General features: G+C 39.3%; 45 protein-coding genes (1 of these 45 cut by a window edge). 27 read left to right on the top strand and 18 right to left on the bottom strand.

The window, feature by feature from the left end; genetic code table 11:
* Nucleotides 1-385, top strand: a 385-nt coding sequence (locus ACTIEV_RS07185) for a hypothetical protein (RefSeq protein ID WP_439516299.1), incomplete at its 5' end; no start/stop codon positions are given.
* On the opposite strand, the gene ACTIEV_RS07180 is transcribed toward ACTIEV_RS07185, so the two are convergent.
* Complete coding sequence (locus ACTIEV_RS07180; protein WP_439516298.1) at nt 375-566, bottom strand: DUF2461 family protein; 192 nt, start codon at nt 564-566, stop codon at nt 375-377. The genes ACTIEV_RS07185 and ACTIEV_RS07180 overlap by 11 nt on opposite strands.
* Before the next feature lie 7 nt (nt 567-573).
* On the bottom strand, nt 574-2688 hold the full coding sequence (ligA, locus tag ACTIEV_RS07175) for an NAD-dependent DNA ligase LigA (protein ID WP_322197070.1): 2115 nt from the start codon (nt 2686-2688) through the stop codon (nt 574-576).
* Between the two features lie 135 nt (nt 2689-2823).
* Between ligA and ACTIEV_RS07170 the strand changes: the two genes are divergently transcribed.
* From ACTIEV_RS07170 to ACTIEV_RS07130, 9 genes are all read left to right on the top strand, one after another.
* Nucleotides 2824-3561, top strand: a complete 738-nt coding sequence (locus tag ACTIEV_RS07170) for an NUDIX hydrolase (protein ID WP_322197069.1) — start codon at nt 2824-2826, stop codon at nt 3559-3561.
* Nucleotides 3562-3686: 125 nt separating this feature from the next.
* Entirely contained in the window at nt 3687-4562 is an 876-nt protein-coding gene (locus tag ACTIEV_RS07165) for a YicC/YloC family endoribonuclease (protein ID WP_322197068.1), read from the top strand.
* 44 nt (nt 4563-4606) lie between these two features.
* Nucleotides 4607-5074, top strand: a complete 468-nt coding sequence (locus tag ACTIEV_RS07160) for a gliding motility lipoprotein GldH (RefSeq protein WP_322197067.1) — start codon at nt 4607-4609, stop codon at nt 5072-5074.
* Nucleotides 5071-6048 carry a sensor histidine kinase gene (locus ACTIEV_RS07155; RefSeq protein ID WP_322197066.1) on the top strand — a complete coding sequence of 326 codons (978 nt, stop codon included), beginning with the start codon at nt 5071-5073 and terminating at the stop codon, nt 6046-6048. The genes ACTIEV_RS07160 and ACTIEV_RS07155 overlap by 4 nt, the downstream gene beginning before the upstream one ends.
* Complete coding sequence (locus ACTIEV_RS07150) at nt 6048-6749, top strand: response regulator transcription factor (protein ID WP_322197065.1); 702 nt, start codon at nt 6048-6050, stop codon at nt 6747-6749. Before ACTIEV_RS07155 ends, ACTIEV_RS07150 begins: the two co-directional genes overlap by 1 nt.
* Before the next feature lie 243 nt (nt 6750-6992).
* Complete coding sequence (locus tag ACTIEV_RS07145; protein ID WP_322197064.1) at nt 6993-8126, top strand: formimidoylglutamase; 1134 nt, start codon at nt 6993-6995, stop codon at nt 8124-8126.
* A gap of 140 nt (nt 8127-8266) precedes the next feature.
* A complete protein-coding gene (dacB, locus tag ACTIEV_RS07140; RefSeq protein WP_322197063.1) occupies nt 8267-9529 on the top strand; it encodes a D-alanyl-D-alanine carboxypeptidase/D-alanyl-D-alanine endopeptidase in 1263 nt (420 codons plus the stop codon).
* A gap of 55 nt (nt 9530-9584) precedes the next feature.
* Nucleotides 9585-10118, top strand: a complete 534-nt coding sequence (locus ACTIEV_RS07135; protein WP_322197062.1) for a PH domain-containing protein — start codon at nt 9585-9587, stop codon at nt 10116-10118.
* A complete protein-coding gene (locus tag ACTIEV_RS07130; RefSeq protein ID WP_322197061.1) occupies nt 10105-11586 on the top strand; it encodes a PH domain-containing protein in 1482 nt (493 codons plus the stop codon). Before ACTIEV_RS07135 ends, ACTIEV_RS07130 begins: the two co-directional genes overlap by 14 nt.
* Here ACTIEV_RS07130 and mutL read toward each other — a convergent pair whose 3' ends face one another.
* A complete protein-coding gene (gene mutL, locus ACTIEV_RS07125) occupies nt 11587-13437 on the bottom strand; it encodes a DNA mismatch repair endonuclease MutL (protein WP_322197060.1) in 1851 nt (616 codons plus the stop codon). It abuts the gene before it with no gap.
* A 123-nt stretch (nt 13438-13560) separates the two neighbouring features.
* Here mutL and ACTIEV_RS07120 point away from each other — a divergent pair, with 123 nt between their 5' ends.
* Entirely contained in the window at nt 13561-15282 is a 1722-nt protein-coding gene (locus tag ACTIEV_RS07120; RefSeq protein ID WP_322197059.1) for a M3 family oligoendopeptidase, read from the top strand.
* 56 nt (nt 15283-15338) lie between these two features.
* Here the strand turns inward: ACTIEV_RS07120 and ACTIEV_RS07115 are convergent, their stop codons facing one another.
* The 6 genes from ACTIEV_RS07115 to ACTIEV_RS07090 form a co-directional block, all read right to left on the bottom strand.
* Nucleotides 15339-15542, bottom strand: coding sequence for a type II toxin-antitoxin system RelE/ParE family toxin (locus ACTIEV_RS07115; protein WP_416194691.1), 204 nt, complete (start codon nt 15540-15542; stop codon nt 15339-15341).
* 102 nt (nt 15543-15644) lie between these two features.
* Entirely contained in the window at nt 15645-15959 is a 315-nt protein-coding gene (locus tag ACTIEV_RS07110; protein WP_322197058.1) for a type II toxin-antitoxin system ParD family antitoxin, read from the bottom strand.
* Nucleotides 15960-16167: 208 nt separating this feature from the next.
* Nucleotides 16168-16440 (bottom strand): hypothetical protein, encoded by a 273-nt coding sequence (locus ACTIEV_RS07105; RefSeq protein ID WP_322197057.1) that lies wholly within the window; start codon nt 16438-16440, stop codon nt 16168-16170.
* A complete protein-coding gene (locus tag ACTIEV_RS07100; protein ID WP_416194690.1) occupies nt 16349-16810 on the bottom strand; it encodes a DUF6934 family protein in 462 nt (153 codons plus the stop codon). The genes ACTIEV_RS07105 and ACTIEV_RS07100 overlap by 92 nt, the downstream gene beginning before the upstream one ends.
* Nucleotides 16811-16944: 134 nt before the next feature.
* Nucleotides 16945-18270, bottom strand: a complete 1326-nt coding sequence (gene ricT, locus ACTIEV_RS07095) for a regulatory iron-sulfur-containing complex subunit RicT (RefSeq protein WP_322197056.1) — start codon at nt 18268-18270, stop codon at nt 16945-16947.
* Between the two features lie 244 nt (nt 18271-18514).
* Complete coding sequence (locus ACTIEV_RS07090; protein ID WP_439516297.1) at nt 18515-19714, bottom strand: ATP-binding protein; 1200 nt, start codon at nt 19712-19714, stop codon at nt 18515-18517.
* Between the two features lie 124 nt (nt 19715-19838).
* Between ACTIEV_RS07090 and ACTIEV_RS07085 the strand changes: the two genes are divergently transcribed.
* On the top strand, nt 19839-21356 hold the full coding sequence (locus tag ACTIEV_RS07085) for an MFS transporter (protein WP_439516296.1): 1518 nt from the start codon (nt 19839-19841) through the stop codon (nt 21354-21356).
* A 10-nt stretch (nt 21357-21366) separates the two neighbouring features.
* A complete protein-coding gene (locus ACTIEV_RS07080; RefSeq protein ID WP_178888568.1) occupies nt 21367-21588 on the top strand; it encodes a DUF6814 family protein in 222 nt (73 codons plus the stop codon).
* Nucleotides 21589-21592: 4 nt separating this feature from the next.
* Here the strand turns inward: ACTIEV_RS07080 and aac(6') are convergent, their stop codons facing one another.
* Nucleotides 21593-22048, bottom strand: coding sequence for an aminoglycoside 6'-N-acetyltransferase (gene aac(6'), locus ACTIEV_RS07075; protein WP_178888567.1), 456 nt, complete (start codon nt 22046-22048; stop codon nt 21593-21595).
* Nucleotides 22049-22175: 127 nt separating this feature from the next.
* Between aac(6') and ACTIEV_RS07070 the strand changes: the two genes are divergently transcribed.
* The 5 genes from ACTIEV_RS07070 to nth all read left to right on the top strand — a co-directional run bounded on the left by ACTIEV_RS07070 (nt 22176) and on the right by nth (nt 25841).
* Complete coding sequence (locus ACTIEV_RS07070; protein ID WP_178888566.1) at nt 22176-22895, top strand: ATP-binding cassette domain-containing protein; 720 nt, start codon at nt 22176-22178, stop codon at nt 22893-22895.
* A 58-nt stretch (nt 22896-22953) separates the two neighbouring features.
* Nucleotides 22954-24243 (top strand): phosphopyruvate hydratase, encoded by a 1290-nt coding sequence (gene eno / locus ACTIEV_RS07065; protein WP_178888565.1) that lies wholly within the window; start codon nt 22954-22956, stop codon nt 24241-24243.
* Between the two features lie 101 nt (nt 24244-24344).
* Nucleotides 24345-24644, top strand: coding sequence for a septum formation initiator family protein (locus ACTIEV_RS07060; protein WP_178888564.1), 300 nt, complete (start codon nt 24345-24347; stop codon nt 24642-24644).
* Between the two features lie 201 nt (nt 24645-24845).
* The gene (locus tag ACTIEV_RS07055) at nt 24846-25079 is read left to right on the top strand and encodes a hypothetical protein (RefSeq protein WP_322197050.1); all 234 of its coding nucleotides are present in this window, start codon (nt 24846-24848) and stop codon (nt 25077-25079) included.
* Between the two features lie 108 nt (nt 25080-25187).
* Entirely contained in the window at nt 25188-25841 is a 654-nt protein-coding gene (gene nth / locus ACTIEV_RS07050; protein WP_439516295.1) for an endonuclease III, read from the top strand.
* Nucleotides 25842-25918: 77 nt separating this feature from the next.
* Here the strand turns inward: nth and ACTIEV_RS07045 are convergent, their stop codons facing one another.
* Nucleotides 25919-29290 carry a hypothetical protein gene (locus ACTIEV_RS07045; RefSeq protein WP_439516294.1) on the bottom strand — a complete coding sequence of 1124 codons (3372 nt, stop codon included), beginning with the start codon at nt 29288-29290 and terminating at the stop codon, nt 25919-25921.
* 61 nt (nt 29291-29351) lie between these two features.
* Here ACTIEV_RS07045 and ACTIEV_RS07040 point away from each other — a divergent pair, with 61 nt between their 5' ends.
* The gene (locus ACTIEV_RS07040; RefSeq protein WP_322197047.1) at nt 29352-29990 is read left to right on the top strand and encodes an MBL fold metallo-hydrolase; all 639 of its coding nucleotides are present in this window, start codon (nt 29352-29354) and stop codon (nt 29988-29990) included.
* On the opposite strand, the gene ACTIEV_RS07035 is transcribed toward ACTIEV_RS07040, so the two are convergent.
* Nucleotides 29982-32180 carry a hypothetical protein gene (locus ACTIEV_RS07035; RefSeq protein WP_322197046.1) on the bottom strand — a complete coding sequence of 733 codons (2199 nt, stop codon included), beginning with the start codon at nt 32178-32180 and terminating at the stop codon, nt 29982-29984. The two genes, ACTIEV_RS07040 and ACTIEV_RS07035, sit on opposite strands and share 9 nt — an antisense overlap.
* Nucleotides 32181-32362: 182 nt before the next feature.
* Here ACTIEV_RS07035 and ACTIEV_RS07030 point away from each other — a divergent pair, with 182 nt between their 5' ends.
* The 5 genes from ACTIEV_RS07030 (at nt 32363) to galE (ending at nt 37441) form a co-directional block, all read left to right on the top strand.
* On the top strand, nt 32363-33043 hold the full coding sequence (locus ACTIEV_RS07030; RefSeq protein ID WP_178888559.1) for a response regulator: 681 nt from the start codon (nt 32363-32365) through the stop codon (nt 33041-33043).
* A gap of 143 nt (nt 33044-33186) precedes the next feature.
* Nucleotides 33187-34236 carry a sensor histidine kinase gene (locus tag ACTIEV_RS07025; protein WP_250686563.1) on the top strand — a complete coding sequence of 350 codons (1050 nt, stop codon included), beginning with the start codon at nt 33187-33189 and terminating at the stop codon, nt 34234-34236.
* A 343-nt stretch (nt 34237-34579) separates the two neighbouring features.
* Nucleotides 34580-35227 carry a DUF47 domain-containing protein gene (locus tag ACTIEV_RS07020; RefSeq protein WP_178888557.1) on the top strand — a complete coding sequence of 216 codons (648 nt, stop codon included), beginning with the start codon at nt 34580-34582 and terminating at the stop codon, nt 35225-35227.
* Nucleotides 35228-35317: 90 nt separating this feature from the next.
* On the top strand, nt 35318-36358 hold the full coding sequence (locus ACTIEV_RS07015; protein ID WP_322197045.1) for an inorganic phosphate transporter: 1041 nt from the start codon (nt 35318-35320) through the stop codon (nt 36356-36358).
* Between the two features lie 42 nt (nt 36359-36400).
* Nucleotides 36401-37441 (top strand): UDP-glucose 4-epimerase GalE, encoded by a 1041-nt coding sequence (gene galE, locus ACTIEV_RS07010; RefSeq protein ID WP_322197044.1) that lies wholly within the window; start codon nt 36401-36403, stop codon nt 37439-37441.
* A 3-nt stretch (nt 37442-37444) separates the two neighbouring features.
* On the opposite strand, the gene ACTIEV_RS07005 is transcribed toward galE, so the two are convergent.
* The 3 genes from ACTIEV_RS07005 to prfA all read right to left on the bottom strand — a co-directional run bounded on the left by ACTIEV_RS07005 (nt 37445) and on the right by prfA (nt 40018).
* Complete coding sequence (locus tag ACTIEV_RS07005; protein ID WP_322197043.1) at nt 37445-38161, bottom strand: hypothetical protein; 717 nt, start codon at nt 38159-38161, stop codon at nt 37445-37447.
* Nucleotides 38162-38170: 9 nt separating this feature from the next.
* Nucleotides 38171-38884: a hypothetical protein gene (locus ACTIEV_RS07000; protein ID WP_322197042.1), complete on the bottom strand. Its 714-nt coding sequence runs from the start codon at nt 38882-38884 to the stop codon at nt 38171-38173.
* Between the two features lie 72 nt (nt 38885-38956).
* Nucleotides 38957-40018, bottom strand: coding sequence for a peptide chain release factor 1 (prfA, locus tag ACTIEV_RS06995; protein WP_178888552.1), 1062 nt, complete (start codon nt 40016-40018; stop codon nt 38957-38959).
* Between the two features lie 159 nt (nt 40019-40177).
* Here prfA and ACTIEV_RS06990 point away from each other — a divergent pair, with 159 nt between their 5' ends.
* Genes ACTIEV_RS06990 through ACTIEV_RS06980 form a run of 3 tightly spaced genes read left to right on the top strand, consistent with a single transcriptional unit; the run spans nt 40178 to nt 43393 of the window.
* Nucleotides 40178-41740 (top strand): N-acyl-D-amino-acid deacylase family protein, encoded by a 1563-nt coding sequence (locus tag ACTIEV_RS06990; protein ID WP_322197041.1) that lies wholly within the window; start codon nt 40178-40180, stop codon nt 41738-41740.
* A 24-nt stretch (nt 41741-41764) separates the two neighbouring features.
* Nucleotides 41765-42943 (top strand): dipeptidase, encoded by a 1179-nt coding sequence (locus ACTIEV_RS06985; RefSeq protein WP_322197040.1) that lies wholly within the window; start codon nt 41765-41767, stop codon nt 42941-42943.
* Between the two features lie 27 nt (nt 42944-42970).
* Nucleotides 42971-43393, top strand: a complete 423-nt coding sequence (locus ACTIEV_RS06980) for a hypothetical protein (protein WP_322197039.1) — start codon at nt 42971-42973, stop codon at nt 43391-43393.
* Here ACTIEV_RS06980 and ACTIEV_RS06975 read toward each other — a convergent pair.
* The 3 genes from ACTIEV_RS06975 to ACTIEV_RS06965 form a co-directional block, all read right to left on the bottom strand.
* Nucleotides 43387-43818: a DUF1801 domain-containing protein gene (locus tag ACTIEV_RS06975; RefSeq protein ID WP_322197038.1), complete on the bottom strand. Its 432-nt coding sequence runs from the start codon at nt 43816-43818 to the stop codon at nt 43387-43389. The two genes, ACTIEV_RS06980 and ACTIEV_RS06975, sit on opposite strands and share 7 nt — an antisense overlap.
* Before the next feature lie 31 nt (nt 43819-43849).
* The gene (locus tag ACTIEV_RS06970; RefSeq protein ID WP_322197037.1) at nt 43850-45067 is read right to left on the bottom strand and encodes a porin; all 1218 of its coding nucleotides are present in this window, start codon (nt 45065-45067) and stop codon (nt 43850-43852) included.
* A gap of 252 nt (nt 45068-45319) precedes the next feature.
* Nucleotides 45320-46509: the 3' portion of a serine hydrolase domain-containing protein gene (locus ACTIEV_RS06965; RefSeq protein ID WP_322197036.1), read on the bottom strand. The gene runs 352 nt beyond the window's last position; the window shows 1190 of its 1542 coding nt (coding positions 353-1542); the start codon falls outside the window, past its right edge — the gene reads right to left on this strand; its stop codon occupies nt 45320-45322.

The following is a 46509-nucleotide window of genomic DNA, read 5'->3' as shown; positions in this document are numbered from 1 at the left end:
AGTGAGTAATGGTGCAGAGAATGATCTTACCATTTTTAAAGAGAACTGTGGTCAATGGAACAACCACAATTTTTATGGGGATAAAATATATTACAATAAAGAGTGGTTCGCTGACTTTGAAACTCAACAAAATAGCCAAATGTTCACCCCAGTAAAAGCCATAAAAGGCAAAAATATAAGACTCGAACAGTTTGATAGAGCTGCTGAGGATATCTATTCAAAACTGGTTTCCTCTATTAGACAACCCATAGAATCTTTCTTTAACTGGCTCAATGCCAAAACAGAAATACAAAATGCACATAGAGTCAGATCAACAAAGGGACTACTCGTTCATATCTTTGGAAAAATCGCAGCAGCATTCCTAAATCAGGTTTTCAACCCTTGATTCGCATTTGTAGTGATGCAATAAACGGATCTTTTTTTCCTAATGCTTGAATGACAGAATTGCTTAATATAGAAAAATCAGCTTTAGCTGCTTCATATTTTTTTCTATTGGTATAAAACCATTCTTTGGTATTGTTCTTTTTGAGCTCTTTTAAAAAACTCAATGTTGTTTTTTGTAGCATAAACGATTTATTGTGCAGCCACTAATTCTAAAAACTCAGCTTCGCTGATGATTTTAATACTGTTGATCTTTTTTGCTTTTTCCAATTTACTGCCTGCATCTTCTCCAACAACCAAGTAGTTCAGTTTGTTGCTTACACCACTCAAAATTTGTCCGCCATGTGCTTCTGCCATGGCTTCAGCTTCACTTCTTTTTAATTGGTTAAGCGTACCGGTAAATAGAAATGTTTGTCCTTGTAAACTACCGCTTCCTCCGGTTTCTTTTTTTGTATTCTTCAGTTGTAAGCCTAATAATTCTAGCTGCTGCAGCATTTGAATATTCTGTTCATTACTAAAGAACTGGAAAATACTTTTGGCTACTTTGATACCTACATCCTCCAATTGTTGCAATTCCTCTTCTGTTTTTCTCTGATAATCTAGTAAATGCTCTACTGCGTTAGCAAGTGTTTTTGCTGTGGTTTCTCCTACAAAACGAATGCCGAGTCCGTATATCAATCGGTACAAAGGTTGTTGTTTAGACGCTTCAATAGCGGTGCGTAAATTATCCAGACTCTTTTTACCAAACCCCTCCAACTGACCAATCTTCTCAAAATCAAGTGTATAAATACCCGGAATATCTTTTAATAATCCCAATTCATAAAATTTGCGGACGTTGGCTTCGCCGAAGCTTTTTATATCCATAGCGTCTTTACTCACAAAATGAATGATTCTTTCTACTACCTGTGCTTCACATTCTATATTGATACATCTCCAAACAGCTTCTGCTTCTTCTTTGAATAAGATAGAATGACAAACCGGACAGTTTTTCGGAAATAAAATATTTTCTTCATTCCCTGTGCGCAGCTCAGGCATCGACTTAACAATCTGTGGTATTACATCACCTGCTCTTTCTATTAAAACAGTATCGCCGATCTTTAAATCTTTTTCTTTGATGTATTCTTCATTATGAACTGAAATACTGCTAACCGTTACGCCCCCGAGATATACCGGATCTAATTTAGCAACCGGAGTTACGGCACCTGTTCTCCCAACTTGAAATTCAATACTTCTGAGTTGGGTAGTGGCTTGCCTGGCTTTAAACTTAAAAGCAATAGCCCATCTGGGATGATGAGAAGTCATGCCCATTTTTTCTTGTAGCTGCAAGTCATTCACTTTTACTACCATTCCATCAATTTCATAGGGCAGGTCATCGCGACCTTCTTCAAAAGCCAAACAGTAATCGATCACACCTTGAATGCCCTTGACTACTTTTTTCTCCTTTTCCGGTGAACGAAATCCAAGTTGCCATAATAAGGAAAGATTACCTCCATGGGTATCAAGTAATGAGGAATGCACTGCTGCGTTATTGGTTTCCTTGGTATAAAAACTAATGTGGTATAAGAAAGCATCCAGTCCACGCTCTGCTACATCTTTCGGATCCTTCATACGCAAAGTTCCGGAAGCAGCATTTCTTGGATTGGCTAGGGGGGGAAGATTTCTGCTGGTTTGTAATTGATTGTATTGGTCAAAAGATGATTTACTCATGATCACTTCTCCTCTGATCTCCACTTGCTGAATGCCAAAGGAAGAAAAGGTTGCAGAGAGGGGAATGGATCTGATTTGTTTGATATTGTTGGTGATCTCTTCCCCTTCTACACCATCACCGCGCGTAGCGGCTCTTACCAACTGATCATGTTCATAAATAAGAGAAATACTGGCGCCATCAAACTTGGGTTCGATACAATATTCAATTTCATCCAATCCCGTTAGTTCCCTTGCTTTGCGATCAAAATCTCTTAGATCATCTGCATTATAACTATTATCTAAACTCAACATTGGAACCAAATGACTAACGGTTGTAAACTGACTATTCAAACTGCTCCCCACTCTTTGTGTTGGAGAGTCTGAAGTAATGAGTGAAGGGTTTTTTTCCTCAGATCGTTGAAGTAGTTTATATAACTGATCGTATTCATAATCTGAGATCAATGGCTCATTTAAAACATAATATCTGTACTCATGAAACCGTAAGATCTTTCTGAGTTGTTGGCATTCTTCAGCAGTATTCATGAAAGTTTCCTGGGTTATTTTTGATAACCAATCACTGGTTGCAGACTGTAACTGCTGGGTAAGTCCGGTCGAATACATAAGTATAATTTACGCGATAAAGTTAGTGGCTAATTGTTTTAGTGAAAACATCTAAAAGCAAGATACAGGCTATGGTTAATCTTTGTATCTTGCCGCACCCTGAGACTGCAAGATTGCTTAAAACGGATACCCCCGATGAAGAAACATTCCGGAAAAAACACCCATGAGCCTCACCAGGTGAAAGATGCTGTAAAACTGGTACAATCATACCCTTCCGCTGCCATTACAGTTGACTGTGTCATTTTTGGTTTTGAAGAAAACAAGTTGAAAGTATTATTGATCAAAAGTGATTTGGAAGTATATAAAGAGCAGTATTCTTTATTGGGAGATATCGTTCAGGAAAACGAAGACTTGGATGATGCAGCATATCGTATATTAAAACAAAGAACGGGGATGAATGATGTGTTTCTGGAACAGGTAAAAGTGTTCGGTAATCCGGATAGACATCCCGGAGGACGAGTGATCACGATCGCTTATTGTTCATTGTTGAATATTAATCATCATGAGTTAAAAATCCATGATAATGATTTAGATTGGTACAGTGTGAATGGCATTAAAACAATGGCTTTCGATCACATAGATATTGTGGATGTTTGTCACAAATGGTTACAAAAAAGAATTCAGGAACATCCGCTTGGGTTTAATCTTTTACCGGAGAAATTTTCTTTACGTGAACTGCAAAATTTATATGAAGCGATTCTAGGGGTAAGTTTGGATAGAAGAAATTTTAGAAAAAAATTCGCTTCCATGGATTTACTGATCGATATCAATGAAATGGAGCAGGATGTGCCACATCGACCCGGTAAACTCTATAAGTTCAATTTTGAGAAATATGCTAAGAATAAACGCAAATGGGTAGGTATAGATTTTTAAAGAATCTCTATTTTAATTCTTTTATCTTATTCACTATCATCTCTAGTTATATAAGTAATCCTTCATAGATATACTTGTTCAGGTTTGGATCATTTCAAGTACTTTTACTTGCTAACGGCACAGCTATGTTATATTCAATGACCGGTTATGGAAGAGCAGAACAAACATTGGCAGATAAAACCTATCTGGTAGAAGTTCGCTCTCTCAATGGCAAACAATTTGACCTTCGCTTGACCATTCCTTCTTTGCTCAAACCCTTTGAGTTTGAGATCAGAAATATTTTGAATGAAGGACTGCAACGTGGTAGTGTAGAGTGCAGTATTACCATCAAACAAAACGGGGCTAGTAAGCCGGTAAGTATCAATAAGGAATTGGCAAAAGCCTATTATCAACCGGTGGCTGAATTGGCGGATGAGTTACAATTGCAAAAAGGCGATATCCTGAGCACCATTCTAAAACTTCCTGATGTGATTACTCCTTCTACAGAAATGATCACAGATGATGAATGGAAATCATTCGAAAAAGTGTTGAAAGAAGCCATTGCGCAACTCAATGACCATCGCAAAGACGAAGGAAGATCATTGGAAGCGGATCTCAATCAGCGACTCGCTAATATTGAAACACATCAGGCTACTATTACCACATTAGAACCTTTAAGAAGAGGAAAAATCAAAGAAGGTATCATTAAAGTGTTGGAAGAAAATGTAGGTAAGGAGAATTATGATCCCAATAGAATGGAACAGGAGTTGATCTACTATATTGAAAAGATCGATATCAGTGAAGAACAGGTAAGACTGAAAAATCATTGTGATTATTTCCGTTTAATTTTAGCGGAGAAAGAAACAAGCAAAGGCAAAAAATTATCTTTTATACTTCAGGAATTCGGTAGAGAAATTAATACCATGGGTTCCAAAGCATATGATTCACAGATTCAACAATGTGTGATACTCATGAAAGATGAATTGGAAAAAGCCAAAGAGCAAATCCTGAATGTTTTATAATATTCTTGAATAGGTGAAAGTTTTCTTGTTATTAATTTAGCATTGTGAAAAATAGTATTTACATAGCCAGTGTTTGTGCCCTGCTATTATTTGCATGTGGTAAAGTCAATTTTTTCGAAAGAACTGAAAGATTCCCTCAACAAGAGTGGTCTGCTGAAGTAGAACCAACCGCCTCTTTTGATATACAAGATACTTCCTCATTGTACCATATTTATGTGGTATTGAGACATACAGATGCTTATCGTTATAACAATATCTGGATCAATGTTATTACCCAATCACCCAATGACTCAGCTAAAACTCAATTGCTAAATATTGCCTTAGCAGACAATACCAAAGGATGGTTGGGAAGTGGTATGGATGATATTTACGATAGAAGAGCCCGCATTACCCGTGAACCTATTGCACTCAAAAAAGGTTTATATACTTTCAAGTTGAAACAAGCAATGCGTGAAGACCCGCTTGCGTATGTAATGAGTGCTGGTATAAGGGTAGAAAAAATACAACCATGAGTCTCAGCAAGACCAAAGGATTAACAGTTGTAATTGTTGTTTACTGGGTATTACTCAGTTATATGGTGGCAGCATTGATCTGGTGGTTTATTGCGTTAGAGCGACAAAATACCAGTATTACTCAAATTCGATTGGCTGAGCTTACAAAAGATGATCCTGCTTATATTGAAAAAGTAGCTGTGATAGAAGATGCTAAGAAGAGAAAAACGGCTCAATATATTGGTGAAGGTGTTACTTTTTTAGCATTGATTTTAGTAGGTGCCGTATTTGTTTTCAGAGCCACCCGTCGTCAATTAAGACTGTCTCAGCAACAGCAAAACTTCATGATGGCAGTTACTCATGAATTAAAAACACCTATTGCCATTACGAGGTTAAATCTTGAAACCCTCCAGAAACGAAAGCTCGAAGAAGAGAAGCAACAAAAGTTGATCAGCAATACCTTACAGGAAGCCAATCGGCTGAATATACTTTGTAATAATATTTTACTGGCAGCACAGTTAGATGCCGGTGCTTATGCTTCCAATAAAGAAGAAATCAATTTTTCAGATTTGGTAGAAGGCTGTATCGATGATTTTATAACACGTTTTCCAAAAAGGGAAGTAAGAGAGCTGATTACAGAAGGCTTGTACATTCAAGGTGAAACCCTATTGCTGCAGATGTTGGTCAATAACTTGCTTGAAAATGCCATGAAATACTCCCCCAAAGAATCTCCGATTCAAATATCACTGCATGCAGAGAAAAATGAATTGATACTAAGTATTTCAGATCAGGGAGTAGGTATACCCGACGAAGAAAAAAAGAAAGTATTTGATAAGTTCTATCGCGTAGGTAATGAAAACACGCGTACTACCAAAGGAACGGGTTTGGGTCTTTATTTATGCAGCCGAATCGTTAAAAGTCATAATGGCTACATTTCTGTGACAGATAATCAGCCACAGGGAAGTAATTTTGTGGTAACCTTACAACAGGCATAATGGCATCAAAAGCAAATATATTACTGGTAGAAGACGAAGAGAATCTTCATGAAACCCTCAAGTTAAACTTAGAGATGGAAGGTTATGAAGTGAGTTCTGCATTCAATGGAACCGAAGCATTGAAAAAAATTGCCAATGAATACTTCGATCTGATCATTATGGATATCATGTTGCCGGAAGTAGATGGTATTGCGGTTACAGAAAGTGTTCGTGTTAATAACAATGAAGTGCCCATTTTAATGCTCAGTGCAAAAAATGCAGGTAGTGATCGTGTGTTAGGGTTAAAAAAAGGAGCAGACGATTATCTCACCAAGCCCTTTAACCTAGAGGAATTGTTATTAAGGGTAGAAAAGCTCATTAACAAGAATAAAAAACTACAAGAAAAAGAAACCGTAGGCGATACCTATGAATTCGGTAATAACAAAGTAGACTTTAAGGCACAAGACGCCATTACCTGGAATGGACAACATATTGAGCTGAGTAAAAAAGAAGCCATGCTTCTAAAATTACTCATTGAGAATAAAGGAGAGGTTGTAACACGAGAAAAAATTCTACAAGTGGTTTGGGGTTATAATGTGTATCCCACTACCCGTACCATCGATAATTTCATCCTTAGTTTCCGTAAGTATTTTGAAGAAGACAGCAGAAACCCGCGCTATTTTCACTCAGTTAGAGGAGTAGGGTACAAATACATGGATTAGTTAATCTCTTAGAGGTTATCAAAATTCCTAATCTGATTTTGAGCCATGAGCTGCAAGCCTCGAGTTTTGCTGAAGCTTTCTAGTCCAAATTATTGCTAATAAAATGTGTATTGGCTCGTAGCTCACAGCCCGTGACTCATAGCTGATAATAGAAGTATATTCTAAACACACTTAAGCTTATCTTTTGTTCTTTCTACACAATTTTTGGTGTGACTGAGCGTTATCTCTCTGAAAAAATAACGCATGTCCCTAGATACGATTATAGATTTTTTAGAGCCGGTGAATATTGCAGAGCTTTCCAATGATGAGGGCTATAAAGACACGCAAATGGGTAAGCATATCGCTGTATATGATGATGGATTTCCCGATATTGATCATGCAGATCTGGTAATCGTAGGATGTGGCGAAATGCGAGGAGCAGGTATTCAGTTCACACATACAGATAGTCCGAATGCCATCCGAAGTGAATTCTATCGTCTCTATCATTGGCATACGGAAGTAAACGTTGCAGACTTGGGTAATGTGAAATGTGGTGCAACACTGCAAGACAGTTATGCAGCACTTCGTATGGTGTTGCAGGAATTATTGTCGCTTGGAAAGAAAGTACTGATTTTAGGTGGCTCACACGATATTACCACTGCTCAATACCAAGCACAAACCGGAGAAGGAAAAATCATTGATGCGGCTTGTGTAGATGCCAGGATTGATATGGATATGGAGAGCATGACTCCTGCAGATAATTTTCTGGTAGACTTATTCACAGGTATGCCCAATTATTTAAGGCATTATAACCATATTGGTTTCCAAAGTTATTTCATGCATCCACAAATGCTGGAAACCATTGATAAACTTCGCTTTGACTGTTATCGTGTAGGAAAAGTGAGAGAAGACATTTCAGAGATGGAACCTGCTATCAGAAATAGTGATCTTTTTAGTTTCGATATTGCAGCCATTCAACATGCACACGCACCTGCTAACCATGTTACTCCCAATGGTTTTAATGGAGAAGAAGCCTGTACATTGATGCAATATGCAGGGATGAGTCATACTTGCAGGACCATTGGTATTTATGGATATATACCTGCACAGGATGTTCATCAAATGACGGCCAAACAAATTTCACATCTGATCTGGTATGCAATGGATGGTATTCAAAGAGGAAAGCAAGAAGCATCTATGGAAGACAGAAATGCTTTCAATGAGTTTACCTTGGCTTTTGCAGAAGTAGAAACTGTATTTCTGCAAAGTAAAAAAACAGGTCGCTGGTGGATGCAATTACATGATGGTAAATATATTGCCTGTAGTTATAGAGATTATCTTACAGCCTCCAATAATGATATTCCTGAAAGATGGATGCGCGCTGCTGAAAGAATCTAGGGGCTTTGACGAAGAGTCAGTACATTAGTCATCATAAAATCATTTTTGTATGATGCCATTTAGGGTTCGCTTTTTGCTACTTTCCATCATTTCACTTACAGCATGTTCAGTGCAGCGAACCATCCAAAAACAAGCTGATCATGCTATCTTTAAAGAAGCTGATCTTAAATCAGCCCATATTGGTATCAGTATTTTCGATCCCAAAAAAAAATCAATACCTCTATAATTACCAAGCGGATAAGCTCTTCCTGCCAGCGAGCAATACCAAACTTTTTACTTGTTATGCTGCTATGAAATATTTGGGAGACAGTATCAAAGGGTTACGTTATTATGTTGATCCATCTTCTGGTGTTATATGGGTAAGACCTACAGGTGATCCTACACTGTTGCATCCTGATTTTGTAAGACAACCTGTAATGGAATTTCTTCGCTCAGATACCAGCCGTGTTTATGCAAGCGTTGATCTTCCTTTTCAAACTACACAATGGGGTAGCGGATGGTCATGGAATGATTATCAACAAAATTATATGGCTGAACGAAGTACATTTCCTGTTTATGGGAATTTGATATGGATTCGTTACAAGGATAGTAGTATGCAGTGGTATCCCTCTACTATAAAAGCAGCGGATGGAAGTAAAACAGATTATACAGAAAATTTGAATCGCCGTTCAAATATGTACAGCTTTCGAAGAGCACAGCATGTCAATACATTAGTATACACTTCCAGTACATCTCCTTTTAAACAACAGCAAATTCCTTTTATAACCAGTGATACTTTTTCAGCCAAAGTGCTACAATCGGAAATCAAAGGGTTAAAGTGGACGAATAATTCTGCATCACAATTCAAAACCATGCCTGCTCCATCAAAGGAAGCGATACGCATTCTGTATTCACAACCCACAGATTCTGTGCTCCGACCTATGATGCACCAAAGTGATAACTTTTTTGCAGAACAATGCTTATTGATGGTAAGTGATGAGTTATTAAGTGTGATGAATGATCGCAAAGTGATCGACACTTTATTAAGAATGAATTTTTCAGAACTCGCTCAAAAGCCTAACTGGGTGGATGGGAGCGGACTGAGTAGGTATAATTTATTTACACCTCTGCATTTTATAAGTCTGTTACAAAAAATGAAAGCTGAATTTGATTGGAATAGGATTACAACCATCTTACCAACAGGTGGTACAGGTACGCTGAATAATTTTTATAAACCCCTTCAGCATAAAATTTTTGCCAAAACGGGAACTTTAAGTGGACAAGTAGCATTAAGCGGTTACCTGATTACCCGAAAAAATCGTACACTGATCTTTTCCGTATTGGTCAATAACCACCAAACATCTGCCGTATCTGTAAGAAGAGCGGTGGAAGCATTTTTAATGAATGTGAATAGGATATTTTGATGTGTAATGTTTCTCTTATCGCATCGATATACTGTTAAATGCTTTATTTTCACATATGTCATTTTCCAACTTACCCATAACAGATACTTCTTTACCGCAGGTACAGTCTGTTCCTTTTAAAAGTATACATGCAGACTATCTGAAAGTGCTACGCATCACATGGTTAATTACGTTTGGAATTATTTTAACAGCTCTGATTGTACTTTTTGTATTCGTGACAAAGTTGCAGACTACATGGCTTATATCAATAGGGGGTGGTTTGTATTTGATTGTAACTACTATTACAGTTGTATCCGGGACGCGTTCTTTTAAAAGAAAGAAGTATGCAGTACGTGAAAGAGATATTTTATATAGTACAGGTTGGCTTTTTCAAAATACACATATGGTTCCTTTCAATCGAATGCAACATTGTGTGGTGAACTCGGGTCCGATTGAAAGAAAATTCGGATTGGCATCCGTTAGTTTGTATACAGCTGCATCAGAGGGGAAAGATATTACCATACATGGCTTACTTCAAGGAGAAGCTGAACAGCTCAAGGACTTGATCATGCAACAAATTCAACCGCTGCAGTTACATGAAAACATTTGATCAGCCACAACGACAATCAGCATTTGCAGTATTCATGATGTTCTTTCACATTTTTCGTGTGGTGATAGGACAGGTATGGCCTGTTGCAATCGGTTTATTTTTTGGAAAGAAAGAAAATATTGGAATGAAGTTCCTGATCCTTGGAGGGGGACTGGTACTGTTTATTTTGATCAAAACATTGTTGGATTACTGGTTCATGAAATTCAGTATTCAGCAAGGACAATTGCTGGTACGAAAAGGTTTGTTCACTAAAAAGACAGTGACTATTCCATTAGAAAGAATACAAGCGGTACATCTAGAACAGAGCTTATTACATACGCTGACAAAAACATACAAAGTGTTGATTGATACAGCCGGAACCGATGAAGAGGAATTGAAAATTTATGCGATTGCGGCTGAAGATGCTACTGCTTTACGGCATATACTGCTTAATGCCATGCAGCCAAGAGGGGATGCTCAACAAGCCATCACCGCCACAACCGGTAGTAATTATGAAACCGTCAGTAAGTTGAATATCGGTGGACTACTCAAGTTAAGTCTATCTGCCAACCACTTGGAAACAATGGGTATTATTGCCGCTTTTGTAATCGGTAAATATGAAGACATCAAACCCCTCATTCATAAAATCCCATTATTAAAAGAGTTAGAATCTTATAGTGATACGGTTCAGTTTACATGGACAGTTATTGCGAGTTTAGTGATTATAAGTCTGTTGATCACCATATTGATCTCTATTGTTAGGACTTTCCTTCGGTTTTATGATTACACAGTGAGAAAAGATGGAAAAGGGTTTCATATACGGTGGGGGTTGTTGCAGATTAAACAGAAAATGATTCCTTTTAATAAAATTCAAATGGTTAGCTGGAGAAGTAATTTTATTAGAAGATTAATTGGAATGGGGTTGCTCCATCTTAAAATTGCAGGCCAGGATAAGGAAAAAATAAAGTTGAGATTGGAATTACCAATCACTTCTCCTGAACAGGTTACCGCCATTATTCAAACCTATCAATCATCATTACCGGCACAAGATGAAAGTGAAGGGTATCAAATACATCGTAGTTATATTTTTCAAAGAGCTTTTTTCATCACACTTCCTTTTTTATTGGTGCTTACAACAGGAGCGTACTTTGTATGGAAGTGGAATGCGTTGTTGATTTTATTATGGTGGCCTCTCAGTATGCTAAAAAACTGGTGGTATTGGAATAATTTTCGTTTTTGGATTGCTGATACCGGTGTTCAACGATACGCCAGCACTTTTGGAAAAAATGAAATGTTATTGAACTGGAATAATATTCAATACGTACAACTCAGACAATCACTCTTCCAAAAAAAGAAAGGATTGGCTACTTTATTTCTTCATACAGCAGGCGGTAGGTTTGAATTGCCTTTTATTCGGTATGAGCAGGGATTACAAATTAGTAATTATGCCTTGTATAAGACAGCGTCTACACAGCAAAATTGGATGTAGTTACTTGCCAAACATACGGTCTAAATAATCTTCTTTGAATTCAAGATAAGTAGGAGAGCCGGTAGGTGTTACTTTCGGGCTAGTGCAAGCAAACAATTCTTCCACCAACACCAGCATTTCTTTTTGCGAAAGTGTTTGTCCGGTCTTGATGGCTTGTTGACGAGCCATACAGCGAATCAGTTTTTCACGTTTGCTGAATTTGATATCCGAACTAAAATGTTTGAATTGTTCAATTAATAATTCAATGGCATGTTTCTCATTGCCGGGAAGTATATCAGCCGGTATGCCTTGAATTACAAAACTATTTTGTCCAAAAGGCTCCACCTGATAGCCAATGCTGGTAAGATCCGGCAATAAGTCTTGTAATAATGCCGCATCAGCAGCAGCCAGTTCCAAAGTGGCTGGGAAGAGGCTTTTCTGTGTGGCCATTTGTTGTCCATGAGCGGCTACACTGTATTTATCATATAATATTCTTTCATGTGCTAATTGCTGATGAACCAATATAAAACCACTATTGGTGGATGCGATGATATAGGTTTGATGTAGTTGAAGCAAAGGCGTATCCGGTAAAACATGTATGCCGGGCATCTTGGGTGTGATGCTTTGTAAAAGAGAACCGGAAAAATGATCTGCCTTTTTTTCTTTAGAGCCGGTTCCAGGACTCTCGAAAAAACTTTTCCAATGTTTCAACTCACCGGATGTCTTCTCCCGCTCAATAAAATGTGCCTGATTTTTTTGTGTGAAAGTCTGGTATAGGTTAGAAGAGGTAACTGCCTGTTTCTTATCGTCTGTAAAAGGTTTGTTGACTGCCTCCAGTCCCTGAATATCTGGGTTGAGTGTAAAATCAAGTGAAGGTGCAATGCTGAATTGTGCCAAAGCATGTTTTACAGCAGCTTGAACAAATGCATAGATGATTTTCTCATCTTCAAACTTGATCTCTTGTTTGGTAGGGTGAACATTGATATCTACTTGTGAAGGATCCAGATCAATGAAGAGAACATAGCCGGGGAAACTGTCTTTAGGAATCATTTCATCAAAAGCCGTATTCACTGCATGATTGAGATAAGCGCTTTTGATGAATCTGTTATTCACAAAAAAATACTGATCACCTCTTGTTTTACGGGCTGTTTCTGGTTTACCTACAAAACCATAAATATTCATGTAATCGGTTTTCTCTCCAACGCTAACAAGTTTGGCATTGTAAGTATTACCGAGTATTTGTACAATTCTTTGTTTAAGTGTTCCGGGTTCTAAATGAAATACTTCTTGTCCATTACTCGTGAGGGAAAAGAAGATCTCAGGAAAAGCCATGGCTACACGAATGAATTCATCCATGATATGGCGAAGTTCTGCTGCATTGCTCTTGAGAAAGTTTCTGCGGGCAGGAACATTGAAGAACAGGTTTTTCATGCTGATACTGGTACCAAGTGGACAAGCACATACTTCCTGTTTAATGACTTTGCTGTTTTCAATTTCAATATATGTGCCCAGTTCATCTTCTACACGTTTTGTTTTCATTTCCACTTGGGCTACGGCGGCTATTGAAGCTAGTGCTTCACCCCGAAACCCCATGGTTCTGATACGAAACAGGTCTTCAATTTGTCGGATTTTACTGGTGGCATGGCGTTCAAATGACATGCGGGCATCGGTATCACTCATCCCCTTGCCATTATCAATTACCTGAATCAATGCTTTACCGGCATCTGATACCAATAATCGGATATCAGTAGCACCGGCATCCACCGCATTTTCTAATAGTTCTTTGACAGCACTGGCTGGTCGTTGAATGACCTCACCGGCTGCAATCTGGTTGGCAATGTTATCGGGTAATAATTGAATGATATCGCTCACAAAAAAATCTCCTTGAATTCAGCCTGCAAAAATACGGCAAATGCCCGTGGCTTCGCAGTTTTGAAAACTTTTAAAACTTTCCAAACGTTTTGCTGGTACTTTTGCGCTGTAAAATTCAAGATTATGACATTAAGTGCGGATATCAAAAAACTAGAGCGTCGCTTTGTGCCCAAAGACTTTGTGGTGACCACCTGGGAATCTTTGGAGCCTTTTTTCAAGGATCTGGCAGAGCGCCCGATTGACAACAAAGCTGCATTGGAGCAGTGGATGAGGGATATGAGTGAAGTTGAAGCTGTTGTGAGTGAAGATGCCTGTTGGCGACAGATCAAAATGACTTGCGATACAACCGACCCCAAGCTGGAAGAAGCATTTACTTATTTCTGCATGGAAATTCAACCCAAGTTACAGCCCTATGCCGATCAACTCAATAAGAAACTGATCAATTCGCCTTTTATCAAGGAATTGGATCAGCAGAAATATTTTACCTATCTCCGTGGCGTTAAGAAAAGCATCGACCTATTCCGGGAAGCGAATATCCCATTGCAGGCAGAATTAAGTGTCATGCAACAACAGTATGGCGCTATCGCCGGTAAAATGACGGTAGAAGTGAATGGAGAGGAATATACTTTACAACAAGCTGCTAAATTTTTGGAAAGCCATGATCGTGAATTGCGTGAACAAGTGTATCGTAAAATTCAAGAACGGAGGCTGCAGGATAAAGATGCAATGCATGATTTGTATACGCAACTCATCACAAAGAGACATCAGGTAGCACAAAATGCAGGTTACGCTAATTATCGTGATTACAAGTTTGTAGAACTCGGTCGTTTCGATTATACCAAAGAAGATTGCTTTCAATTTCATGAAGCCGTGAAATTGCATGTGCTGCCACTAATTGAAAAAATTTATCTGAAGAAAAAGGAAAAATTGGGATTGGATGTCCTTCGTCCATGGGATACAGAAGCAGAACCCGAAGGTGTTCAACCTTTGAAACCTTTTAGCAACGGACAAGACCTCTATGAAAAATCTGTGGCTTGTTTTGAACAATTGAATCCTTTTTTTGCTAACTGTTTGCGCAAGATGAATGAACTCGGGCATTTTGATCTGGAAAGCAGAAAGGGAAAAGCGCCGGGAGGATATAATTGTCCACTTACAGAAAGTGGGGCACCTTTTATTTTTATGAATGCAGCCGGACAAATGAGTGATGTCACCACCATGGTACATGAAGGTGGACATGCCATTCATTCTTTTTTGGCGCATGAATTGGAGCTGAGTGCTTTCAAAGAGTACCCAATGGAGATTGCCGAAGTAGCCAGTATGGCGATGGAATTATTCAGTATGAATCATTGGCAGGCATTTTTTGATAGCGAAGAAGACCTGAAGAGAGCGAAAGAACATCAGTTGGAAAGAACGATTACGATTTTCCCATGGATTGCAATTATTGATAAGTTCCAGCATTGGGTATATGAACATCCCACACATGCGGTTGCCGAAAGAACTGCAAAATGGATGGAGATATTACAAGAGTTTTCAACAAATAGTATTGATTATACGGGATTAGATATGTATCGTGAGATGGGCTGGCAGCGTCAGTTGCATTTGTTTGAAGTACCTTTTTATTATATCGAATATGGTATTGCGCAATTGGGGGCAATCGGATTATGGATGCAGTATCAGGAAAATCCGCAACAAGCTTTAGATCATTATATCAAAGCCCTTTCATTAGGCGGAACTCGTACACTGCCTGAACTCTATGCAGCTGCTGGGTTAAAGTTTGATCTTTCACCTGCACATATTAAGACTTTGATGGAGTTTACGGCGAAAGAGATGGAGAAGCTTGTTTAATAATTATTATAAATTTTACAGCAATCGGTTGCCAAATCGGCAGCCGATTTTTATTGCTATTCACGATTTAATTCATTAACGATGTGACTCTTAGTATCCATCTTCTCATGAAGTATGCGAACGATGAATAGCGTATTTTCTTTATCTAAATAATAAAAAATGATGTGTCGATTTACTTTGTACCCTTTAATCAATACATCTAACTGTAAATACTTTTTTCCCAATGAGGGATTGATCGATACAGCCTCGAATGCTTGTATGATCTCATTATAATATCAATCTGCTTGTTTTTCAGACCAGACTTTCAGACTGTAGTTCCATATATCTGAAAGATCATCCAGTGCTTTTTTGCAATAATACAATTAGCCACCTGTCTTTACTGACTGTAAAGATTTCAGGTGTTTTTTCGGATCAAAGTTTTTGACTGCCCCGCTTTTTATACCTTCTTCTAATGCTTTTTTTAAAGCTGTCACTTTTGTTTCTTCTTCTTCCAATAACCGTAAGCCAGCACGAATAACTTCACTTGCATTTTTATACCTTCCTTCTTCGACTTTTGCGTCTACAAATTTTTCAAAATAATCTCCAAGAGATACAGATGTATTCCTACCCATAAAACCTATTTCGGATAAAGTTACCAAATTTTGGTAACTTTTTAAATTGCTTCTAATTAGCTTCATTTGTTGAGTTTGGGGAGAATGATAGTATTTTTTTGAATCATCAAATCTACATTCAACCTATCCGTACCAAGCGTAGTTTAAAAAATCAGGTATTTATACTAAGTAGTAATAATAGCAAAAGGTATCCGTTTATGATACCTTTTGCTACTAATAAGTTTATTTAATTAGCTTTCAGCTCAACTCTTTTTTGCTCCTCACCCATAGCTTACTACTCGCCTTTTTTGCCTAATAAGTAAGTGGGAATCGGATGTTCTTTGAGGAATATAATGAGTTCCTCATGTTTTTTAATCATTTCATCCGAGTAAATAGGATCAGGTATGTTGGCACTGACTACACCCTTTGGTTCGTAGTCTTTTTCTATATCTTTTAGTTGTATCATTGGATTTATTTTATTTGAAATTACCATTTCTTTTTTGAACATAAAATGCTTGATAGTTTCTTTTAGGTGAAAAAACTTCCCACTGGTTATTAATAAAGCCATAAATCTTTAGATAAGCTTGTATTACTGAAATATTCTTATTGATACCTATTTGATACAATCTTGTCCTAGACGGAGTGCTTCCCTTTGCAAACACCATACTATTCGGATAACAATGAATAAAATCCAAAACTGTACATGCAACGGTATTTAATACTTTATCTCTGTCACCATTATTTGAAATATTAATTACGTTCAGTTTGTTAGTGATTGGATCCCAATCACCAAATTCTAAACTGAAATAATTTTCTTGAATATTTCCAATCTTGCGAAAAAGAACCAGTTTGTGAATATTTCTATGATGGCTGCTACTGATAAAGCTGAACCGAGTTCTATTTCGATTCGTTTCATAGTCATAACATTCATACACCATTTTGCAAATTTATTATCAACTCCTCCGTACCAAGCGTAGTTTAAAAAATCAGGTATTTATACGAAGTAGTAATAACGGCTACAAAAAAAGGTATCACGTGAATGATACCTTTTAAATACATTTTTTGCCATTAATTAAGCATCCGGCTTAGGCTTCTGCTCTCCACCTTGATTTCCCTGTGGTCTTGGACCTTGCCTCCTTCCTTGATTCCCTTGTGGTCTTGGACCTTGCCCCCCCCTTCCTTGATTCCCTTGTGGTCTTGAACCTTGTGGCTTATTGTCTTGCTGTGGTCTTGGACCTTGTCCTCTCGCTCCTTGCTGCTGCGGTCCATTTCTTCTATCACCACGCTGCTGATCTTTTCTACGTTTATCATTGCGCTCCAGACTGCGTAAACTAATTTGTCCAACTACATCTACAAAAGCAGGTTCTACTTCTTTAGGTTTACTGCTGGTGACTTCTACCGGCTGTAGTTCTTCTACTTTTTGTCCTTGCTGATTCAGGCGTTTGATTTCCTTCACACGCTGAATGGTGAGTGGGTAGTGTTTGGTATTGTTGGGTAATACATACCACATCAAATTTTTGAAAATATCTTTCTTGATGAGATATGCAGGACCCATCGCTGTATCCAATTGATCGGCATAATCGGGAAAATGTTGCAACGCATCCAAATAAGTATCCAACTCATAATTCAAACAACATTTCAAACGGCCACACTGTCCGCTGAGTTTGGTTTGATTGATGGATAAATTCTGGTAACGTGCAGCGGTTGTATTTACACTTTTAAAATCATGCAACCAAGTACTGCAACACAGTTCACGGCCACAGCTTCCAATACCACCTACTTTCGCCGCTTCCTGACGGATACCAATCTGACGCATTTCTACTTTTACCTTGAAATCATTCGCATATTGCTTGATGAGTTCACGGAAATCAACACGATCATCGGCTGTATAAAAGAAAGTAGCTTTTTTGCCATCGGCCTGTACTTCTACTTCACTTAGTTTCATTTCCAGATTCAGGGTACGTGCCATCGCCCTGCTTCTTGCCAGCATTTCTTTCTCTCTGGATTTACTGATCTGAAAACTTTCAATATCTCTTTCGGTACTTCTGCGGAGAATTTTTTTCATTTCAGGGTTGAACTCATCCACCCCTTTTTTCTTCATTTGAATACGAACCAGTTCTCCTGTCAAACTCACTTCGCCCACATCAAATCCACTTACGCCTTCTACGGTTACATAATCACCTTTCTCAAAAAATTGTAGTGTTGTATTGCGGAAGAATTCTTTGCGACTGCCTTGTTTGAAACTTACTTCTACTACTTTACATGAACTTTCAGGGTCGCTGAAAGGAAGGTTCATCAGCCAATCGTGTACATTCAAACGATTACAGCCACCTGTGCTGCAACCGCCGTTGCTTTTACATCCGTTCGGTTTACCCGTTCCACATGATCCACATCCCATATTAAAATCATTAATCAGGTTAATAACTGAATAGGGGAAATTTTATTGTGCGTAGACTGTAGTACTGCTATGTGGCTGCGGTTCTGTCACTCACTTCAACATTCTGTACACTGGTAATCAGTGATTTACGATGATAGGATGGTCAAATAACCGTTCATATTTTCAGTGGTATGATGGATCAGCACTTAGCAAATAATACAAAACACAATTCCCCCGCTCTATTTCTCCAAACCCATGTTTGGAGCTATCCGTTCAAAATTAGGGTTTTGTTCTGAATGATGTGATAGAGTTTCAGGGTTAAAGCCTGAAACAGCATTTTGGCATTGGCATTTCGCTCAATATAATAGGAAGCCCGATCCAGTTCCTCTATAATGGCTTGTTGCTGACTTACAGCGGCTATTTTATTCAATCTGTTCGCAAAATCGCGTTCCTGATCACCGGCTGCCACCTGTTCAGACCCCATTACCCGTATCCGGATACTCATTTCCAGCAAGTGATTGAAATAGCGCAGAAACTGCTTTTGTTTCTCCCGTCCCAATTCACTGATCTCTGCCGTAAACTTAATCTGGGCTAATGGACCACCCTTTAAAGTAGCATTGAGCCAATCGCGCAGTAAACTTTGCCAGTCTTCTTCAGCATGTTGTAATAACTGCAGCGCCTCCCTATAATTCCCCTCAGCTATGGCGGCAATTTGTTTAGCAGTATCCGGATTGGCTTTTGCCCTTTCGATGAGCGCCCGTTCAATTTCAGCATCTTCCGGCATGGGAATTTTTACCAGCTGACAACGGCTTAAGATAGTAGGCAGTACCTGTTCATCATTTTCTGCCACCAGAATAAATAAGGTATTGGGTGGCGGCTCTTCGATCAGTTTTAATAAAATATTTCCTTCCTTCCCCAAATACTCAGGCATCCACATCACCAATACCTTATAGTCACTTTCAAAGCTTTTCAAACTCAGTTTATGAATGATTTCATTACATTCCCTTACCGTGATATTTCCTTGCTTGTTTTCGGCACCAATGAATTGTAACCAATCATAAACATTTCCATAAGGATATTGCTGAATAAACTCACGCCATTCCGAAATGTAATCTGTACTGATCGGTTTGTCACCCGCTTTTTTGGGGATCACCGGGTAAGAAAAATGCAAATCAGGATGCATCAGTTGTGCAGCTCTAGCAAATGCAGGTTGGCTATGAATATCCTCGGGTGAAATATAAGCCGGGCCCGCTTCCATGGGTGTGAACCCACCAAACAAATCTGCAACAGGTTCGCTAGCATTGGGCTGACAAATCACAAACTGTGCGAAAGCCAGTGCTAAGGGTAAAGCACCACTACCTTCTTTACCCAAAAAGAGTAGAGCATGACTCAACCGATTCTGTTGAACCATTTCAGCCAGGTGTTGCTTTACAGCCGCTTGCCCTATGATGTCTTTGAATAACATGTACAGAACGAAAGTAAGGGAACTGTTGAATTAATCAGAACAGTGTGGGGAAGTTTCATTCAAGTATCGGATGATGAGGATGCGCTTGGGAAAATCAGTTCTTTACTGTAAGTTGTAAACGCATATGAAAAAAGAAAAAAGCATCTGGAAAGTCATCACTGCATCTTCCCTTGGAACTTTGATCGAGTGGTATGATTTTTACATTTTTGGAAGTCTGGCTACTGTTATTGCCGGACAATTTTTTCCAAAGACCAATCCAACCGCTGCTTTGCTTTCCACCTTGGCCACATTTGCTGCCGGGTTTATTGTTCGTCCGTTTGGGGCCTTGGTATTTGGCAGACTGGGAGATATTGTTGGAAGAAAATATACTTTTCTGCTAACACTCGTCTTAATGGGCGGCTCTACTTTTGCTATTGGATTGGTTCCTTCTTATGAAACTATTGGGTTTGCGGCTCCTTTGATCGTTTTATTATTACGCTTATTACAAGGACTTGCACTGGGGGGTGAGTATGGAGGCGCCGCTACTTATGTGGCAGAACATGCGCCAAAAGAACGAAGAGGATATTTTACTTCTTGGATACAAACCACAGCAACACTTGGTCTCTTTGTTTCATTAGGCGTTATTCTTATTACCCGGCATGCATTGGATGATGATCCACAAGCATCTATCGCCAAATTCAATGACTGGGGATGGCGTATTCCTTTTTTATTATCAATTGTATTGGTGATCGTTTCTATCTATATACGTTTGAAGATGCAAGAGTCTCCTTTGTTTTCACAATTGAAAGCAGAGGGGAAAACAGCTACCAATCCTTTGAAAGAAAGTTTCGGTCATAAAGCCAATTTGAAAATGGTTTTATTGGCATTGTTTGGCGCTACGATGGGACAAGGCGTTGTTTGGTACACAGGGCAGTTTTATGCCCAATCTTTTTTGGAGAATGTATGTAAGATTGATTTTGATCAGTCGCGAACCATCTTGATTTGGGCCATACTTTTTGGCACTCCTTTTTTTGTATTCTTCGGTCATTGGAGTGATAAAGTGGGAAGGAAGTGGATCATGTTGGCAGGGATGTTTTTAGCTGTTGTAACCTACAAACCTTTGTTTCAGCAATTATTGCAGTTGAGTGATGTTGAACAAAAAACTGAAATAACGGAAGAGAGAACAGAACAAACGACACTACAACCAATTGCCGGCTCAACCGATTCTGTACGCACCATTGAAATACATCAATCCTATACTGACGGAACTCAATTGCATGTGATCGCAAAAGACACATTGTATGATGATTACAATAAGTATACAAAACCAATCGTACAACAAACCAAACAATTGGGCAGTGGTGTTTATTGGAAAATGGTAGCAATTGTTTTTGTGATGATCATCTATGTTACAATGGTCTATGGACCTATTGCGGCTTTTCTGGTAGAATTATTTCCTACCAGAATTCGTTATACCTCTATGTCACTGCCTTATCATATTGGCAATGGTGTATTTGGTGGATTAACACCTTTTATTGCAACACTATTGACTACCATCTATACAGGCGATCCATTGGTGGGATTGATGTATCCGATCATCATTGCAGGTGTTTGTGTATTGGTAGGAGCCATTTATTTGAGTAACCGGAAAACCATCCATTAAAATATTCAACATGACACAACTGAAAAGAATAGCCGGTATTGTATGGATGTTGTTAGGTCCATTAGCAGTTTTCTTTTTGATTCGTACAGCATCTTCAGAAATAGCAGCAAAGCCTTCAGCGGATACCTGGATCCAGTGGGGTGTTTTTGTGTTGGTATTCTTGCCGATCGCTTTTGCACTGAGTTTGTTTGGATATTATGCTGTGAAAGGTGAGTATGATCAAGAAGATTAAACCTTTATTGTATTGTTTTGATAAAACAAACAAGTCTACTCACTTCTCTAAATCCGGCTTGTTGATGAAATAGTTGACTGATTTGATTATCTATTTCTGTGTCCGATGCCAATTGGGTTAGTCCCATAGAACTAGCCCATGTTTCTCCACTTGATAACAATGCCGATGCTATCTGTTTTTTTCTATAAGCAGGCCTCACATAGATGCCTTCCAAATAAGCAGTATTATTTGATTCAGCACCTTCTACATGGTCGTATCTTATACTGATATGAATAAAACCTACATACGCATCATCTATTTTTACCAAAGCACAATAGTCTTTTGCTGAATGCATCAATTGTTCCCATTGATTTTTTTCTTCATCATAGTCGCAGTCTGGCCAGAGTTCTAGACTGAGTATAGTAAGTGCAGCAACTGTTTGTTCAGATACTAATTCTATTGAATAAGTCTGTTCATGCATGGATGAAACAAGTTGATTATCAGTTATAAATATCTTGATTATTCAGTGTAAATAGTCATTGTTTTTGCTGATCTATTTTTATCTTTTCTTTCACCCGCGCTACCCCTTGAATTTATATCTTTACCGCATGTCTATTGAAGTTAACGGTATTATCAAAACCTATGGCAGTCAAAAAGCAGTGAATGCGATTTCTTTTTCAGCCCAAAAAGGCGGGGTCATTGGATTTCTCGGTCCGAATGGAGCGGGAAAAAGTACGACTATGAAAATGATCACCGGATACTTATTGCCGGATACAGGTACTATTCAGGTTTGTGGGATAGACGTGCAGAAAGATCCGGTGGCAGCCAAACGAAAAATTGGCTATTTACCGGAAGCAAATCCTTTGTATTATGACATGTATGTAAAAGAGTACTTGTCATTTATTGGAGGTGTTCATCAATTGGATCAGGTGTCAAAGGCGGTAGATCGAGCCATTCAATTAACAGGGTTGGGTACGGAAGTACATAAAAAAACCGGACAACTATCCAAAGGATATAAGCAACGTGTGGGATTGGCTGCGGCATTGATTCACGATCCGGAAGTATTGATCTTGGATGAGCCTACCAGTGGTTTAGACCCTAATCAAATCATTGAAATCAGGAATGTGATCAAAGAGCAGGGAAAAGAAAAAACCATCCTGTTTTCATCGCATATTCTTCAGGAAGTTCAGGCTATTTGTGAGCGGGTAATCATCATTGATAAAGGCAATATTGTAGCCGATGATGAGGTGCGCAATCTGCTGCAACATAAAGGGAATACATTGGAAGAAGTGTTCCGTAACCTAACGGCTACACAACCAACCGTCTAATTCCGTAAATTGCAACATCATTTATCAACCCAATTGATCATTTAAACAAGCAACCGAAATGAGCTACATTATTGAAGTACACGCCCGTCAAATACTCGACAGTCGTGGTAACCCCACTGTAGAAGTAGATGTATTAACCGATGACGGAGCCTTAGGCCGAGCCGCTGTTCCGAGTGGTGCCAGTACAGGTATTCACGAAGCTGTAGAACTTCGCGATAACGATAAAAAGAAATACGTAGGAAAAGGCGTTCTCAAAGCTGTGAAGAACGTAAACGATACCATTGCTGATGCGATAGTTGGCTTTGATGTGGCTGCACAAGCTGCGATTGATGATGCCATGATCGCATTGGATGGCACTGCCAACAAAAGTAAATTAGGTGCTAATGCCATGCTCGCTGTAAGTATGGCGGTGGCGAAAGCTGCTGCAGAAGAAGCTGGATTACCATTGTATCGTTATATCGGTGGTACCAATGCCAAAACATTGCCTATTCCGATGATGAATATCTTGAATGGTGGTGCACACGCAGATAATAAAATCGATTTTCAGGAATTTATGATCATGCCTATCGGTGCGTCATCTTTCAGTGAAGGCTTACGTTGGGGTGTTGAAATTTTCCATACGCTGAAAAGTGTATTGAAGAAAAAAGGATATAGTACCAATGTGGGTGATGAAGGTGGATTTGCTCCCAATATTCAAAGCAATGAAGAAGCCATTGAAACCGTATTGGAATCAATCCAAGCTGCAGGTTATAAAACCGGTTCTCAGATCGTGATAGCCATGGATGCTGCGAATAGTGAGCTGTGGGATGCCAAGAAGAAAAAATATGTATTCCACAAGAGCAATGGTAAGATATTGAGCAGTGATGAACTCGTGAAATATTGGGAAAAATGGGTAAAGCAATACCCAATCGTTTCTATTGAAGATGGTATGGCTGAAGATGATTGGAATGGTTGGAAAGCCCTTACACAAGCCATTGGCAGCAAATGTCAGTTAGTAGGTGATGATTTGTTTGTTACCAATGTAAACCGTTTACAAACCGGAATCGATAAAAGTATTGCCAATGGATTGCTGGTAAAAGTGAACCAGATCGGTACTTTAACAGAAACCATCAATGCTGTAACACTGGCGCAACACAATGGGTATAATACCATCATGAGTCATCGTAGTGGTGAAACAGAAGATACTACCATTGCAGATCTGGCAGTAGCATTGAATTGCGGACAAATTAAAACAGGTTCTGCATCTCGTACCGATCGTATCGCCAAATACAACCAATTGATCCGTATCGAAGAAATGCTGGGAGAAACAGCAGTGTATCCGAAGGGTAAGGTGAAGTTTGGGAAATAAATTTTAGCCGCAAGCTGCACGCTACAAGCTTCAAGCAAGGAAAATATTTCTACTTGTGGCTTGTAGCGTACAGCTTGCAGCTTTTCTCCTATTTTTGAATTATGAAAAAACTCACTTCCATCATCACCAACAAATACTTCCTAGCCGGGGGCTTTTTTGTGGTATGGATGCTGTTCTTTGATCAGCGTGATTTTTTTCAACAAAGAGAACGGAATGCCGAACTCAAAAAGTTAGAAGCCAAGAAGCAATACTATCTCGACGAAATCAATAAGACCCAACAGGAATTAAACGATATACAAAGCAACCCCGCTGCGCTCGAAAAATTTGCCCGTGAACGCTATCTCATGAAAAAAGACGGGGAAGATATTTTTATCATTGAAGATTCTGTAGAAGCGAAATAAGCTTCAGGCGGCAAGCTACAAGCTGCAAGTTTTATTGAAAATTAATAAATTGATTTTCAGTAAGTTATCCCTATTTCTTAGTAATTCTTTGATTTGAATGACTAAATTACTGATTACGGAAAGGCCTGCCGCAATAATATTGTTTCGCCTCCCGTTTTAGTACATACCGTATCCTCTTAGCTCAATTAATATAACCCTGTTATGAAAAAGTTTACAGAAGAGGATTTGATATTGTACCTGTATAAGGAGTGTTCACCTGCCATGGAAAAAGCAGTAGACGAAGCGCTGGAAGAGGGAGATATTGAATTAACCGAGAAACTGTCAGTTTTAGAAAGAAGCATTCGTCAGTTAGATCAACTGAAAATGAAGTCTCCTTCTAAACTTTCTATCAAAACCATTATGGATCATGCACGTTCGGTAATAAGAAAGAAATAAACTTGTGGCTTGAATGATTGTTTGTAAGCCACAGATTCATCCGCCTTGGTGAACGAATCTGTGGCTTAATCATTTACATCCGTCGAAGTCTTTATTTTTGAAGTGGTTATGACAAAAAAAGAACGATACGCTCAAGTCATTGAGTATTTCAGCAAACAAATACCCGTTGCTGAAACAGAATTGGTGTATGATAATCCCTTTCAGTTATTGGTGGCAGTCATATTATCGGCGCAGTGTACCGACAAAAGAGTGAACATGACTACCCCGGCCATTTTCGCTCATTACCCGTCGCCACATACCATGGCGCAAGCCAGCTTTGATGATTTATTTCCGCTTATTAGAAGTATCTCATATCCCAATAATAAAACCAAACACCTCATCGGAATGGCCAATATGCTTCTCGATCAGTTCAATGGTGAAGTACCCATGACAGTAGAAGAGTTGGTGAAATTACCGGGTGTTGGAAGAAAAACAGCCAATGTAATTACCAGTGTCATCGATCAACAACCCAATATGGCTGTTGATACACATGTGTTTCGGGTAAGCAAAAGATTAGGATTGGTCACTGAAAAAGCAAGTACTCCCTTGGCTGTCGAAAAAGAACTGATCAAATACATCCCGGAAGAATTGGTCCACAAAGCGCATCACTGGCTAATACTTCACGGACGATATACCTGTCTTGCCCGAAATCCCCAATGCAACAATTGTGGGCTTACGACAGTTTGTAGGTTCTATGCTAAAAACAAGAAAGGGGATCTGTGATTTTTTGATCTTTGATTTCTTGATTGAAGAAAAAGTTTATGTACAAATCAAGAAATCAAAGATCAAAAAATCACAGATTAAAAATCAAATCCTATTGCAAAATAGTAAACCGGCGCTCCCTTAAATATGCCCTTCATCGGCCAGCCTGCATCAAACTTCATGAAATAGCCCAACAAGGTACTACGAGCACCAAATCCATAACCACCGGCAAATGGGCCGAGTCCACCTGCATCAATACGAACGATCACAGGTGAGTTAGGGTCACTGATAACATCACCCGGACGTTTAATACCATTGTATTTACCATTCCACGCAGTTCCTAAATCCAGGAATTGAACCAATTGGAAGTTTCTCAGGAAAGCATTATTGATGGGTCGGTTAATGAGTGTAGAGAACAGTGGAAATCTAAACTCACTGTTGATCACAAATGCATTATTACCATTGGCAATATTCTGTCTGTAGCCACGCATATTCACAGCCAAAGACTGGAAAGCATAAGACTGATCCGGTGCCGGTGTATTTTGATTATTGAACTTAGGTCCAATCCATCCATCCACACCACCGAGGTAGTAAATGAGTTTTTGTCCACCCCATGAGAAATCAGCAGCGGCACGTCCGGCCCAAATGAAATTGCGATAGATTTTATGATAGTAGCGTCCATCAAAACCGAAATTGAATGTGCCTTTTCCATTGTTCAAAGCAGTTTTGAAAGTTGGCATATTTACATCGAAATAGACTTTATAGCGCAAGCCATTCCAAATATTCTGTGTTGGATTAATGGTATTATCGTGTACATATTCAATTCTGGAAACAATATACCTGCTGATCGTATCCTGGAATGCCAATGCACCCGGATCCGGTGAACCACTGGCATTATCAAACGAACGAAGGATGCCACGATCTGTTCTCAATGCAACAGTAGCGCGCAAACTCTTCACTTCATTGAAAGGATAAGTGATATTACCCTGATACAGGTTTGTAATCAACATACTGTTGAAAGGTGTGTTGAAGAAGTTGGTAACATTACTTCTGTAGTAAGTCATTCCCCAATCAAAACGTTTACGCAAATTTTGATAAGAGAAGAATACATCTTTATCACTCAAGTTGGTTCCAAATCGGAAGCCCCCTACAAATTTCTGGTCTTCAAATAAATCACTCACGCCCACACGGAAGGTGAAATTGAAATCATTACCATTGTTCAGTTGAATAGGTCCTGAACCTCCTGCATAAGGCTGATACCTGTTGACAAGTACATTATTGGTAAATCCACTAAGGATATAATCACTGCTGAATTTTAAACTGTAATCATACAGACGCGATCTTTCTAAAACAGATTTCTTTTGTGTAATCACTTCAGTATCATACCTGCGTGAACTGTCTGGTTTTTCATTCGCAAACTCATTTTGGAAAAAGTCTTTCGAAGCACGGTTGGTAGTGTCATTGGTGGCAACACCGTTGTTATAAATGATCGCTTTACCATCTACTGCTTTTTTCTCATCCATGATTCGTTTCATGTATTCTGTAGGTCGGCTATTGACATTTCGCTTATTCAAAGCCTGTTCATCTACACGCAGTTTATACAAGAATTTAAAATCACCTTCTCTTCTTACCTCACTTACTTGCCCGTTATCACCCGCAATTCTGGTTTCGAGTAAGGAGCTTTGATAATTCGTGATGGGGAAGGTATAGGTAGAGTCTTTATATACTTGGAAATAACTAACACTGTCCGGTTCATCTTTTTGCCATGCGCGTAATGTTGAGTCGAATTCTTTAGGAGAAGGATTTCTCAACAATTCTTCACCGATATAATATAAAGTATCCAATCCATCTCGTTTGGTAGAAAAGAAACCGGCCCAACGATTACCTATACCATTCTCATCTGCTACAAATGTGAAGTGATTGGTATTGTATTGCATTGGATAAGATGCATTACCATATTTCAAATTCGTTAATTGGGTAATCTGTTTTTGTTTGCTGGTATTCAGGATATCCACCATGAATACATTAAATCGATAGTTACTGGGCAGTACGGTATCGGCATTGGGCGCAACAGGGGAAGGTCTGTTTGAACTAAAGATGATTCCTGAGCGATTGGGGAAAGAAACAAAAGTGGGGTTCAAATCATCGTACACATCATCTGTGATCTGCTCCAGTTTATTTTGTTCGATCTTATAAGTAAAGATATCACTATGTCCATTTTTCACAGCACTGAAAATAAGTGAGTTGGCATCCAGCATAAAACTTGCATCCAGTATCTGATCTACACCTTCAATTTCCTGCTTGTATCTTTTGATGCGTGCAATCAGATCATATACAAACATTTTGATTTTGCCATCTTCCCAATAAGCAACCAATAAACGAGTGCCTTTTCCGTCCCATGCCAGAATCGGATAATTGGGATTGATATCACCCTGATTGGTTCTTACGCCACTTTTCAACAATATTTTGCCATCATAAAAATTCTCCATCAATTTCACGCAATAAATTCCTTTGTTGAATTCTACTACGGCGTAAGTAGTGCTACGTGGATTTGGATTGGCTTGAAAGCGGATGAAATCTTTTTTGGTTACTTCTTCAGAAACATTCAGTTGTCCTCTGGGTGCATTTCTTCTCTGACGAATATCTTTCGAATAACGCTCTTGTTGAAATTGCATGAAGTCTTCCAACACTTCCTTGAATTTCTTTTTGCATACACGCATGCAAGCCTGATTCAGGTTTTTATAGATACGTGCGAGATATAATAGGTAAGTGATATTTTCTTTACGGTATTTTTCACCGATATACTGCCAAAATGAGTGTCCTGCAAGAATGGGCTTTTCAAAAGCAAACTGATAAAAGGAACGATAAGTACCACTGAGTATGGCACTTTTGAGTTCATCATCTTTGGTAGTACTCCATGACTCAGCAGCATAGGAAACATATCCATCTACCAACCATTTCGGCAAATCCAAGAGCGCTTGGTTACTGGCAAATTCGCCAATATCATCTCCAAATAATAAATTATCAGTTAATACCCTGGCAATGCCTTCTCTGATTTGTCGCTTCAGGTTGGCATGATTACCATCAAAATACACGACAATTTTATTATTCACCAGCTTGGTAAGTCCGCCTGAATTCTGCCAATCAATACCCAAACCGATATTGCTACTTTTATAATCATTGTAATTATTGTACACAACGATATTAGCACGACGTTGTAAGGAATATTCAATAAAGTTTTCCAATGAACGAAGCTCTTCTTCGGCAACTTGGGCAGCAAATTTGCCTAGTTCTACACCACCTTGACTGGTGTATGTATTAAAATTGGGTGACTGATAGAACTTCCATATCAGTTTTTTATGTTGTACCCTGTTTTTCCCAAATTCAACTGAGTTTACCTGGGCCATGGAAAGGACTGGAAATAAAAAAATGGCTAAAACCCATCCTTTCATCATTCGATTCAATTGCATATCCGAACTTTAGTGTTTTAAAATTAGTCAATTACCCTGTAAAACCTTCATAAAAAACGTTATGCTCAAGGTAAAGGCCTTTATTTTCAGCCCTGTTCAGGAAAACACCTATGTGCTTTATAATGAACAAGGCAAAGCTATTATAATTGATCCCGGTTGTTACTTTTCCGCTGAACAGGAAACGTTAAAAAACTTTATAAAAGATACGAAGCTGGATCCTGTTCAGTTGCTCAATACACATTGTCATTTAGACCATGTTTTTGGTAACAAATGGGTGTATGATGAGTTCAATCTGGAACTTTATTTACATCCCTTGGAAGAACAGGTATTAGCTCATGCTCCACGTTCCGGAGAACGTTGGGGGCTTCCTTTTGAAAATTATGACGGCCCCTTACACTTTCTTCAGGAAGGAGATACCGTGAATCTGGGAAATGATGCTTTGCAGGTGATTTGGGCACCCGGACACTCACCGGGAAGCATCTGTTTTTACCATCAAGAACAACAACTATTGATTGGAGGAGATGTATTGTTCCATCAAAGTATTGGCAGAACCGACCTACCGGGCGGAGACCATCAAACCTTGCTTAATAGTATTCGGGAGAAATTATGGGTATTGCCGGATGAGGTCAAAGTATTCCCAGGTCATGGTATTACCACCACTATCGGTTATGAAAAAAGAAACAATCCATTTTTAGTTTGACCCGCTCCCATTTTCCATAGCCTTATTAAAGGCCATGATGAAAATGGCACCTAGGTTTTTGTGTGGTGGAATATAGTCTTCAAACTTTTCTTTGTACCCGCCGGTTACGCGGTTCTGAAGTTTTTGCCAGATCTCCTCCCACACCAGATCTTTATTCAGTCTGATTTGGTCAGTAATAGCATCAATCAAAGCTTGATTGAGTACACCGGCTGCTACTTGTTTGGAAGATATAATATGGGCGCTTGGACAAATATCCAATACCAAATTTAGTTTTTGATAGCCTCCGCAACTACCCAACAAGACCACTTTGGCAGAAGGAGCCAGTTGGTCAATGGTTTGTTGGAGATAATAGCTGTGTCCGCGATGGATGACCATGGTTGGCTGTAACCCGTTCGTCTCTAAATAATAGTTGAGACTGTCTTGTGCCATTGCATCTAGGTCTTTGGTTTCATCAAGTGGGAGGTTTGCATAGATGGTTACGGGTGTACCACGCGCAGAACTGATCTCTACCCAATAAGGTTTTCGAACGATACGCCAATTGCTATTGCTAAAACGAGCCAGAAATGCACCAAAGTAACTTTCTGCATCTTTATCGCCATAAGCGTATTGCTGAATGATGATTCTTCCTGAAGCATTCTGTAATTCTTTTAATGGCATATTGTATACCGTGTTGATACCAAGAGATGCAGAAAGATTTGTTTTGCCGGATGAATCTGCAGAAACGAAAATAGTGTTGAGTAAATGATAAATCACTTCTCCTCTTTTATCTTGCTGCGTTTTACTGCTTCGAAGATTTTGTTGTACCTGCGATAGTATGAGTTTGCGGATATCTTTATTATAAATACTGGCATAAGAATCTGCTACATCAACGGCATCTTCTAGTGAGCCGGTTTTCTCTAATCCATTAACAAAATTCCGTACTAGTTTTTGAGCAGCAGGCTTACTCATGCGTTTCAAAAAATCATCGAGTGTATTATAAGCTGCCGACATTTTTAAAAACTTACGATAAAAATCATAATGCAATGTTTGTAAGAGGGAATCAGCATCTCCATTTTTAAAGCGTGCAAAAATGCGAGGGTACACTCCTGAAACAAAACTGGAAGTATAAATTTCCTCTTCTCCCAATACGGCTAAATAATAGAGTTCCTGTGGATTTAATGAATCTATTTTCTTAAAGCGAATAATAGGATTTGATTCATCATGTAAAGCATTGATTTCATTGATATATAGTTCTACAGCTTTACTACGAAGCTTACCCACCAAGGTTTTGGCAGCCATAGGGGTATCGCCTTTCCTCATTCTTTCAGCATAGCCTATCCTAGTTTTCACCAATAATTTATAATAGTTATCAGAAGACTCATTGTTCAATATTGGCGCAATTTGATTGATGGTGATTTTATTTTGATAGAGATCATCCAAAAAAGGAAAATACATTCTACCATTTTTTGACCTAGCCAATGTTGCGATCAATTTCACCAAAGGATGTTGTACCTGCTGAATTTTTTGTCCGAGTGCATTCGGTGCAGCAGCATAATTATAGAGTTCTTCCTGATTCCGGAATGCGCTGATGGTAATCAAACTATCGGCGTATCGATTATTGGGGAAACGAGTAAGTACTTTGAGGATATTATCAGGCTCACGTTGACATGTCTTCAAAACCAATACATCTTTTGCTGCTTCTATACCGCTATTGTTTTTTAAGCAATAATTTTGGATCAATACATTACCGATCTCTAATTCATTTTGTTCAATTACTGGAAGAATTGATTTTCCGTCCAGTTCCAATAGCATACACTCATAAAAGGCTTTGATAAGTCCGGGATACATGATATTGCGGATGATGCGGGCCTGCCATGCAGATTGAAAGCCGGTAAGCAAATCATTGATACCTCTTAGCCAGGTATATTTTTCATTATCACTCAGCTTCGAACTCGATTCAACTATTGCACGCATATTGTGTACATAGGTTCGAATGCTTTTATGGATGGACTGATTGAGTTTAGGATCATTGGTGACAGGGAAAACAGTATCAGCAATACTGCTCAGTTTGGCAATATTGCGAAGACTGGTTTCGATATACGAATGGTGTACCTCACGCATCAACGGAATGGGCGGCATGGCCATTTCCTGTTGTGCAAAAGAAGTGATGGATACAGCCCATAACAGAACGATCAGGTAAAATTTCTTCATGCTCATACACTTATACAAAAATACTGCCAAATGATGGAATAGGAGGATTTGCATAAAAAGGCTTCCAACTCCCTCATTTAGACAGCTTAAAAGCGGCGTAATCAGTTAACAATAACATAATAGTGCCAAAAACCTTTTATGCCAATGTTTAAAATTAATTTTGTGTAAACATAAGGTTAACAATGGAAGGCAAGCCGAAACAGATTTTGATTGCAGACGACGAGCAAGACATATTAGAGATCATCTCTTATAACCTCACCAAAGAAGGGTATGAGGTCTACACCGCCAAAGATGGAAACGAAGCCATCGAAAAAGCCAAGCAAATTCATCCCGACCTGATCATTTTGGATATCATGATGCCCAAAAAAACGGGTGTGGAAGTTTGCCAGATACTCCGTTCACAACCTTTGTTTCAGGATACTTTGATCATTTTCCTAACCGCTCTCAGTGATGAAGCCTCTCAAATTAAAGGACTGGAAACGGGTGCTGATGATTATGTAAGCAAACCCATTAGCCCGAAAGTACTGGTGAGTCGCGTCAACGCATTATTCAGACGCGTGAATTCAAAAGACACCGGTAAAACCATCAAAATCGCCAATATTCAGATCGATCCTGTAAAATTCAATGTTATCATTGATGAACAGGAAGTGGTGTTGGCAAAAAAAGAGTTTGAGTTGCTGTATTTGCTCGCATCTCGTCCGGGAAGAGTTTTCCTTCGTAATGAAATCCTTTCGCAGATCTGGGGTAATGATGTAATCGTAGGCGACAGAACCATTGACGTTCATATCCGCAAAGTGCGTCAGAAGTTGGGAGTGGATTGTATTACAACGGTTAAAGGGGTTGGATATAAGTTTGAGCTGTGAGCTGTAGGCTACACGCCGCAAGCTTCAAGCCCATGCCACAAGTGATTGTATGGTGCTACTTCAAAATTCATTATTCTTCATTTCTCTGTTCCTTATTTCTTATTCTTTATTTCTGATTTCTCTCTTTCCCTACCTTAGTGGTAATGTTCAAAACAAAGAATCTTTCTCCGCAACAGTTATCGGCATTTACTGCTTTGATTTTGTCGATTCCTATTTCATTAGGCATTTGGATTATTGAGCCAGATTGGAAAATAGCGGTGGGTTCTTTGGTATTGACTTTTTTAGGTAGTTATTTACTGATCAGAACGGTATTAGAGTCTTTTATCTATCGCAAAATCAAGTTGATCTATAAATTCATCTATCAAACAAAAGCAAGCAAAAGAGAAGAAACTTATTACAAATATATCTTACCGCAAAAAGGAATTGATGAGGTGAGAGAAGATGTAGAAAAATGGGCGGAACAAAGAAGTGCAGAGATTGAATTACTCAAAAACAATGAAGCATACCGCAAAGAATTTCTGCAGAACCTGGCACATGAATTTAAAACACCCATTTTCGCTATTCAAGGATATGTAGATACGCTATTAAGTGGCGCGATGGAATCGCCTGATGTACGTAAACGTTTCTTGGAAAATACAGCCAGGAATGTAGACCGCATGGTGAACCTTGTGAAAGATCTGGATGAGATATCCAGACTGGAAAGCGGGGAACAGCCTTTGTATAAAGAGAATTTTGTGATCCAGGAATTGATCAAAGAAGTGTATGAAACACTGTCTATTAAAACAACTGCTAAAAATATCAAGTGTTCTATAAAAAAAGGTTGCGAATATCCAATCACAGTATTTGCAGATCAAGAGAAGATCAGACAGGTCATGAATAATCTCTTGGAGAATGCAGTGAAATATGGTAAGCAGGATGGAACCATTGTTGCGAGTATTTATCGAACGGATGATGAACACGTATTAATTGAATTTAGTGATGATGGTATTGGTATTGCTGAAGAACATTTACCCAGAATATTCGAACGATTTTACCGTACAGATCGAGGTAGGAGCAGAGATAAAGGAGGTACCGGACTCGGACTAGCCATCTGTAAACATATCATTGAAGCCCACGGACAAACCATGCATGTTCGTAGTAAACTGGATGTAGGAACTACGATTGGGTTTACGTTGGATGCGAAGAGGGAATGAGGGGAGGTGAGAGGTGAAACGTGAAAAGGATGATTTCCTACTATGGTCCTTAGTAAAGTTTTCCCTTTCACCTTTCACTTCCCCCCTCCCACGCAAAGCCCCGATAGACATCGGGGCCGACACATGAGAAAATCTACTTTCGTTGCTCAATTACGATAAACTGCGTTGCAAAATTGCAGGGGCTGTGTTAACCGGAAATGTCCTAAATGAGAACAAACCGTTAACGATTGCGATTAGGTACATATACAGAAATTCAGCAAATTTTAATGTTACCTAATTATTAATTCCTTGTTTTCCTTTCTACATCGGTACCGTAAGCCTATTTTTGCGTAAATTTTAACCTATGGGTATCAATACTTTCGGCCGTTTGTTCATGCCAAAAAATAAAGTTTTCTATGAATTATTTGAAGATGTAGCCGAAAAAGTGCACGAAATGGGCTTGAAACTCAAGGAGATGGTGAGTGAACCCGATAATAACAAACGTGCAGCGGTACTGGCTCAGATTGAAGACCTGGAGCATAAAAACGACGATAATACCCACCGCATTTTTACTGAATTAGGCAGAAATTTCATCACCCCGTTCGATCGTGAAGACATCCACTACCTGGCAACAGCTTTGGATGATATTGCCGATTATATTTTCGCATCTTCTAAAAAGATCAATTTCTACAGTGTAAATCCGAATGATACCGGTATTCAGAAAATGGCGGATCTGATCCTGCAGGGTACCATCGAGATCAAAAAAGCGGTGAATGGACTACGTGATATGAAGAACCTGCGTGAGATGACCGAGGCGATGGTAAAAGTAAACAGCATCGAGAACCAGGCTGATGATGTATTTGATATGAGTATTGAAATGTTGTTCCAGCAAGAGAATGACTTTAAAGAAGTGATCAAGAAAAGAGAAATTTATCAGGTCATGGAAATTGCGACTGATAAATGTGAAGACGCAGCCAATGTAATTGAATCTATTATTATTAAGTATGCTTAAAGTGAAAAGTGAAAGGTGAAAAGTGAAATGATTTTTGTTTCACTTTTCACCTTTCACCTTTCACTTTTTCTCCCCAGAAAAATCAACCCTATGTTCACCCTCCTGGTCATCATCATTGTTCTGGCTTTTATCTTCGATTATATCAATGGGTTTCATGATGCGGCAAACTCTATTGCTACCATCGTTTCAACAAAAGTATTGACGCCATTTCAGGCGGTACTTTGGGCTGCTATATTCAACTTTGCAGCCTTCTTTATTTCGAAATACCTGATCGGGGAATTTAAAATTGGTAATACGATTGCTAAATCTGTCAACGAAAATTTTATCACACTCGAAGTTATTCTGGCAGGGTTGATTGCAGCCATCACTTGGAATCTGGTTACTTGGTGGTTTGGTATTCCCTCTAGCTCATCACATACTTTATTGGGTGGTTTTATGGGGGCAGCATTAGCACATGCGGGTGGCTTTAGTGAAGGTGGAATTGATGTGGTAAACTATGCTAAAGTCATTCCAACATTCTTATTCATTTTCATGGCTCCATTGATAGGGATGTTTATGGCATTTTTCATTACCATTTTAATTGTGCACCTCTGCAAACGAGCCAATCCGTATAAAGCAGAAACTTGGTTTAAAAGACTTCAGTTGGTTTCATCTGCAGCATTTAGTTTAGGGCATGGTGGTAATGATGCGCAAAAAGTAATGGGTATTATTGGAGCTGCCATTATTTACTACGAAAAATCATTGGGTGTGGATATGACATTCAATCAATTTGTAACTGAGTATAGCTGGGTACCTTTTTGTAGTTTTCTTGTGATCGGATTGGGAACCATGAGTGGAGGATGGAAAATTGTTAAGACGATGGGTACTAGAATTACAAAAGTAACGCCACTGGAAGGGGTAAGTGCTGAAACAGCAGGAGCTATTACTTTATTCCTCACAGAGAAATTAGCCATCCCGGTAAGTACTACTCATACCATTACAGGGGCTATCATAGGTGTAGGTGCCACTAAACGATTGAGCGCAGTACGTTGGGGAGTAACGGTGAATCTTCTTTGGGCATGGATTTTAACCATTCCTGTTTCTGCTGCTATGGCAGCATTGATTTACTATATCATCAAATTTTTTATCTGATTCTAAGCAGAGCTATGTATTTTGCCGTATCAAGTTTTGAACATGGCAAAAATATTGGTTACTGGAGGCTGCGGATATATTGGTTCACATACCATTGTGGATCTGATCGAAAATGGATATGACGTGATTTCTATTGATGATCAATCACGGTCCACCCCTTATCCAATCACTGGCATACAATTGATCACAGGTAAGCGTATCAAGAATTATAAAGTCGATCTCAAGAATTTTGATGAAACCTTAGCTGTATTTCAAGAGAATCCCGACATCAGTGCAGTGATTCATTTTGCAGCATATAAAGCAGTCGGTGAATCGGTAGAACAACCTTTATTGTATTATGAAAATAATATGGGTTCGCTGGTTAGTATTTTGAAATGCGTGAAGGAGTTTAATATTCAGCAGCTGGTATTTTCCTCTTCCTGTACAGTATATGGTAATCCAGATCGGTTTCCTGTAACCGAAGAAACAGCTTTGCAACAAGCAGCTTCACCATACGGGGCCACCAAACAAATGGGGGAACAAATGCTTCGTGATTTTGCGCAAGCTTCAAATACCCAAGTCGTTTTATTACGTTATTTCAATCCGGTAGGAGCCCATCCTTCTTGTCTGATTGGCGAATTGCCTTTAGGAAAGCCACAAAATCTGGTTCCTGTTATTACACAAACCGCAATCGGTAAATTACCGAAGATGATGGTATATGGTAATGATTACCAAACACGAGATGGTAGTTGTATCCGTGATTATATCCATGTATCAGATATCGCGCATGCCCATACGCTTGCTGTTGACTATTTACGAGCTGGTAATAATCAATACAATTGTGAAGTATTTAACCTCGGCACCGGTAATGGGATCACCGTACTGGAAGCCATTCATACATTTGAGAAAGTAAGTGGTCAACAATTGAATTATGAAATGGGGCCAAGAAGACCGGGTGATATTGAAGCAATCTATGCCAACAATGAAAAAGCCATACACCAACTTGGCTGGACAATTCGTTACGACCTAGAACAGATGATGCATACCGCTTGGGCATGGGAGCAAAAAATCAAAAAAGAAGAAGACAGCATCAACAAAAACTAAAGATCAATTTGATTTTTTGAGGGCGTTATAATGCGCAAATAATTTGATCAGATCTGTTTCTTTTTTAGTCTTGAGTTTATGCGCCAGCAGATAATTATTCATCGCAATAGCGTCTTTTCCAAATAAACGAATTAGTTCTGTTGGTTCAGCCGGTAATGCAATCAATCCGTTGGTAGGTATATAAGAATAATACACTTCTTTTTTTGTGTAAGTCCTGATAATATTCACCCCGTTATAAGGTTGCTTGTCTTGAAATGTTACGGATGTATGTTTCAATAATATCGCAGCACCGGAATCAAGCATTTCATATAAAGTGAATTCATTTTGTTTATCTATAGGGGGGAATCCACTTCTAAAAATATATTTCTGTCCTTCACGGAAGAGTTCAATACGTTGAAAAGGTTTAATGACAGTCATTTCCTGTCCATCTTCTGTTTTAAATAATAACTGACCTGTTAGATAATTGATCTTCACCGGAACACGGTGGTAGCTTTTCCCATTCAGTAATTGAATCGTGCTTTCCAAATAGTCATTGGCAAAAAATGGGGAGCCTTCTTCTTCAAAACCACGAGTAGGTTTAAAAGGTTGGCCATTCCCGTCGTTCATGAACTGGATGGTTTCTTTTGTATGGCGCAAAGGATCTATCCTTTCAAAACTCTGAGCTAAAGCTACATAACTCATAAAACTGGTGGTGAGTAGTAGCAAAATATGTTTTTTCATATGCATTTTTTAAAAACCTTTTATAGAAGAACGATTGTATAAAGAAACGATCTTAATGAGGTCTGCTTCTTTTCTTACCTTCCATTTCTCTTTCAATATAGCATCTTTCAATAATTTTTGTTGATCGGAAAGCATCCCTACCAAATCATTTTCATTGTTTGAAATCTTAATCATGTCTTTCCCCGGTATCCATAAATAATAACTGGGAAGTTGTCGATAACTTCTCGTCATATCATTACTGTTATAGGCTTTAGAATCTTTGAATCTGATCTCTGTATATTTCAATAGTAATACTTTTCCGGAATCGAGTACTTGGTATAAGGAACGCTCATTTTGTTTATCAATGGCGGTGAATCCGGAACGGAATACTGTTGGTTGTAATGAACCGGTGCATCCTAACTCAACACGTGATACCGGAACAGATAGAACAAAAGCTTTGCCATCTTCTACTTCAAAAATGATTTTCTGTTCCTCGAGATTCAGCTTTAGTTTAATACCACTGTACATTTTTCCATTGGTCAGTTGAATGGATCCCAAGCAAAACGAGGTATCATAAAAAGGAGAGCCGTCCGCAATGAATAGGTCTGAGTTTAGCCAAGGTATGCCATAGCCATTGTTGTACAATACATTAGAACCTCCTGAAAATGAATAGGAACCTATTTGTCCTTTACTACTACCTGCCAATAGTACGAACAGGAAAATATATACAAAGGTTTTCTGCATAACAGATTTTTACTATATAAATATAGACAACCTCTGTTATAAAATCGTTGCAAAACAGATAGAAGGGGAAACTTATTGCACCAACATTTTCTCGGCGTTTTCAGCCACTTGTAAGGCTTCGATGAATTCATCGATCTCGCCATTGATCACTGCATCTAAGTTGTAGGAAGTCAAGCCAATACGATGATCAGTGACACGACCCTGCGGCCAGTTATAAGTTCTGATCTTGGCACTCCTGTCGCCCGTACTTACCAATGTTTTTCTGTGGCGTGCAATTTCTTCTTCTTGTTTACGTACCTGTTCTTCATATAATTTGGTACGCAACATGGCCATGGCTTTTTCACGGTTGCCTAACTGCGAACGTTCGGTCTGACAAACCACTACCACACCGGTAGGAATATGGGTCAAAAATACTTTGGTCTCTACTTTGTTAACGTTTTGTCCGCCCGCACCGCCACTTCGGGCAGTTTCCATTTTCACATCACTTTCTTTCAATTCAAAATCTACTTCCTCAGCTTCCGGCATCACGGCAACAGTTGCTGCTGAAGTGTGCACACGCCCTTGTGTTTCTGTATCGGGAACACGTTGAACACGATGTACACCGCTTTCGAATTTTAAAGTGCCATACACATCTTCACCGGTAACTTCTACCACAACTTCTTTGTATCCGCCTACTGTTCCTTCACTTTCACTCACTACAGCGGCTTTCCATCCTTTTTTAGCACAATACCGCAAATACATGCCTAAGAGATCACCAGCAAATAAACTCGCTTCATCACCACCTGTACCGGCACGAATTTCCAGAATGGCATTTTTATCATCCTGTGGATCTTTCGGTATAAGTAGTTTGGTTAATTCTTTTTCCAGCGCTTCTTTCTTTTCTTCCAGTTCAGGCAATTCCATTTTGGCTAACTCACGCATATCAGGATCACTGCTGTTCTGATTGTCTTTAGCAAAAGTGTAGTCTGCCATCACCTTTTGATATTCATCATAAGGTTTTACGATCTTCTCTAAAGAACGATACTCTTTGCTGTATGCACCAAACTGCTTCTGATCATTAATGATCTCAGGATTGGTAAGTGCTACACCTACTTGTTCAAATCTGGCTTTGATGGCATCGAGCTTATCCAGCATATCCGTTTTTTTATGGAGTGCAAAATTACAGCTTTCGGGCTGAGTTTTGGCTTCTTAGGTCAGCTATCTTTCTATGAGCGTATTGTTATAGCTCATAGCAAAAAATAGCTGCTAAACCAGTCTGTCAAGATTGCTTATCTTTCAGCATAATCTTTTTATATGCGTTTATTGGTCATTTTTCTTCTTTTATGTGGTACTGCGAAGGCACAGCAGGCAGAAATACTCATAAAAAACGGTCGCATACTTGATGGAACGGGCAATTCCTGGTACTATGGTGATATTGCTATCAGCAATGGAAAAATTGTTCGCATCGGGAGCTTGGGTAAATGGACTGCCAATCGCATTATTGATGCCCAACAAAAAATTGTAGCTCCGGGCTTTATTGATGTGCATACCCATATTGAAAAAGATGAAAAAAAACATCCGGAAGCAGCCAATTTCATTTATGATGGTGTTACAACCGTTATCACCGGTAATTGTGGATTATCAGAAGCTGACATTGATGCTTACCTCAGCATGGTAGATAGTTTGCGTACTTCAGTGAATGTTGCGGCGCTGATCGGACACAATGATGTGCGTAAAGCTGTAATGGGCACTGTGAAAAGAGATCCTACCGAAGCAGAAATGTTACAAATGGAGCAGTTGGTAGAGAAAGCCATGAAAAGCGGTGCTGTGGGAATGTCTACCGGACTCATCTATATTCCAGGCACCTATTCTAAGACTGAGGAAGTGGTGCGTTTGGCGAAAGTAACAGCAAAGTATCAGGGCGTTTATGCAAGTCACATGAGAGATGAAGGTGATAGTGTGGTGCAAGCCATCGAAGAGGCATTGTACATTGGTAAAGAAGCAGGATTGCCGGTTCAGATATCGCATTTCAAACTTAGTGGACAACAAAACTGGGGAAGAAGTAAAGAAACCATTCCGATGGTGATGCAGGCAAGACAGCAAGGATTGGATGTCACCATCGATCAATATCCTTACACTGCATCTAGTACTTCACTCAGTACTTTATTACCTGATTGGGTTTTGGCCGATGGTAGAGATTCAATTAATGCCAGGCTAAAAAATCCGAAGATTCGTGAGGAAGTGAAGCAGTACATGCTACAAAAACTTGCGAAAAGAAAATTGCAACATTTCAGTTATCCGGTAGTCGCTTATTTTGAGGCAGATACTACTTTGAATGGAAAAAGTATTGAACAAGTGAATTTATCAAAAGGCAATCCACATACCGCAGTGTCAGAGGCAGAAGTTATTATTCAAATGATGGAGCAAGGTGGTGCGGGAATGGTATTTCATGGAATGAGTGAGGATGATGTAAAAACGATCATGCAATATCCCTTCAATATGTTTGCTTCTGATGCCAGCATTCGTATCTACCAACAAGGCAATCCACATCCGAGAGGATATGGAACCAATGCAAGGGTATTGGGGAAATATGTTCGTGAGGAAAAAGTAATTGAACTCGAAGAAGCCATTCGCAGAATGACTTCACTGCCTGCAACCAAATTCAGATTAAAAGATCGTGGATTATTACTGGAAGGAATGGCAGCAGATATTGTCATCTTTGATGAAAAAACAGTGATCGATCGTTCTACATTTGATCAACCACATCAATATTCATCCGGGTTTAGTTATGTATTGGTGAATGGACAAATAACTGTTAACGAAGGTCAGCATACCGGAGTGCGCGCCGGTAAAGCATTGCGTAAATCAATCGAGTAAATCGTATCTTTTTAAGTTCATACTATGAAAAAAACAGTTGTATTTTTTTTATTGCTAATGCCATTATTGGCGATGTCGCAATCCTATAAAAAATTGCACCAACGGTCCATTGTTATCGATACGCATAATGATTTTCCTACACAAGCAGCTGATAAAGGTGTTCGATTTGATCAGAACCTGAAAGGCAGAACGCATTCAGATTTACAACGTATGAAAGAAGGCGGTATGGACATACAAGTATTTTCCATTTTCTGCGATGGTGGTTTTGGAAAAGGAGCCGCCTACAAAAGAGCCAATCAGGAAATAGATTCAGTATATGCTTGGGTGGAAAGAAATCTATCTGCAATGATGCTGGTAAAAACGCCATCAGACCTGCAACGTGCCGTAAAAGAAAAAAAGTTAGGTGCCATGATGGGTGTGGAAGGTGGACACATGATTGAAGATGACTTACAAAAATTAGATCAACTTTTCGAAAGAGGTGTTCGCTATATGACACTGACCTGGAACAATTCTACCGCATGGGCAACTTCTGCTGCCGATGAAGTTAAAGACACATTACCCATGGAAAAAAGAGGGCTCACTGCATTGGGTAAACAAATTGTTCAACGGATGAACGAATTGGGAATGATTGTAGATGTGTCGCATGTTGGGGAGCGAACTTTCTGGGATGCCATCGCTACTACTACCAAACCCGTGATTGCTTCTCATAGTTGTGTGCATGCTATTTGTCCGGTATCTCGTAATTTGAAAGATGATCAACTAAAAGCTATTGCCAAGAACAATGGGGTGGTTCATTTGAATTTTTATTCCGGTTTTTTGGATAGTGGATTCAATGCCCGTAACAATGCTTTTCTGCAAGCACATAAGGTGGAAAGAGATTCTTTACGCAAAATCAATCCGGAACCTTATTATGCATCGCAGGTGTTGTTTGAAAAATATCCGGATGAGGTGAAAAGTCTTCGTCCGCCTTTGTCATTGTTGTTAGATCATCTGGACTATATCGTAAAGTTGATCGGTGTAGATCATGTTGGGTTGGGTTCTGATTTTGATGGAATCAGTTCCTCACCCCAACAATTGGATGATGTAACAGGATTGCCGTTGATCACCAAAGCATTATTGGAGAGAGGGTATAAGAAAAAAGACATCCAAAAAATATTGGGAGGTAATTTTATTCGAGTCTTTAAAGCCAATATGAAATCGTAAACCATTAGCTTTACTAAAAACAAAACCATGAGAATTCTAAGTCTGTTGGTAATAACCCTATTCGCAGCCGCCTGTAATAGCAATGAAGGAGAAGGGAATGTAGACATGAATACCGTATCGCCAGCACCGCAAACTGTGGCTGCGCCGACTATCAGTGATTCAGCTCCTAAGGTGAGCACACCCAATGCAGAACCCATAGCGTTGAACCCTGCACATGGGTTACCCGGACATCGTTGTGATATTGCCGTAGGTGCTCCTTTGAATAGTGCACCCAATGCAAATTCTGCACCTGCGCCTGTCCAAATGAATACAGCGCCTGCAACACAAAATGCTCCGATGATGCAGTCTGCACCTAGTACTGGAGGAAAGGTATTGATCAATCCGCCACATGGTCAACCAGGACATGATTGTTCGGTTGAAGTAGGGAAGCCATTACCTGTGCGTCAGTAACGTACGAGTGTAGTAGATTTTTTCTTCATCTCTTCAAAAGAAGCATGTGCAATCTTTTCTAAGATAGCAACGTCCACATCTGCCAGTTTGTTGATGTATAAACAACCCATACCGGTTTTGTATTTACCCAATTGTTTCAGCAATGATTCATATTGGTCAAAGCCTGCCATGGTATAGATACTGATGTTTGATTTGCGAGGAGCAAAACCTGCCAAAAACCATTCGCCTTTTTGACCGCCTTTTTGTTGGTACTGGTATTTCCCAAAACCAACAATAGCGCCGCCCCATAATTGGGGTGTTAATCCGGTGATCTTTTGAAAAAGTTCCAGTAATTGAAAAGCGTCTTTCTTTTTTTGCTCAGGTGTAATCGTATTCAGAAAGTCGGTGATGTTTTCCTGTCCGACTTTAGTTTTGATCTCGGCCATTGTAATGGATGGGTTGATGAATAACCCTAAGTTAGAAATTTATCTGCGCTTGCAAGCGAAGTAAATTGCCACGCTGTAAGTTATTTTGTAAAGCGAAGTCTTCATACCTGCGAGAGGAGATGGTATACATGGCTACCAATTCAAATTGTTTCACCGGCTGCCATTCAATACCGATTTCCATTTCTCTTACACGATAACTGCGTGCGTCCAATTCATGCTTCTTGCCGCCATTATAGTATTGTCCACGAATGAAAGGAATAAACACTTGTTCTTTTTTCTTCAGCATATAGGACAATGTGATATAGCCTCCGTGCAATGATCTTGTTTCAATGGAATCGGTAGCCGGATTGAATTCTGGCCCTTTACCGATCGTGTATTCTGTGAGAATACCAAAAGGTTTTGGATACAATACAAAAGTGGCGGCAGCGCGTTGATCGAGGTAGTTTCGATCAGCTTTGAACTTAGCGCCATTGCTGGTTTGTTCTCTGGTAACTACATACTGACCTGTGTAAGCTTGAATACCCGGTTCTATGATCTGATCGCCGATTTGTAATGGATAAGAGAAACGTGTAACCACATGTAGTTTGTCATTTTGCTCCGGTCTATTAGCGGTTTGTCCGTTGTATACACCAAAAGCAAATACACCATAGTCACCTGAACCTTTCAATCCATCTCTCACCAATGATGAAAATAACTCTCTTTGTTTGGTAGGGGCCCAATAGAAAAACGCACCAATATCGCGTTCATTCGAAATAGCGCTGTTCAATGCATCATTACGGTCTAATGGCAAACGGTTTTGACTCGATTGCATATTCTCAAAACCATAGGGGATTTTACTCTGTCCAATTCTGAAACGAAACTCATTTTTCTTGTCTACTCCCAAATCAAAGTAAGCATCTCTTAATTGACCATAATGTAGATTGGTGGAAGAGGCTGAACTGGCAAAGTCGGGTTGAATATAGAAATATACTTGTTTACTGATCTGTCCAAAAAATATGATACGCATCCGACGTAAAAATAAACCGCCGCCTTTACCCCAACTACGGTCGCCCTGTTCGTTGCCTAAATTTGGATTGGTTTCCAACAAGCGATTATAACGTGCCTGTACGTAACCGCGAATTGAAAAACTTTCAAACCATTTTTTCTCAGCGGGTGGTTTGGGGGTCGATTTAATAGCCTCACTTAATGATTGTGTAAAGCCGATCTGTACCCAAAACAAACAAATAATCGCCCCGTAAACTGGTTTCATATCAACTGTTTAACGGCGGCAAAACTACTCGTTAACTATTTAGTAACTATTTCATAATGATTTGGTAACGATTTGATAACATGAGTGAGTTATTTGGGTAAGTCAATAGTTGATAGTCCATGGTCCATGGCCCATGGCAGATGGCTTATGGCAAATAGAAAACACTTCGAATATTTAAAAAACTAGTACCAAGCACCTAGCACCCAGTACCCCGATCACCCGATTCCCCGATAACCAAATACCTAGCACCCATCACCTCCCCCTCTGCACCCTTCTGATCCTAAAATCTTGGATCTGAGCCGGATTGGTAGGGGTTAGTGTAAAGAAAATTTGAATATCTCCATTCTCGCAACGCAGGGTTACTTGTCCGCGTAGTTGGTTCAGGGGTACGATATCGTCTACATGAATAATATTACCGGCTGCATTAAAAATATCTCGACATTCTTTGATCAAGTCTTGAATGGGCTTATCAAGAAAGAAATTTTCTGCAAAGAGTGAAGAGTTGGCAGCATTTTTCCAATCGGGTAATAGAAACAGTAATTCTTTTTGCGCTTTTAAAAGGACATCCGAAGGAGGTAAGACACGTGGCTCTAATTGTGCAGCTCTTACCAAAGTATCCAATACTTGAATATTCGGATCTGCAGTAGGCGCATACGTCACATTGGCGAAGAAAGCTACGCCAATACCATACTCGGGTAATATCAGCCAGTTACTGCCGAAACCGGGTAAGCCACCGCTATGTCCAACAGCAGTTCTACCCTCGCAATCATTGGTCCACCGAAGACCATAGGTGTAGGCAGATGCTGTAGCACAAGTTCTTCCGTTAGGGTAGCGGTATTGTGCATTTAGTCCACCATAGCGCCAGGGTTGATGCATTTCTCTAACAGTGCTACGTTTCACCGGACCTACATCATCTGTATTGGAAGGGGGCCAGGCATTCAAATGGAAAGCGATGTATTTGCTGAATGACTCCATCGAAGTAATCATACCACCCATAGAGCCATAGATGCCATCGTGTAATAAAGGTTCATCAATCCATTGGTTGTTGATCCAGCGATGACCTTTGGCCAATTGGGAAGCAGGTACTTTACTGAATTCCCATTCAGCTTGCGACATGCCCAAGGGTTGCCAGATATTTTCTTTGATATAGGTGCTGTAAGGTTTACCCGATACTTTATGAATGATATAACCCAACATGGTAAAACCTAGGTTGCTGTATTCATAACGCAAGCCGGGTACATTGGAAAAATGTAATCCTTTTTTGATCACATCTAACAATTCTTCTTCTGTATCTGCTAATTGACGATCAGCCCAGGGATCATCTTGTGGAAAGCCGGCGGAATGAGTCATAAGATCTCTAATGGTAATAGTTGGAGCGTCTTTGGTTAATTGTTGATTGCGTAATTCAGGAATGTAATTTTCAACAGCATCATCCAATCTTA

Origin of the sequence: Sediminibacterium sp. (assembly GCF_051861365.1) — a bacterium.
GTDB lineage: Bacteria > Bacteroidota > Bacteroidia > Chitinophagales > Chitinophagaceae > Sediminibacterium.
This window is presented reverse-complemented; position numbering and strand designations above follow the sequence as displayed.

What these genes read in the sequence shown, in the direction of transcription:
- ACTIEV_RS07180 (WP_439516298.1), bottom strand. Translation starts at nt 566, where the DNA reads ATGCTACAAAAAACAACATTGAGTTTTTTAAAAGAGCTCAAAAAGAAC.
- ligA (WP_322197070.1), bottom strand. Translation starts at nt 2,688, where the DNA reads ATGTATTCGACCGGACTTACCCAGCAGTTACAGTCTGCAACCAGTGAT.
- ACTIEV_RS07170 (WP_322197069.1), top strand. Translation starts at nt 2,824, where the DNA reads ATGAAGAAACATTCCGGAAAAAACACCCATGAGCCTCACCAGGTGAAA.
- ACTIEV_RS07165 (WP_322197068.1), top strand. Translation starts at nt 3,687, where the DNA reads ATGTTATATTCAATGACCGGTTATGGAAGAGCAGAACAAACATTGGCA.
- ACTIEV_RS07155 (WP_322197066.1), top strand. Translation starts at nt 5,071, where the DNA reads ATGAGTCTCAGCAAGACCAAAGGATTAACAGTTGTAATTGTTGTTTAC.
- ACTIEV_RS07150 (WP_322197065.1), top strand. Translation starts at nt 6,048, where the DNA reads ATGGCATCAAAAGCAAATATATTACTGGTAGAAGACGAAGAGAATCTT.
- ACTIEV_RS07145 (WP_322197064.1), top strand. Translation starts at nt 6,993, where the DNA reads ATGTCCCTAGATACGATTATAGATTTTTTAGAGCCGGTGAATATTGCA.
- dacB (WP_322197063.1), top strand. Translation starts at nt 8,267, where the DNA reads ATGCTATCTTTAAAGAAGCTGATCTTAAATCAGCCCATATTGGTATCA.
- ACTIEV_RS07135 (WP_322197062.1), top strand. Translation starts at nt 9,585, where the DNA reads ATGTCATTTTCCAACTTACCCATAACAGATACTTCTTTACCGCAGGTA.
- ACTIEV_RS07130 (WP_322197061.1), top strand. Translation starts at nt 10,105, where the DNA reads ATGAAAACATTTGATCAGCCACAACGACAATCAGCATTTGCAGTATTC.
- ACTIEV_RS07120 (WP_322197059.1), top strand. Translation starts at nt 13,561, where the DNA reads ATGACATTAAGTGCGGATATCAAAAAACTAGAGCGTCGCTTTGTGCCC.
- ACTIEV_RS07110 (WP_322197058.1), bottom strand. Translation starts at nt 15,959, where the DNA reads ATGAAGCTAATTAGAAGCAATTTAAAAAGTTACCAAAATTTGGTAACT.
- ACTIEV_RS07105 (WP_322197057.1), bottom strand. Translation starts at nt 16,440, where the DNA reads ATGGCTTTATTAATAACCAGTGGGAAGTTTTTTCACCTAAAAGAAACT.
- ACTIEV_RS07100 (WP_416194690.1), bottom strand. Translation starts at nt 16,810, where the DNA reads ATGGTGTATGAATGTTATGACTATGAAACGAATCGAAATAGAACTCGG.
- ricT (WP_322197056.1), bottom strand. Translation starts at nt 18,270, where the DNA reads ATGGGATGTGGATCATGTGGAACGGGTAAACCGAACGGATGTAAAAGC.
- ACTIEV_RS07090 (WP_439516297.1), bottom strand. Translation starts at nt 19,714, where the DNA reads ATGTTATTCAAAGACATCATAGGGCAAGCGGCTGTAAAGCAACACCTG.
- ACTIEV_RS07085 (WP_439516296.1), top strand. Translation starts at nt 19,839, where the DNA reads ATGAAAAAAGAAAAAAGCATCTGGAAAGTCATCACTGCATCTTCCCTT.
- ACTIEV_RS07080 (WP_178888568.1), top strand. Translation starts at nt 21,367, where the DNA reads ATGACACAACTGAAAAGAATAGCCGGTATTGTATGGATGTTGTTAGGT.
- ACTIEV_RS07070 (WP_178888566.1), top strand. Translation starts at nt 22,176, where the DNA reads ATGTCTATTGAAGTTAACGGTATTATCAAAACCTATGGCAGTCAAAAA.
- eno (WP_178888565.1), top strand. Translation starts at nt 22,954, where the DNA reads ATGAGCTACATTATTGAAGTACACGCCCGTCAAATACTCGACAGTCGT.
- ACTIEV_RS07060 (WP_178888564.1), top strand. Translation starts at nt 24,345, where the DNA reads ATGAAAAAACTCACTTCCATCATCACCAACAAATACTTCCTAGCCGGG.
- ACTIEV_RS07055 (WP_322197050.1), top strand. Translation starts at nt 24,846, where the DNA reads ATGAAAAAGTTTACAGAAGAGGATTTGATATTGTACCTGTATAAGGAG.
- nth (WP_439516295.1), top strand. Translation starts at nt 25,188, where the DNA reads ATGACAAAAAAAGAACGATACGCTCAAGTCATTGAGTATTTCAGCAAA.
- ACTIEV_RS07045 (WP_439516294.1), bottom strand. Translation starts at nt 29,290, where the DNA reads ATGCAATTGAATCGAATGATGAAAGGATGGGTTTTAGCCATTTTTTTA.
- ACTIEV_RS07040 (WP_322197047.1), top strand. Translation starts at nt 29,352, where the DNA reads ATGCTCAAGGTAAAGGCCTTTATTTTCAGCCCTGTTCAGGAAAACACC.
- ACTIEV_RS07035 (WP_322197046.1), bottom strand. Translation starts at nt 32,180, where the DNA reads ATGAAGAAATTTTACCTGATCGTTCTGTTATGGGCTGTATCCATCACT.
- ACTIEV_RS07030 (WP_178888559.1), top strand. Translation starts at nt 32,363, where the DNA reads ATGGAAGGCAAGCCGAAACAGATTTTGATTGCAGACGACGAGCAAGAC.
- ACTIEV_RS07025 (WP_250686563.1), top strand. Translation starts at nt 33,187, where the DNA reads ATGTTCAAAACAAAGAATCTTTCTCCGCAACAGTTATCGGCATTTACT.
- ACTIEV_RS07020 (WP_178888557.1), top strand. Translation starts at nt 34,580, where the DNA reads ATGGGTATCAATACTTTCGGCCGTTTGTTCATGCCAAAAAATAAAGTT.
- ACTIEV_RS07015 (WP_322197045.1), top strand. Translation starts at nt 35,318, where the DNA reads ATGTTCACCCTCCTGGTCATCATCATTGTTCTGGCTTTTATCTTCGAT.
- galE (WP_322197044.1), top strand. Translation starts at nt 36,401, where the DNA reads ATGGCAAAAATATTGGTTACTGGAGGCTGCGGATATATTGGTTCACAT.
- ACTIEV_RS07005 (WP_322197043.1), bottom strand. Translation starts at nt 38,161, where the DNA reads ATGAAAAAACATATTTTGCTACTACTCACCACCAGTTTTATGAGTTAT.
- ACTIEV_RS07000 (WP_322197042.1), bottom strand. Translation starts at nt 38,884, where the DNA reads ATGCAGAAAACCTTTGTATATATTTTCCTGTTCGTACTATTGGCAGGT.
- prfA (WP_178888552.1), bottom strand. Translation starts at nt 40,018, where the DNA reads ATGCTGGATAAGCTCGATGCCATCAAAGCCAGATTTGAACAAGTAGGT.
- ACTIEV_RS06990 (WP_322197041.1), top strand. Translation starts at nt 40,178, where the DNA reads ATGCGTTTATTGGTCATTTTTCTTCTTTTATGTGGTACTGCGAAGGCA.
- ACTIEV_RS06985 (WP_322197040.1), top strand. Translation starts at nt 41,765, where the DNA reads ATGAAAAAAACAGTTGTATTTTTTTTATTGCTAATGCCATTATTGGCG.
- ACTIEV_RS06980 (WP_322197039.1), top strand. Translation starts at nt 42,971, where the DNA reads ATGAGAATTCTAAGTCTGTTGGTAATAACCCTATTCGCAGCCGCCTGT.
- ACTIEV_RS06975 (WP_322197038.1), bottom strand. Translation starts at nt 43,818, where the DNA reads ATGGCCGAGATCAAAACTAAAGTCGGACAGGAAAACATCACCGACTTT.
- ACTIEV_RS06970 (WP_322197037.1), bottom strand. Translation starts at nt 45,067, where the DNA reads ATGAAACCAGTTTACGGGGCGATTATTTGTTTGTTTTGGGTACAGATC.